We start from the raw sequence: 57135 nt of genomic DNA on the forward strand, positions 1-57135 counted from the left end.
AGGGACTCGCCGCGGGCGGCGAGTTCGCCGGAGCGGTCCTGTTCTCCTCCGAACACGCACCCAAGGGCAAACGCGGCTTCTGGGCGATGTTCCCCTCCCTGGGCGGCGGTGGCGCGATCGTCCTCGCCAACGCCACGTTCTTCCTGACCTCGATCCTGATGAGCGAGGACACCTTCATCAGTTGGGGCTGGCGGGTCCCGTTCCTCGCCAGCTTCCTGCTCGTGCTCTTCGGACTGTGGGTACGGCTGCGCATCGCGGAGACTCCGGTCTTCAAGAAGCAACAGGCCGACTCCTCCGGCACGTCCAAGATGCCGTTCGCTGAAGCGTTCCGGAACCAGCCGCTCCAGGTGCTGTTGGCGACGGGCACGGCGATGACGTGCTTCGCCTTCACCTACATCGGCGGTACCTACCTCGTCAGCTACGGCACATCCCAGCTGGGCCTGAAGGGCGCCTACGTCCTGGGCATCACGGTGATCGGCGGAGTGGCGATCTCCGCCGGAGTCATACTCGGCGCCGTGCTCTCCGACAGGCTGGGTCGGCGCGTGGTCATGATCTGGGCGACCGCCGCGGCGGTCGTGTGGGCGATCGTGCTCTTCCCAATCCTCGACCTGGGCTCGCGGACGGTCTTCGCCATCGGCGTGATCGTCACCATGTTCATCTCCGGGCTCGGCCGCGGCCCCCAGGGGGCATTCCTGTCCGAGCTCTTCCACACCCGCTACCGCTACACGGCCGTAGGCCTCAGCTATGCCCTCGCCGGGATGATCGGCGGAGGTGTGCCGCCCCTCGTCGCCGCGTCGATCATCGGCTCGCTCGGCAGCTTCGCGTTCGGCCTGATCCTGGCCGCCACCTGTGCGGTGGGGCTGGTCTGCGTCCTCCTGGTCGGCGAGACCAGGCAGGTCGACCTGGACAACACAGCGCCGGACGCGCCGAGTCCCGTCCTCGACAATGCCGGCAACGTCGGCACCAGGAAGTGAGCCACCATGTCTGCGCACTCGGCCGCTGATCCCCATTCGGCCTCGGCAAGCCCTACCTTCGTACTTCTCCACGGAGGCCGCCACGGCGGCTGGTGCTGGAAGCACGTGGCCTCCGCACTGCGGCAGAAGGGACTGGTCGTACACACACCAACACTGACCGGTCTCGGCGAACGCTCGCACCTGCTGACTCCGGACATCGGCCTGGACGTCCACGTACAGGACGTCGTGGCCACCTTCGAGTTCGAGGACATCAAGGACGCGATTCTCGTGGCGCACAGCTACGGCGGCATCGTCGCGAGCGGTGCCATGGACCGGATCGCCGACCGCGTCAGAAGGATCGTCTTCCTCGACGCGCACCTTCCACGGACCGGGGAGTCGCACAGCGACCTGGTCGGCCCGGCCCGTGCCGCGGAACACGTCGCCATGGCCGAGCGTGGCGGCGAAGGCTGGTACATCCCGCCGTCCGACGCTTCCTGGTATGGCGTCACCGACCCCGAGGACGCCGCGTGGGTCAACAGCCGCACCACGGCTCAGCCGTTGAAGACCTACCAGGACCCGGTGGGCAGTACGGACCGTGCCTGGAGCCACCCGGGCATGTTCATCGAATGCGAGCCGTCCTCGCTGCAGCCGCACATCCTCGACAGGGCCCGAAAGCGTCACGCCGAGGACCCCTCGTTTCCGTACCACCGTCTTCAGGCGACCCACGACGCCATGGTGACGGCCCCGGACGAGGTGACCCGACTGCTCCTTGCGGCGATCAATCCCTGAGGAAGCCGCCACCGGGCGTCACTTCGCGGCCCGCACCAGATGGATGCAGTGGTCCCAGTCCCAATACGGTCCGGGATCAGTGATGTCGTAGCGCGTACTGATGTCCGCGGCGAGTCGTGCCGAGGCGCGATAAGCGGCCTCGGTGAACCAGTGGTCGGGGTCGTCGACGAAACCCTCGCGCTCGATGCAGACGCTCCTCGCGTTCCATTCCCAATTGCCGGCGTGGAACGCGGATGGGGCCTCGTCGAGCCGGGACTGCATGACGTGGACCACGATCCGGTCTATCCGTTGGTCGTTAGGACGGTCGGCAGAGCGGCAGCTGGAGTCAGAGGCGGCTATCCAGTCGGCGGGTGGCTGGCCCACATCAGGAAGACGCCGTCCTGTACTCCCCCGTGGACGCTGTAGCGGTCTGTCCCTCCGGCTGCTGCGCCGTCATGTCGAGCAGAGACATCGCATCGTGGTCCGGGGTCCCCGGCTCGGCCGTGTACGCCCCGAGCCGCTGCCCCGGCGTGCCTTCGAGGTGCATGCTCTGGGAGCTCAGGGTGAGCTCGCCCACCTGGGGGTGGTGGAACGTCTTCTGGGTCTTCTTGCGGCCGACGACCTCGTAGCGTTCCCAGAGCTTCGCGAAGTCGGGGCTCTTGAGCAGGAGTTCACCGACGAGGTGGGTGAGATCAGGCGCGTCGGGGTTGGTGCCGGCCTGTGCGCGCAGACCGGCGACGCAGACGCGGACCTGGGTCTCCCAGTCGGGGAACAGCTCGCGTGCGGTGGGGTGGAGGAACAGGTAGCGGGCGAGGTTGCGCTGCTTGACGGGCCAGTCGGCGAGGCCCGCGTACAGGGCCAGGCCGGCAGGGTTCCAGGCGAGGAAGTCCATGCTGCGGCTGACGATGTAGGCCGGGTTCGGCCGCATGCTCTCCAGCAGCAGCTTGAGGTGCGGACGGACGGTCCGGCTCGGGGGCGGCGGAGGTTCGGGGGCGTACCGTGCGGCGCGGGCGACGAGCTCTCTCAGGTGGTGGTCCTCGTCGTCGTCGAGCTGTAGCGCCCGGGCGAGCGCCTCGACGACGCCGGGGCTGGGTCGCGTCTCCTTGCCGCGCTCGAGGCGGGTGTAGTAATCGATGCTGACCCCGGCCAGCGTGGCCAGCTCTTCACGACGCAGGCCTGGGGTACGGCGTACGCCGGGTCCTGGTGTGAGGCCGACGGACTCGGGACTCGTATGGGTGCGGCGGGCTCGCAGGAAGCGGCCCAGCTCGTCACCGCTGGTGTGCTGCTCGGGTGTCATACATCCAGTCTCACCGCGTCGCCGACCTGGCGGAATCGATGAAGGGGGCCCTGTCATACCCCCCGCTGCACTCCCCCCGGAACGGCTCGGCCTGCCTCTATGACGCGCGAAGCGGCACGGTGGATGACATCAAAGCAACGATCCACCTGCACCAGGAGCACCCCGCCGTGTCCATGCCCCTCACTACGACCGTCGCCGAAGCGGACCGGGCCGCCGCACCACGGCGTCGCCCGGGATCCGCAGCGGCTTTGGGGGCCGCGCTTCTGGGATTCACCGTCATCACCCTGGACGCCTTGGTCGTCAACGTCGCCCTGCCCTCCATCCGGGACAGCCTCGGCGGCGACATCACGGGACTGCAGTGGGTGATCGACGGTTACACCCTGATGTTCGCGGCTCTGCTGTTGTCGGCGGGCTCGCTCACCGACCGGCTCGGGGCACGTCGCATCTTCGGGGTGGGCCTGGCCCTCTTCGTGGTGGCCTCCGCCGCGTGCGGCCTGGCACCCAACCTGGGCACCTTGATCGTCGCGCGGCTCGTGCAGGGTGCCGGCGCGGCCGTGATCGTGCCGTCCTCACTGACGCTCATCCGGGAAGCGTTCCCCGACCCGCCAAGGCGGGCGAAGGCGATCTCCATCTGGGCGCTGGGCGGTTCGATCGGATCGGCGGCGGGGCCGGTCGCCGGTGGCTTCCTCAGCCAGGTCGACTGGCGGCTGATCTTCTTCGTCAACCTGCCCATCGGCTTGATCGCCCTGTTCCTGCTGACGCGCGTGAACAGGTCGCCGCGCACCGAGCAGGTTCCGTTCGACTGGACGGGACAGCTCTCCGCCGTGGTGGCGATGGGTGCGCTCACGTTCGCCGCGATCGAGGCCGGTGGCGAGGGCTTCACCGCTTTGCCGGTGGTCGTCGCGTCCGTCCTCACAGTACTCGCCGCGGTGGTGTTCCTCCTGTCTCAGGCGCGTGGTCGGCATCCCATGGTCGGGCTGACGCTGCTGCGTGAGCGCACCATGATGATCTCGGCAGCGATCGGCTTCGCCCTGAACATCGGCTTCTACGGCATGATCTTCCTGCTCAGCATCTACCTGCAGCAGGCCAAGGGAATGTCCGCCCTGACCACGGGGCTCGCGTTCGTGCCGACGACACTGCTCACCGGTTTCGTCGGTCCGACGGCCGCATGGTTCGCAGGCCGCTTCGGTCCCCGTATGCCGGTGATCGCCGGACAGGTGGCCATGGTGGCCGGCCTGATACTGCTGGCGTTCATGCCCGCTTCCGCACCTACGTGGCTGATGATCATCGCCATGATTCCGGTCGGCACCGGCGGTTCGCTGGCTGTTCCGGCCCTGACCTCGATGCTGCTCAATCATGTGTCGGCCCGCCAGTCCGGCACGGCGAGCGGCGTGCTGAACACCTCCCGCCAAGTCGGGGGCGCGCTCGCCGTCGCGATCTTCGGTGCGCTGATCGCCGGGCCCGGCCGGCTCACGCGGGGCCTTGAGACCAGCATGCTCATCGCGGCCGGGGCGGTCCTCCTCACCACCGCGGCGAGTTTCCTGCTCCGGCCCGCAGCACACTCGTAGCCCCAGGGAGCGCAGCCGATGCCGCACTCTCCCACCCTCAACTCACCAGCACAGTAAAGGAATTCCACTCATGCAGACCGTCACCCTCAACAACGGCGTACAGATGCCGCTCCTCGGCTTCGGCGTGTTCCAGATCCCCGCCGAGGACACCGAGCGCGCCGTCTCCGAGGCGCTGGCCGCCGGCTACCGCCTCCTCGACACGGCTGCCGCCTACGGCAACGAAGAGGCCGTGGGCCGCGCCATCAAGTCCAGCGGCATCCCGCGCGAGGAGCTGTTCGTCACCACCAAGCTGTGGGTGCAGGACGCCCCCGCCGAGAACAACACCCGGCGTGCCATCGAGACGTCCCTGACCAAGCTGGGCCTGGACCACCTCGACCTCTACCTGATGCACCAGCCCTACGGTGATGTCTACGGTCAGTGGCGCGCCATGGAGTCCGCCCACCACGAGGGCCTCACCAGGGCGATCGGCGTCTCCAACTTCTACCCCGACCGTCTCCTGGATCTCATCATCAACAACGAGATCACCCCGCAGGTCAACCAGATCGAGACGCACCCGTTCTTCCAGCGCGCCGACTACCAGGCGCTGATGGGCGAGCACGGCGTTCAGATCATGTCCTGGGGAGGCTTCGCCGAAGGCAAGAACGACATGTTCACCAACCCGATCCTCGCCGGGATCGGCAAGGAGTACGACAAGTCGGTCGCCCAGGTCGTGCTGCGCTGGCTGACCCAGCGCGGCGTCATCGCCATCCCCAAGTCCGTGCGCGCCGAGCGCATGGCGGAGAACCTCGACGTCTTCGACTTCGAGCTCACCGACGAGCAGCTGGCCGAGATCTCCTCCCTCGACGCCGGGGCATCGCTGTTCTTCGACCACCACGACCCCAAGATGGTCGCCTGGCTCGCGGCTCGCCGCCTCGACGCCTGACACACCGGCCGGCGACGACCGACCGCACTTCTGTCTCGCGCGCGGATGCCACACCTCTCCACACGACAGGCACCCGCGCGCCTGGCCCCCATCCCGGCCGTACGCACGACGGCACCCACATCATGACCAGGGGTTCACCATGTCTCAGACTCAGCAGATCACCAATGTGCTCATTGTCGGCGCGACCGGCAGCATCGGCCGGCTCGCTGTCGAGGCCGCACAGCGACACGGCCTGCACCCACTCGCACTGGTCCGCGACGTGCGGCGCGCCGAGCGCATGCTCCCCGGCGTAGAACTCGTGAAGGGAGACCTCGAAGATCCCGCCTCGCTGCGCCGAGCGGTCGAGGGCGCCGACGCGATCATCCTCACTCACGGTTCCGGAGGCGACCCGCGCCCCGACGCCCGGGCACACATCGACTACGGCGGCGTCCGCAACATCCTCCAGGCGCTCGACGGTGCGCGACCCCGCGTGGCCCTGATGACCAGCGTCTACGCCACCCGCACCGACGTACCCGGCGCAAACCCCTGGAAGCGTCGATCCGAACGTCTCCTGCGAGCCAGCGGACTGCCCTACACGATCGTGCGCCCCGGCTGGTTCGACCACGCCGACCCCACCCAGCGTCACCTCGTCCTGGAGCAGGGCGGAACGCTGGACGGCGGCATCGCCCGCGAACAGATCGCCGAGACACTCATCCGCGGCCTGCTGACCGACTCCGCGCTGGGCAAGACGTTCGAACTCGTCGCCACCGAAGGGGCGGAGCAGTCGGACTGGTCCGAGCTCTTCGGCGGACTCAAGGCAGATCAGGTCGGCTCGTTGGACGGCGCCCTGGACCCGAGCGACCTCCCCGTCGCGTCCGAGCCGTCGGACCTGCGCGAGGACCTCGAGGCCGTACGTTCCCGTCTCGGGGACGCCCGTTGACTGCGGGCGGTCCCGAGAGCGGAGAACGGATCCTGCTGGCCTACTTCTCCCGTCCTGGCGAGAACTACTCGTACGGCGGGCGCGCCATCCTCACGACCGGCAGCACCGAGATCCTGGCCCGGATGATCAGCGAGCGCGTCGAGTGCGACGTTCACCGCATCGAGGCCTGCGACCACTACCCCGGCGACTACGACGCGACGGTCGCCCGCAACGTACGTGAACAGAACGCCAACGCACGGCCGGCCATCGCCAACCTGCCGACGTCACTGGCGGGCTACGACACGGTGCTGCTGGGCAGCCCCATCTGGAACGTCAGGCCGCCGATGGTCATGAAGACCTTTGCCGAGACATTCGACTTCCGCGGCAAGCGAGTCTTCCCCTTCACAACGCACGCCATGAGCGGCCTCGGCACCACAGAGCGCGACTACGCGTCGTCCTGCCCCGGCGCGACCATCGGCGAGGGCCTCGCGGTCCGCGGCGAGGAAGTCCGGGAGGCCGGCGCCGCGGTGCAGTCGTGGCTCCGGCGCATCGGCCTTCTGCCGGCCTGAACGAGCGCTCCACAGACGTACACACCGCAATTCTCCAGGAAAGGCAGTACAGCGATGACGCAGGAACCCACCAGGGCTCAGCAGCTGCTCGGCGAACTGGCCCCGAAGATGGTCCAGTTGACGGACGATGTGCTTTTCGGTGACATCTGGAAGCGCGAGGGCCTGTCCCCCCGGGACCGCAGTTTGATCACGGTCGCCGTGCTGGCCGCCACGTCCCGCCCTGACCAGCTCAACAGCCACCTTCGCCTGGCGCTGGAGAACGGACTGTCCCAGGACGAACTCGTCGAGGCACTCACCCATGTTGCCTTCTACGCCGGCTGGCCCAGCGGGATGGGCGCACTGGTGCAGCTCAAGGCCATCCTCGGCGAGAACACGGAATAGCGGGGAGGCAGGGCGGCATGGGGTATCTGACGAAGAAGCCGACACCGCGCGCTAGCGGCGATGAACGCGAGACCCGGTTCACCTTCGACGCCATCGGCAGTCACTGGCAGATAGACACGGACGAGCCCCTGAGTACGAGTCTGCGCACCTGCATCTTCGATCGCGCCGAGCACTTCGACGCGACGTACTCCCGCTTCCGCCCGGACTCCCTGGTGTCCCGGATCGCCGCCGCCACTGACGGCGGCGCGTTCGACTTCCCGGAGGACTCGCTTCACCTCTTCGATCTCTACGATCGCTTGTATGCCGCGACCGGTGGGGCGGTGGACCCACTCGTCGGGCGCGACCTGGAGCTGCTGGGCTACGACCCGACGTACTCGCTCGCGCCCGCACCCGACACGGCCCGCCGCGCGGAACACGCCCGTGGCCGTGCCACCTGGGCCGCCGACGTTGTCCGCGACGGCACGACGCTCGTCACCCGGCGCCCTCTCGTGATCGACGTCGGGGCCGCGGGCAAGGGGTACCTGGTGGACCGTCTCTCCGGAATCCTCCGCGAGGCCGGACACACCGGGTTCGTCGTGGACGGGAGCGGAGACCTTTTCCACAACGGTGAGCACGCCATCCGCGTCGGCCTGGAGCACCCCTACGACCAGAAGCAGGTGATCGGCGTCGCGAGCCTGCACGGCCAGGCAATGTGCGCGTCCGGGACCACGCGGCGGACCTGGGGAGAAGGACTGCACCACGTGCTGGACGCACGCACCGGTGTCCCCGTCGACAAGATGGTCGCCACGTGGGTCGTGGCCGAGGACACTGCGCTCGCGGACGGTCTGGCAACGGCGCTGTTCTTCACCGAAGCGCAGCGTCTGGCAGACGACTTCCGGTTCACCTACGTGCGCATGTACAGCGACGGGCGAGCCGAGCACTCGCCCGACTTCGTCGGCGAAATCTTCACCTGAGAAGCATCCGTACGGGGCTCACGAAGGACGGGAAACGAGAAACCATGTCGCCCTTGAGCAAGAAGATCACCACTGCCCTCGTCGGTGTGTCGGTCACCACCGTCATGGCCGGCTGCACGGACTCCGGTGCAAGCACGCCGAGTTCACCCTCCGACGCGAACGCGAACCCGTCACCCTCCGGTCGCTCCGCGAACGGCGGGCCGTACAAGGACGGCGAGTACGAAGTGAACGGTGAGTACGGCACCCGAGGGTCCAGCATCGGCGTGGCGCTCACGCTCCAGGACGAGGACATCACGGCGGTCGACGTGACCCCTCACGCGACCGACGAGACCTCGCTCGGCCTGCAACGACGCTTCGCCAAGGCGGTTCCCGCCCTCGTCGTCGGCAAGGACATCGATGACCTCAACCTGGACCGCGTCGCGGGGAACAGCCACACGCCGGACGGCTTCAAAGACGCCATCGACAAGATCAAGGCGGAGGCCTCCAGGTAGGGCTTGGATCCTTTGGCAGCTCGCCCCCGCCCGAGCGGGGGTCTATTGACACGCCTTCACGCAGACACCTAGCGTGAGCCCAATCGATCGCAAAGACGATATAGAGTTCGTATATACACACTCACTTGCTGCATGGTCGGCCCGACCTCGGAACGGCGCCGGCACGGGAGACAGCTATGCGAGCCGCATCACCGCCGCATCCGTCGGCTCTGGGCTGGTTAACGGGAGCCCGAAACAACCCGGCCCGAACCGACAGACGCGTACTTCTGCTGTGACCGCTCCGGGCACCGCGTCCCGGCGCCCGGCCGGCTCACGTATGGCCAACGGGCGGGCGTGCCCGCGGTGTGGAGAACCCGCACTCCACCAATCACCGTAAGGACCTCACTGCCATGCCCCAGAGCCCCGCTCCCCGGCCAGAAGCATCGTCCGGCCGGGACCTGGCCGCCGATCTCGCCGACTTCGCAGCGCGCATCGACGTTGCCCGCCTCGATCCCCTCGTGGTCGAGGCGGTACAAGCGAACATCCTCGACACACTCTCGTGCGCCGTCGCCGGCTCTACGGCGCCGGCCATCGACGTCGTCCACTCCCTGGTGAAGGAGTGGGGCGGCGCGCCACAGGCAGATGTGTGGGTGCACGGAGGCAAGGTTCCCGCCCATCACGCCGCCTGGCTGAACAGCGCCATGGCCCACGCCAGGGACTACGACGACACGCATGACGCGGCGATCCTGCACGCGGGGATCTCGTGCGTGCCCAGCGCACTCGCCGCCGGACAGCTCAACCCGGAAGCCACGGGCGCCGATCTGCTCGCGGCCGTCGCCGCGGGTCTCGAGACGATGTGCCGCCTCGGCACGGCCATCGAGGTCGACATCGTCGCCAGCGGCTTCATCTACTCCGCGCTGCTGGGCTACTTCGGTGCCACCGCAGCCGCCGGCCGCATGCTCAAGCTGACGCCGGAACAGATGTGGGACGCCTTCGGCATCGTCTTCAGCTCCGTGGCCGGCAACCACCAGGTGTCACGCGACGCCTCTCTGATGAAGCGCATGCAGCCGGGCCTCGCCGCACAGGCCGGTGTCGTCGCCGCGCAGCTCGCGCAGAGGGGCATCCGCGGAGTGCGCAACGTGTTCGACGGTGCCGACGGGTTCTCCCGTATCTACCTGCAGGGGCGCCTCGACAACGACGTCGCGCGGGCGGACCTCGGCGAGCGCTTCGAACTCCTCAACCTCAGCTACAAACCGTACCCGTGCTGCCGCGACACCCACTCGGCCATCGACGCCGTCCTCGACGTCCGCGAGCGCATGCCGCGCCCCTCGTCGGACATCCGGTCCATCCGCGTCGGTGTCACGGCTCCCGGTTACCAGATGGTGTGCACTCCGGAGGCTGTGCGCGCGGCGCCGCAGACCATCGTCGAGGCCCAGTTCAGCATTCCCTACGCTGTCGCCGCGGCCTGGATCGATGGCGGGGTGCGCCTGGAGCACTTCACTGACGACGGAGTACGTCGCAAGGACATCCTCGAACTCGCCGCGAAGGTCACGCCGTTCGTGGACGAAGGCATCGACCGCGACTGGCGCCGGTTCGTCACTCCTGCCGCGGTGAGTGTCGAGTTCACCGACGGGCAGAGCGCACACGCCCGTGTCGACTACGCCAAGGGCCACCCGAAGAGCCCCATGTCGACGGCCGAGGTGACGGGGAAGGCCGAGAACTGCGCCGCCCTGGCCGCGCAGCCGCTCACCGACGCGCTGCCCGAGCAGCTGCTCGCCACGACAGGACGACTCGTGACGCTCCCCGATCTCAACGCTCTGACCTCGCTGCTGGCGCCTCGCCGCCGCGACAGCTGAGAAGCGGGCCGCGAGGCCCGAACTGCCAGTGCCCTACTGACTTTTCATCGACCATGGAGGTTCACGCATGACCGTCAGCGCGAGTGGGAGTCCCGGGCTGGCCCGCGAGGTGACCACAGAGGTCTCCGTCCATGCCCTGCGCTATTCCCGTCGCCCCGACTGCATGGCCAGCCAAGCGTTCTACCGTCACGACCTGTACGGCGAGCCGGACCGGGCAGTAGGGATCGACTACTTCTTCTGGCTGGTGCGGACGAGTTCCCACACCATCCTCGTGGACTGCGGATTCAGTGCGGAAACCGCGGCCGTGCGCAATCGACACCTCGACACGGCCGCCGAGGATCTGCTTGCGCGTATGGGCACTTCGGTGGCGGACGTGGACCACGTCGTGCTGACACACATGCACTTCGACCACGTCGGAAACACCGACCTCTTCCCCAACGCCGTCTTTCACATGGCGCGCTCCGAGTTCGAGTACTGGACGGGCCCGCATCGCGAACTACCCGCATTCTCCTGGCCGGTGGAACCGTCGGAAATCAGGGCGCTGGAGCACCTGCACCAACAAGGACGACTGAAGTTGCTCCACGACGGGAGAACACTCGCCGCCGGAGTGGAAGTGACGCGCTTCCCGGGCCACACACCCGGCCAGCTCGTCACTCACGTGTCTGCCGGTGAACGCCAGATCGTCCTGGCATCGGACGCCTTGCACTACTACGACGAGATGGACAAGTCCCGGCCGTTCTTCCTGTTCACCGACCTCGGGCAGCTCCTGGACAGCTACCAGCTGTTGTACGACCTCGATGCACGCCCGGACATCGACGTCGTCGCCGGGCACGATTCTGCCGTTGCCACGATGTACGCCGAGGTGCAGCCGGACTGTTTCGACCTGCTTCAGCCACTGCCCGAACACCGGGGCGCCCTCCAGCCCTGAGGTGTCCGACAGGTACGACCACGTCCGTCGTTCCCGAGGGGGGCCGTGTGACTCCCCCGCAGATCTCGACCTGCCTGTTTCGGACTCACAGGGCCACGCTTATGTAGTCGGCGTTCGTCGTCACGCTCTCAGCGAGGGCGCGAGGAGCGGGCGAGTCACGCAACCCGCGAGTGAGGGATCAGCACACATGAAGCACATCAAGCTGGGCGACCTCGACGTCTCCCGGATCGGTCTGGGCGCGATGGGCATGTCCCACGGCTACACCGACTCCGGGACGGACGAGGAGGAGTCCGTCCGCACCCTTCACCGGGCGCTTGAGCTGGGTGTCACCCACATCGACACCGCCGAGATCTACGGCCCGTACGTCAATGAGGAGCTGCTCGGCCGTGCGCTGAAGGGGCGGCGCGACGAGGTGGTCCTGGCGACGAAGTTCGGCATGGTGTCGCACTCCGGTGCCGGTGCGTGGAACCTGGACTCGGGCCCCGCCAACATCCGCACGGCGGTCGAGGGCTCCCTGAAGCGCCTGGGCACCGACCACATCGACCTGTACTACCAGCACCGCGTCGACCCGAACACACCCATCGAGGAGACTGCGGGCGCCGTGGCGGAGCTGATCGCCGAGGGCAAGGTCCTGCACTTCGGTCTGTCCGAGGCCGGGCCCGACACCATCCGCCGCGCGCACGGTGTCCAACCGGTCACGGCCGTGCAGTCCGAGTACTCACTGTGGACCCGCGGCCTCGAGGACCGCGTCCTGCCCGCCCTGCGCGAGCTGGGCATCGGCCTGGTGCCCTTCTCCCCGCTCGGCCACGGCTTCCTCACCGGCACCGTCCGCTCGGAGGCCGACTTCAAGCCCGGCGACTTCCGCCACGGCAACCCGCGTTTCACCGGCGAGAACTTCCAGCGCAACCTGGCGCTCGCCGACGAGGTCCAGGCGATCGCCACCGACGCGGGTGTCACACCCGCCCAGGTCGCTCTCGCCTGGCTGCTCGCCCAGGGCGACGACATCGCCCCGATCCCGGGCACCAAGCGGGTCCACCGCGTCGAGGAGAACACCGCCGCCGACGCCGTACAGCTGACCTCCGAGCAGCTCGACAAGCTCAGCAGCCTGCCCCCGGCCGCAGGCGACACCCACACAGAGGCGGGCCGCAGCATGCTGGAGCGCTGACCGGCCCCGCCTCCAACCTCGAACATTCACCCATCTGGCGGAGGGTGCCGGACGTCGACACCGACCGCCGCAAGCGCCACCAGCAAGGACCTGTCATGCGAGCAACACTCATCTACGGTGCCGGCGACGTACGCGTGGAGAACGTGCCCGACCCGGTCGTCAAGAACCCGACGGACGCCGTGGTGCGCGTGGTCCGCTCGTGTGTCTGCGGCAGCGACCTGTGGCCGTACGGCTCCAAGCCGCAAGGCGAGCACGGCGACCGGATCGGGCACGAGTTCCTCGGCGTCGTCGAGGACACCGGCTCGGACGTCTCCGGGTTCTCTCGCGGCGATGTGGTCGTCGCCCCGTTCGTGTGGTCGGACAACACGTGCGACTTCTGCCGCGAGGGGCTGCAGACCTCCTGCCGCCACGGCGGCATGTGGGCAGCCGGAGACGTCGACGGCGGCCAGGGCGAGGCCGTACGTGTCCCGCAGGCCGACGGCACACTCGTGAAGCTGCCGGTGGCCGAGGACTCGCCGCTCCTCGCCTCGCTCCTCACCCTCTCCGACGTCTTCCCGACGGGATACCACTGCGCCCGCAGCGCCGGTGTGGACGCCCGGACCACCGTCACCGTCATCGGCGACGGAGCGGTGGGCCTCAGCGCGGTGATGTCCGCCAAGCGCCTGGGCGCCGAGCGCATCATCCTGATGGGCCGCCACAAGGAACGCACCAACCTGGGCCGTGAGTTCGGCGCCACCGATGTCGTCGCCGAGCGCGGCGAGGAGGGCATCGAGCGGGTCCGTGACCTGACCGGTGGCGACGGCACCCACACTGTCCTGGAGTGTGTCGGCCTGGAGCAGGCCATGGACACGGCCCTCGGTGTCGTACGCGCCGGTGGCACCATCTCGCGCGTCGGCGCGCCCCAGTACGGTCAAGTCCCCATGGGCTTCCCGTCGTTCCTGAGCAACATCACCCTCACCGGCGGTGTCGCCCCTGCCCGCGCCTACATCGAGGAGCTCCTCCCCGACGTACTGGAGGGCAAGCTCGAACCCGGACGGGTCTTCGACCGCACGGTGAACCTGGACGGCGTGGCCGACGGGTACCAGGCCATGGCCGACCGCACGGCCTTGAAGGTCCTCATCCAGCCGTAACCGCCCCACCCGCCTGGGAAAGAGAGTCACTCCCCATGCCCACCTGGTTCATCACCGGATGCTCCACCGGCCTCGGTCGGGCCCTCGCCACGGCCGTCCTGGACCGCGGCTGGAACGCCGTCGTCACCGCGCGCAGCGTCGACAAGGTGCAGGACATCGCCGACGCACACCCCGGGACCGCTCTCGCCCTGGCCCTCGACGTCACCGACAACGCCCAGGTCACCGAGGCGGTCGAGCAGGCCACAGCTCGCTTCGGATCGATCGACGTTCTCGTCAACAACGCCGGGCACGGCTACCGCTCCGCCGTCGAGGAAGCCGACGACGCGGAGGTCACGACCCTCTTCGCTACGAACTTCCACGGACCGGTCACGCTGATCAAGGCAGTTCTTCCAGCCATGCGGGCGCGCCGCGAAGGCGCGATCGTCAACGTCTCCTCCATCGCCGGGCAGTACTCCGCGCCCGGATCCGGTTACTACTCCGCCACCAAGTTCGCGCTGGAGGGGATGTCCGACGCACTGCGCAAGGAGGTCGGCCCGCTCGGCATCAAGGTCCTCGTCGTCGAACCGGGCGCCTTCCGCACCGACTTCGCGGGACGCTCGCTCCAACAGTCCCCCACCGCCATCGCGGACTACGCCGAGACGGCCTGAAGTTCCCCCATGACCGTGGGCAGCGGGTACTTATGCTGCGGGGGTGAAGTCGTGTTGCAGTCGGACGCGTGTCTCGAGTGGGGTGATGTACCCGAACTCGGGGTGTTGACGAAGTCTGCTGCGGTTGTACTCGACCTCGATAAAGCGGAAGTCGGCTCGCGGGTCTCCCAGACGGCGGTACCAATCTCCGCCTTGAGGGGACACCACCAGGATTCCCGTAGTGACCGGTGAGCTGGAGCTTCTCGCCTCGATGCTGCGGCAACCGGATCCGCGGATAAGCCCGCTACTCAGGCAGCGGGCGGTCCTGGACGACGTTCTTCATGACGAGGGTCGAGGTCAGGCGCTGGACTCCGGGCAGTCGGGCGAGTTGCTCGTCGTAGAGCTGCTGGAAGGCGGCAAGGTCGGCGGTGGCGACACGGAGCAGGTAGTCGGGTTCGCCGAACAGGCGCTGCGCCTGGATCACGTGCGGGACAGCGCTCACGGCCTCTTCGAAGGTCGTGACGGTGTCGGGGTCCTCCCAGCGCAGAGTGGCGAAGACGACAGCCTCGAAGTTCAGGCCGACGGCCGCCGGGTCCACCACCGCCCGGTAGCCGCGGATCGCACCCTCGCGTTCGAGATCGCGCAGGCGGCGGTGGCAGGGCGAGACACTGAGCTGCACGCGCGCGGCCAGCTCGGTGACCGTCAAACGGCCGTCCAACTGCAGCTCGGTAAGAATCTTGCGATCTAGGGCATCCATGGAGGAGATTCTCCCCCATATCAAGCGATCGTCAGCGAAATACGCAAACACATTCGGGGAAATTCGACCTAGCCTTCCCTCCTGTAGCAAGAAAGCGAGAGGGACAGGGAACGATCGATGGATACGACGACGCTGATGGCCTTCCTAGCAGTGGACCTGCTTCTGGTGTTCTCCCCCGGCGCGGACTGGGCCTACGCGATCTCGGCCGGACTTCGGGAACGCTCGGTCATACCCGCCGTCGCGGGGCTGGTCGCCGGGCACGCGGCCTATGCGCTGGTGGCCGTTGCGGGCCTGGCGGTGATCGTGGCGAGCTCCCCGGCCGCACTCACTGCCCTGACGGTGGTGGGCGCGGGCTACCTGCTGTGGCTGGGCTGGGGTGTTCTGAGGCAGTCGGCCGGGCCGACAGCCGCGGCAGAGGGCGCGAACGCCTCCCGCGTGCAGGTCATGCTCAAGGGTGCCGGGATCAGCGGCCTGAACCCGAAGGCTCTGCTGCTGTACTTCTCGCTGTTTCCGCAGTTCATCGACACCGTCCGCGGCTGGCCGGTTGCCGCGCAGACCGGGCTGCTCAGCATGGTGCACCTGACCGCGTGCGCCGTCGTCTACTTCACCGTCGGCGTCCTGGCCCGCACGGTCCTGCGGACCCGGCCCTCGGCCGCCCGGGCCGTCACCCGCATCAGCGGTGCCATGATGATCGCCATCGGCGGGCTCCTGCTGGTGGAACGCCTGGTCGGCTGAGGGACCCGTCTCCCGCTCCACCTGACACGGACCCGAAGGAGAGCATGTACGTGCAAGACCACACGCGACAGGAACAAGCGAGCCCCGCGGTCCGCAGGCGAGTCCAGGACAGCTTCGACCGCCAGGGCCTCATGGCCCATCTCGGCGCGCGCCTCGCCCACATCGGCCATGGTCGCGTGCACATCGTGCTCCCGGCCCGCCATGAGGTGACCCAGCAGCACGGCTATATCCACGCAGGCGCCACCAGCGCCATCGCTGACAGCGCCGGCGGCTACGCGGCACTCACCCTGTTCGACGAGGAATCCGAGGTCCTCACCGTCGAATACAAGATCAACCTTCTTGCACCCGCCGCCGGTGACCATCTCGAAGCGATCGGCACCATCCTGAAAGCCGGTCGCACCCTGACTGTGTGCCAACTGGAGGTGTACGGCATCCAGGACGGCGGCGAGCGAAAGCTCGTCGCCAACGGCCAGCAGACGCTGATCCGCGTGAACAGGCCCGCCACATGAGCCCGCAGCCGTCTTCCCTGTCCCTGCCATCGTGGCTGACGTGGTGGCAGCGCCCCTTCCCCGACGCCAACACGTTCCTGCTGCCCGGAAGGCAACCAGCCCTGATCGACAGCGGGTTCGTCGGGCACGCGGAGGAGACCACAGCCTGGGCTCGTACGCGCGCCGGGGACATCGCCCTGGTCGTGAACACCCACTGGCACTCCGACCACGTCGGCGGCAACGCCCTCCTCCAGGCCAAGGGTGCCGCCATCGCCGCCGGAGCACCGGAGGCCGAGGCGATCGGGCGCCGGGACCCCGGATGCTGCGCGGCCGAGTACCTCGACCAGCCCGTGGCCCCGTACACCGTCGACATGCCGCTCGACGACGGGCAGATCCTGCGCCTCGGGGACACCGACTGGCAGGTCGTCCGCACTCCCGGTCACACCCCGGGCCATCTCGCGCTGTGGCAGCCGGAGGAGCGGCTCCTCGTGGTCGGGGACGCGCTCTCGGACTACGACGTCGGCTGGGTGAACCTCGCCCTCGACGGGCCCGACGCGGCCGCCACCGCACTCGCCTCTCTCAAACGGCTGGCAGAGCTCGCCCCTCGCGTGATCCTCCCCTCCCACGGCCCCATCCCCACCGCACCCGGCCCGTCCCTCGCCGGTGCCGTCCGCCGCGCTCAGCGCCTCGTCGATGACCCCGACGGTGCGGTCTGGTACGGCGCCCGCCGGATCTTCGCGTTCGCCCTGATGATCCGTGACGGCATCCCCGCCGACGCGATCGAGCCTTACCTTCATGCGAGGGCCTGGCTGACCGATGCCGCACGTCTCCTGGGCGTCGCCCCCGAGGTACTCGCCGCAGAACTGGTCACGACCATGCTCGCCAGCGGCTCGATCGTCCTGCGCGACGGGCGCCTGCACGCTGCCGCCGACCACACCTCTGTGGCACCCGAGGCGTTGCGGGTGCCCTATCCGCGCGCCTGGCCGACGACTGAGACTTCCTGACACGCAGTTCGGGCAGGGGCGGCGCGGTTATGCGGTCAGATACAGCGGAGGTATGGGCGAGGCCCGACTTTGTCCCATTCAACCGGTCCTGCGGCCGACAACTCCGCGCCAAGGTTCCGTCTGCTGCGCGCAGCCGCCACGAGCGGCTGTCCACGTCCGCGACGCGCATCGAACCGCGCGCCTTGTATCCCTCATCGTCCGCGAACCGCTCCCATTCGCGTTCAACCTCCCGATGCATCCCGCAACGGCGCCCACCGAAAAGCGACATAACCGGCGAAACGAATCGGAACTGGGGTCAAGAATTCGCATGGCCACACACCCCGGCCGCCAGCCAAGGGGCCGCCGCTCCCACCGCGCTCCCGACCCCAGCCCTCATGGGAGCAACCCCCACCAGCACGAAGAGCGCCAGCCCATAACCAGAACTCGACCCGATCGACGGGAAAACGGCCCCGCCCGGGGGCCACAAACCGGGCTCGGATGTGAACGCACGCGCAAGGAATCGAATATGAGCGCAGCAGCCCGAGTGGGAGCAGGGAGGGAGCAAACAGACAAGGGGACACGGGGAGCATGGGAGCAACAGAAAAAGGGCCGTTCGAAAACGGCCCTTCACCTGCGACGTTCGATCGTTCGAACTTGTCGGGACGACAGGATTTGAACCTGCGACCCCTTGACCCCCAGTCAAGTGCGTCCACTCCCAAGCGAGTTCTTGAATTCCACCGTGCGCCGTTGCGAGATGTTCGTGGCACCTGAGCGGCAGTTCACGGAACTATGTGCCCGGTGTCCATAGTTCGACGCTCTCTCCGGAGGTTGCTGGCTACTTCCTACGGTACGCACCTTTAACGAGCCGTCAATTCTCGTCTCGTTCTGCAGGCGCCATGAACTGTCGACCGGCATCGCATTCACGAGGAGACGTTGCCGTGCGCCAGGCGCTGTATTCTGACGCTGCCAGCAGTAGGACGCCCCCTGAGTCCCATCGCCTCTACTGGCCAGACCGTCGGCGCAAGCCTTATGCCCGCCAATGTCACTCAGTCCTGCAGCCGCCCCCTCCGGTTTCACAGAGCCGCAGTCAAGTCAGCCGCTAAGGCCAACCTGCGCTGCCAGCCGTCAAGCACGACGTCACGACACGGCACCGTCCTTGGCCCCGGTGCCACCTCCACTCTGCGTGAGGGCCTTCACTCGTCGTCGCCTAATGATCTCGCGCCCGATGTACGTCGCAAACATGATGAACAGCACGTTCTTGAGGAGACCTGGCATGGCGTCCGCCACCCCTTGGAGCAACGGGGTGCTCAGCTTCCAGTGGAAGTAATGCGTACCCGCTGCCACCCAGTAAGTCACGCACAAGGGGCCATAGCTCATCAGACGCAAGATTAGGGATTTTCTACCCAGCCTCGTCTCGTAAAGCGCAAGCCCCGCGCAAAGCACCGTGAACGAGTAGAGCGACGTCATCCACATCCAGGGACTCACGGTCGAATACGTTTCCGCGAACCACCAGAGCGTGGGCCACATGACCGTCAAGAAGACACAGCCCACAAGGAGTAGCAGCACACCGATGCCCCAGAGAACCAGCTTGGGGTTGCGCTCCATGCCGAGCGCAAGTCGTTCAAAATATACGTTCGGGTGGCCCCCCACAGGCGCATCCTTGAGGACAAGACTGTCCCTTACAGACGAGAGGAGTCTTACCTTCGCCTTGAACTCCTCGCGCTCCCTGGACCCTGAGATCTCCAAGTACCGTCGCGTGTCACGCACGAACTCATGAACCGTCTTGTCGTTCAGTACATCCTGCTCGCCAATCGCGATGGATTTGAGCGCCACTCCGTCAGCCTTGGCTTCACGTAGCTGCCGCGTCGCATTGCCCCAGTAGAGCGCCTTCATCTCCGGGTCGTAGACCACACATAAGACAGGAACGTTACTACGACGCCAGTCATCGGCGTGCTTGCGGGTAGAAACTCCGTAGCCCGTGGCCCTTCGGAACGACGTCCCACCCTTTATCTGCACAGCGATCAAATCGCCGGTTCGACGCCCTCCATCCACGAAAGAGACGTAAAGATCTTCGCCGTAATCACTGCCGCCATCGACCTCTTGAACGATGTGCCCATGCCGCTCCAGTAGCGCGCGCGTTTCGTTCACCGCGATACGTTCGACCGCCCTGTTTGCAGGAACCTTCGTCATCGCTATCGCTCCCCCAGTCGCCCACCAGCCACGTCCACAGGACCATACGATCCCCCACCGACATCGGGGGCTGACCAGCATTTTCCCTCCCTCGGCCCTCCAGAGCGGCAAGCCCCAACCCCCTGCCCCAGAAGGAGCACAGTGGAACAGCCAACACGACGAGGCGCATCTGGTAGCCGTGCCTGACGGTCGGAGCAACTGGCACTTGAGGTCAGACAGCTGGATCGTGAGCTGTTCCTGTGCGTGTTGCGGAAATCCCCATTTGGCTGGCGCAGTTGGTCGGGGAGAGGGCCACCATGGTGCTGTCGGAGGTAGGCGAGAGCCTGTTCGATGAGGGGTGTGGCAATTCCGTTCTTCACGAACTCCAGGCGCTTTTTGGCCTCTCTCAGGATTTCTGACCAGGTGCGCACCCAGACTCGGAGCTTGGCATGTGTGTATTGGGTGGGTTCCAGGTACAGCCCTTCAGACTGGTTGGCTTGACGAAGTGACAGCTTGAGCCTGTCCTTGACCGAGCGAACGACGAGGTAGAAGTCCCAGGTCGTTTCGATGTTGGCAAAGCGAGGTTCTTTGAGAACGGCCTGCATGTAGTCGTCAACCTGATGAGCCTCGTTGCGGACTTCGTCAACAGAGCGCGTCTTCAGTCCGATCGCGAGATGCCGCACGCGATCGTTCGCACCCGCATCCTCGGCGGAGCAATCAATGAGTACCGATGTGCCGCCTGCCGTCCCGCACCGTCGTCGACTGCCACCTTCGGCAAATGCGCCGGGTACGTGCCCCCTGATGGCTGGATCGCACACTTGTCGCCGTTTCAACCGAGCCTCACTCTGACCAGGTCAGCTGACGACCACAGGGGGAGCACATGGCGATCTTCGGCAACGACGACCTGTTACGGCAGATCCTTGGGCAGCTCGGGAGAGTCAGCGAAGACCTCTCCGCGCTCAAGCAGCAGGTCGCAGACCAGCAACACGCCATCGATGAGACGCGACGGGACGCCAACACACAGATCGCCAACGGTCTCACTGGAAACCGGGATGCCATCAGCGCCGGGCTCTCCGACAACCGGGCCGTGATCCGCGAGGGCCTCGAAGAAATCAAGGACAGGTTCGGCGACTCACTCACTCGTATCGGCGCCGACCTCGGCACCATCCACGACGGCATCGACCAGCTCAACGCCCCGGCAACCAGTGAATCTGCGCCGGTGGCCGACAGCGCCTCCGCCCCTGCCCCGGAGCCAGACGATAGCCCGAACTTTGAGCCCGCCTCAGAGCCGCGGCCAGCCGCCCTCACCCCCAACTCAGAGGTGCTCCGCGCCGCCGCCGGCATCGCTCACGCCGCCATCCAAGCCCACCGCGACACCTGGGCTTTCCTCGTCCAAATCGCAGGTAATGAACAGCACTTCCACATCCCCGGCAAAGTCGAGGACGACGACGGATTCATCCACGCCCGCATCTCCGGACCAAGCCTCGTGGCCGCAATCACCAGCCTCGGACAAGTCGCCCACACCGCAGACAGCCCGGTGACTCAAGCCATCGCCGACCACATCCACACGAAGATCACCGACGCCGTGCAAGCCATCATCGACAACCCGCGCACCAGCGGCAACGGCACACCAGTCCGCATCGTCATCGACGACCGCGCTCAAGCCGACGAGGCCCCCGACGGCGGCGAAGGCGGCGACCAGTCGAACTCCAAATAATCATGGTGGCGCCTCTGCAGCACGGCAGTTCTCGAGGCGTCCACTACCGTGCGAAGCACCTCAGCCAAGCCGGGAGCGGCTTGTCGTCCGCCCAGTACTGCTGCAACGCATATTTGAAGTTCAGAAGGCCCACCTCGAGCACTGAGTGCAAGATCATCCGGGCGTCTACGGGGCCGTTCGGAAACCCATCGACCCTGGCCAGGCACAGTTCTGTACTCGTTGATCACGCCGCCGAGTATTCGAGTGCGCACAAGCCGGTGCCTGGACGGAGCCTGGTGAACGTGCTGTACACGAACAGCGGGTTGCCGAACTTATCACCGATCAGGAGGACGCGCACTCACAGCGTTCGGCAAGGCACCGATTGGCAACCTGGACGACGCCCTTGATGCGCTCGACCGAGTCGGAGAACTTCGACATCCACGTGAGGGTCGTTCGGTTGTCGGAGACGGAAACCGAACGGTTCTTCTACAGCATGTCGTTGGCGGCCACTCGCAGGTCGATAAACGGAATTTCTGTGTCCAACAAGAGTGCTGTGGCATTCTTGGCCCAGCTCTCGTCCGGGACCGCCCGGCAGATGGCCCATAACCACCGGAGAGTACGCAGCATTGCGCCTGCCGAAAATGTCGTCCATGCAGATCAGGAGCCTGGCCGGTGTGCGGCAGGATGAGCTCTCGTGTTGCTTCGTCTCGCCTATCTGACCGTCACCAACCTGTTCGCCGCACTGCGAATGCTGCCGATGAGCGACCGCGACAAAGACGCAGAGATCCTTGCCCTGCGCCACCAGCTCACCGTCCTCGAGCGGCAGCTCGGAGCAAAACGGGTGAAGCTCGCTCCGCAAGACCGGGCGTTCCTGGCCGCTCTGCTGGCGCCGCTGCCCCGCCAGGTACTGCGCCGGCTGCGGCTACTGGTCCGCCCCGACACCGTGCTGCGCTGGCACCGCGACTTGATCAAGCAGCGCCATGCCCAAACATGCCGGCCGAAGAGACCAGGCCGACCACCCACCATCCGTTCGATCCGCACCCTCGTCCTGCGCCTGGTCCGTGAAAACCCCTCCTGGGGCTACCGCAGGGTGCACGGCGAACTCGCCACCCTCGGCATCAAGATCGCCGCCTCCACCGTCTGGGAGATTCTCACGGCCGAAGGCATCGATCCTGCGCCCGACCGGGCCGCCACCACCTCGGCCGGCTTCCTGCGCTCCCAAGCCGACGCCCTCCTGGCCTGCGACTTCATCGAGACCGTCACCCTGACCGGCCAGCGCCAGTACATCCTCGCCGTCATCGAGCACACCACCCGCCGCGTCCGGATCCTCGGCACCACCGCACACCCCACCGCAGCCTGGGTCACCCAAGCCGCCCGCAATCTGGCCATGGACCTGACGGACGCCAACGCCACCCCCGCGTACCTGATCCGAGACCGGGACGCGAAGTACCCCAGCCTCTTCGACGAAATCCTGAACACCGCCGGCATCCAAGTCGTGCGCACCGGCGTACGGATACCGCGCATGAACGCGGTCATGGAGCGCTGGGTACAGACCTGCCGCCATGAACTACTGGACCGCACCCTCGCCTGGAACGAACGTCACCTACGCCACGCGCTCCGCCAGTTCGAACTGCACTACAACACCCACCGGCCCCACCAAGCGATAGACCAGACAGCACCCCTTCGCGCCATACCCAAACCACTCCCCTACGCACAGATCACCAAGTTGAAGGTACGCCGGAGAGACCGCCTCGGCGGAGTCCTGCACGAATACCAACATGCCGCCTGAACTGCGCGGATGGAGTTTTCGGCAGGCGCAAAGTCCCGTAGTGGGAGCAGACGCGGCAGCGACGCTCAACCCCAGACCACACGACACCCTCGAACGCCGCCGAACTGCTCCCACCCGCGTTCAACCTCTCGATGCAGTCCGCAACGGCCACCACCGAAAAACCGCATACCGCCCGGCCAAAATCGGAACTGGGGTCAACAATTCGCATGCCCCCATAACCCAGCTTCCAGACAAGGGGACACCGCTCCCGACCCCACTCCCACTGGGAGCGGCCCCCACCAGCGTGAAGAGCGCAAGCACATACCCAGAAAGCCACCCATAGGACGGGGAGCCAGGGGTAACAAACTGGGCTCGGATGTGAACACGCGCGCAAGGAATCGAATATGAGCGCAACGGCCCGAGTGGGAGCGAACAGACAAGGGGACAGTGGGAGCCCGCTCCCACTCGCCACGCTCCCATTGGGAGCATGGGAGCAACAGAAAAAGGGCCGTCCGAAAACGGCCCTTCACCTGCGACGTTCGATCGTTCGAACTTGTCGGGACGACAGGATTTGAACCTGCGACCCCTTGACCCCCAGTCAAGTGCGCTACCAAGCTGCGCCACGTCCCGATGTCCACTGCCTCGGCCCGGTGTTCTCAGGCCCGTTCGGCGGCGACAAGAAGAACAATACCCCAAGCTCAGGGGTGGTTTGAAACCGGTTGTGCGGGCTCGCGGGCGGCTGCGCGAGAATTGGGGCATGAGTACTTCGCGCGACGGTGAACGGGACCGTGACCAGGAGGGGAGGGCGCGCAATGCCCGTCCCCGGGATGGGCTAGGTCGGCCGCTCCCCTATGGCAAGCCCGGTGTCGAGCGGCAGCCGGAAGGGGTCGTGCGGACGGCCGCGCAGAGTGTCGCGGAGGCGCAGGCGTTGCTCGACTCGGGGCGGCCGTTCCACGCGCACGAGGTCTTCGAGGACGCGTGGAAGTCGGGGCCGGAAGGTGAGCGTGGGCTGTGGCGGGCCCTCGCGCAGACCGCGGTGGGGCTGACGCACGCGGCGCGTGGCAACGCAACCGGGGGCGCCCGGCTGCTGCGCCGCGGCGCGGAGGGCATCGCGGCGTGGCAGGGCGTCGCGCCGGCGGGGCTGGATACGGCGGCGTTGGTGCGGTGGGCGCAGGGGCTGGCCGACGAGGTGGAGCGGAGCGGAGGCCCCGTGGATGCCGCCTCCGTCGCGCCGCACCTGACCTGACGCGGGGCGCCGGGCACGCACGTCCCCTCCAGCCCGGGGTCCCGGGCACCCGCGTCCCCCTCCGTCGCGGCGTGCCAACCATCGCCCCTCCTCCAGCCCAGGGTCCCGGGCACCCACCTCCCCCTCCACCGCAACGCACCAGCCACCCACCTCCCCCTCCACCCCGCCAAGCGCACGTCACCAGTCCGGCCCCCACCCACATGCGCCGCCCGAGGCCCGATGTGACGCTGCGAGAGTGACGACCACCGAAGAAGCTGCCCCGCCGCCGGCCGCCGAGGCGGCGGCTCCACCGGTTCTCGACAGACGGCGTCGCAATGTCGTCTTCGGGACGATCATGCTCGGCATGCTGCTGGCCGCGCTGGACCAGACGATCGTCGGTACGGCGCTGCCCACCATCGTCTCGGACCTGGGCGGCGCGGCGCACATGTCCTGGGTCGTGACGGCCTATCTGCTCGCGGAGACCGTCGCCACGGTTCTCGTCGGCAAGTTCGGCGACATGTTCGGGCGCAAGATCGTCTTCCAGCTCTCGGCGATCATCTTCATCACCGGCTCATTCCTGTGCGGCCTGTCCACGAACATGTCGCTGCTCATCGCCTGGCGGGCGCTGCAGGGCATCGGTGCAGGCGGGCTGATGGTGACGGCGATGGCGCTGATCGCGGATGTGATTCCGCTGCGCGAGCGGGGGAAGTACCAGGGTGCGATCGGTGCCGTGTTCGGTGTGTCGACCGTCATCGGGCCGCTGCTCGGCGGTGTGTTCACGGACCACCTGACGTGGCGGTGGGCGTTCTACGTCAACGTACCGATCGCGATCGTCGTCGTCATTGCCGCCGCCAGGACGATTCCGGTGGTGAAGTCGGCGGCGAAGCCGATCATCGACTATCTCGGCATCGCGCTCGTCGCGGTCGGGGCGAGCGCCCTGATTCTTGGGACCAGTTGGGGTGGCAACGAGTACGCGTGGGGCTCGGGCGTCATCATCGGGCTCTTCGTCGGCGGCCTCGTCGCGCTCGGGCTGTTCTGCTGGGTGGAGATGCGGGCCAAGGAACCGATGCTGCCGATGCATCTGTTCCGCAACCCGGTGTTCACGGTCTGCTCGATCCTCAGCTTCGTCGTGGGCTTCGCGATGCTCGGCGCAATGACGTTCCTGCCGACGTATCTGCAGTACGTGGACGGGGACTCGGCCACCATCTCGGGTGTACGCACCCTGCCGATGGTGATCGGTCTGTTGATCGCGTCCATCTTCTCCGGCAATGTTGTCAGCAAGACGGGGAAGTACCGGATCTTCCCGATCGTGGGCGCGCTGGTGATGGCGCTCGGTCTGTATCTGCTGTCCCTGATGGACAGTTCGACCAGTACGTGGCTCGAGTCCCTGTACATGTTTGTGCTGGGGCTCGGCATTGGCCTGTGCATGCAGGTGTTGACGATCGCCGTGCAGAACACCGTCGATTACGCGGAGTTGGGCACCGCGACCTCCGGTGTCACGTTCTTCCGTACGCTGGGCAGCTCGTTCGGGACCGCCGTGTTCGGCACGATCTACGCCAACAGCCTGGGGACGAACCTGAAGCAGGGCGTGGCGGAAGCGGCGCAGGCCGGGACCGGGATCGCTCCTGAGGCGCTCACCAAGGCGGCACAGAGCCCGCAGGGCCTGCACAGCCTGCCTCAGGCGGCGCGCGAGCCGATCGTCAACGGGTACGCGGATTCGCTGCACACGGTGTTCCTGTGCACGGTGCCGGTGGCGCTCATCGGGTTCCTGGTGGCGCTGTTCCTCAAGCAGGTGCAATTGCGCGACACCGCGCGCGCGGGCTCAGCCGACATGGGTGAGGGCTTCGCGCAGCCCTCGACCGGCGACTCCTCGCATGTGCTCCAGCGGGCCGTGGCGAACCTGGTGAAGGAGGCGAACCTGAACACCGCGCGGCAGATCCTGGAGCGATCCGAGACCCGGCTCGATGTCGCGGGCGCGTGGGCCGTGATGCAGGTGGACTTCTTCACGCGGATGGTCGGGCACGCGACCCTAGGGATGATCGCGGCGCGCCGCAGGCTTCCGCCGGAGGTGCTGGTGCCGGTGTTCCAGCGGATGGTCGACGAGGGTTATCTGACGCGAACGGACGCGTTCTTCTCGCACACCGAGGCGGGGCACCGGGAGTCGAAGGTCATCAACAGGGCCTGGGGCGACTGGCTGAGCGAGAAGGTCGAGGCCGATGTCGGACGCCCCGCGAACGCGGAACTGCGTATCGCGGTCGACTCGATCGCGAAGCGGTTGCTCGCCGAGGACATGGCGCAGGGGCTGACGAGCCAGTCGGGCTCGGAGCGTGCGCTGGTTCCCATGTAGTTGGTTCCCATGTAGCCGGTTCCCGTGTAAGGGGCGGGTCTCTTCAAGCGTCAGTTCAGCAGGAGTTGGAGGCCGCCGAGGACTGTCGCCGCGATGACCAGTTGCTCGAAGAGGCGTTGGTTGATGCGGTTCGCGCAGGCCCTGCCGATCATCGCGCCCGGCACGACGAAGACCACGAGCGCCGCGTCCAGGAGCAGTGAGCGGCGGTCGATGAGGCCGAGGCCCACGCTGAACGGCACCTTCGCGGAGTTCACGATGAGGAAGAACCACGCGGAGGTGCCGAGGAAGCCGAGCTTCTTGAAACCCGCCGACAACAAGTACATGGACATCACGGGGCCGCCCGCGTTGGCGACCATGGTGGTGAAGCCGCCGAGCACCCCGTACGAGCCCGCCTTGACGCGGGCCGCGCGGGTCGGCGTCGGCTCGGCGGCGGCAGCGGCGGCTGCCTGTTTGCGGCGCCAGACGGTCACCCCCGCCATGACGAGCAGGATCACGCCGATCGACATCCGTACCGCCCCGTCCCCTGCGAAGCCGAGGAAGACAGTGCCGAGGACCACGCCCGCGCCGACGGCGGGGAACAGGCGCCACAGGGTGGGCCAGTGGGCGTGCCGCCGGTAGGTGAGCACGGCGAGGATGTCGCCGCAGATCAGGATGGGGAGCAGCACTCCGGTGGAGGCGCGTGCGGGCAGGATCGCGGCGAAGACCGCGAGGCTGACCGTGTTGGCGCCGCTGACAGCCGTCTTGGAGAACCCCACCACCATGGCCGCGGCGGCCAGGGCGGAGAACTCCCAGGGTGTGATCCCGAATATGTCGTGCATGGCGAGGACAGATGCTAGACGCAACTACCTGTCGGGCGTCAGGGGCGCCGCATGGTGATACGGGTTACGTTTCACCACGCCGGTGGGGCCCGGCGCACGGCGCCCCCAACTCCCGTACCTCTCAACCCGCGTACGTCTCCCGCAGTTCGCGCTTGAGGACCTTCATGCTCGGGCCGAGCGGCAGCCGGTCGGTGAACTCCACGCGGCGCGGGTACTTGTGCTTGCCCAGGTTCTCCTTGGACCACGTGGTGAGTTCGGCGGCGTCGAGCGTGGTGTCCGGCTTGAGCACGACGACCGCGCAGACCTCCTCGCCGTGCACCTCGTCGGGCAGGCCGATGACGGCGACGTGGTCGATGTCGGGGTGGCGCATCAGCACCTCCTCGACCTCGCGCGGGTAGACGTTGTAGCCGCCGCGGATGATGACGTCCTTCTTGCGGTCGACGATCCGCAGGTAGCCCTCCGCGTCCTTGGTGCCGAGGTCGCCGGTGCGGAACCAGCCGTCGACGAGGGCTTCCGCGGTCTGCTCGGGGCGGCCGAGGTAGCCGGAGAACACGCAGTGGCCGCGGACCACGATCTCGCCGAGTTCGCCGGTGGGAAGGAGTTCAATGCGGTCGTCGAGTTCGGCGCGGGCGACCTCGACGTCGACGCCCCAGATGGAGTGGCCGATGGTGCCCGCCTTCGCGCCGTACCAGGGCTGGTTGACGGCGGCGACGGGTGAGGTCTCGCTCAGTCCGTAGCCCTCGTGGACGGGGGCGCCGAAGAGCTCCTGGAAGCGTTCGAGGACCGCGACGGGCAGCGAGGCGCCGCCGGAGACGGCGACCCTCAACTTCGGCATCGTGTCCGCCTGTTCGGCCGCCGTGAGCAGGTGCACGTACATGGTGGGCACGCCCTGGAAGACCGTGATGTGCTCGCGGATCATCAGCTCGATGGCCTTGGCGGCGTCGAAGCGCGGCATGAGGACGAGCGTCTTGCCGGCCCGCCAGGTGGCGTGCATGGAGGCGGTCTGGCCGAAGGCGTGGAAGAGGGGCAGGGCGCCGAGGACGATGTCGTCGGGGCTGTGCTCGTTGCAGTCGAAGGCCTCGACGGTCGCGTTCATCACGAGGTTGAAGTGGCTGAGTACGGCGCCCTTGGGGACGCCTGTGGTGCCGCTCGTGTAGAAGACGACGGCCGGGTCGTCGGCGTCGCGGGTGGCGTACGTGGCGATGGGCTCGGCGTCGTGCGTGAGCTTCTCCAGCTCGCCTTCGGCGCCGAGGGCGACGGTGCGGATGCCGACGGCGTCGGCGGCCGCCTCGCCCGTCTTCGCCTGCGCCGGGTGGCACAGCAGGAGCGTCGCGCCGCTGTCCTTGAGGACGTGCTCGACCTCGGACGCCGACAGGAGCAGATGGACGGGGACGACGGCGGCGCCGGCCGCGATGGCCGCGTAGTAGGCGTGCGGGAACTCGGCGGTGTTGGGCGCCATGAGGGCGATCTTGTCGCCGGGGCGGACGCCGAGGTCGGCGAGGGCGGCGGCCTGCTTGCGGACCTGGAGCCACAACTCCGCGAAGGTGCTGCGCAGTTCGCCCGCGACGAGGGCCGTCTTGTCGGGGTACCGGCGGGCGTTGTCGGCGAGGATCGCGGCGAGCGAGAGAGTGGCCATCGGGTAGCGCTCCGTTCCGTACTACTGACTGCTGGTTCGGCGGTGGACCAGGTCGGGAGGGCGCCGAAGCGGTAAATTAGCGCCGCTAGTTTTGTCCTCCTGGGGGGACTCTACGCCCGGGACCCGACCGGACGGTATGTGCCCTGGGTCACTTCCGGATCTCAGGGCTGACCCTGATGTCCCCGCCGGTCGGTCCGCCTACTGTGGGGGTCCGGCACCGCTCCGCGGACGACGTACGGGGGAAGTACGGGGGCTACGGGGGTAGCGCGTCGTCCGACGGAGCGGGTAGCCGGAACCTCTTCCACCCGTGGGTGGCGGGCGCGGGGTCAGCCGCGCAGGAAGCGCAGCACTGCCATGACGCGGCGGTGCTCGGCCGGGTCCGACTCCAGGCTGAGCTTGGCGAAGACGTTGCGGACGTGGGTCTCGACCGTCTTGCCGCCGATGACCAGCTTGTTCGCGATGGCCTCGTTGGAGCGCCCCTCGGCCATCAGCGCGAGCACGTCGCGCTCGCGTCCCGTGAGTTCGTCGAGCGGCCCCCGCGGACGCGGCAAGTCCATGAGGCGGGCCACCACCAGCGGATCGACGACGGTCTCCCCCGCCGCCACGCGCTTCAGCGCCCCGCTCAGCTCCTCGGCGTCGGCGACGCGCTCCTTGAGGAGGTAGCCGAACCCCTCGGGCCGCTGGGCGAGCGCGCGGACGCTCGCGGTCGTCTCCACGTACTGGGACAGCAGCAGCACGCCGGTGCCGGGGTGCGCCGCGCGCACGGCCGCCGCCGCGACCAGACCCTCGTCGGTATGGGTGGGCGGCATACGGATGTCGAGCAGCACGGCGTCCGGGGTGTGCTCGGCGACCAGGGCGAGCAGCGGCGCGGTGTCGCCGCACTCGGCGGCCACCTCGATGCCCTCGTCGGTCAGCAGTCGTACGATCCCCAGCCGAAGCAGTGCCGAGTCCTCGGCGACGATCACCCGCACGGAAGCTCCGCCCTGATTCTGGTTCCGCCCCCGGCGGGGCTGTGGATGTGCAGTACGCCGTCGACGGCGGCGAGCCGGTCGGCCAGGCCGCGCAGGCCGGTGCCGCGCGCGAGGTCGACGCCGCCGACGCCGTCGTCCACGGTCTCCACCACGAGGCGTCCTTCGTGGTGCCGGGCGGAGACGCTGACGGCGCGGGCCTCCGCGTGCTTGGCCGCGTTGGTGAGGGCCTCGCAGACGGTGAAGTACGCGGTGGACTCGACGAGCGGGTCGTAGCGGCGGGACTCGGCCGCGACGACGACCGGCACGGTGGCCTCCTCGGCCAGCTCGCTCAGCGCGGCGGCGAGGCCCTCGCGGGTGAGGACGGCGGGGTGGATGCCGTGGGCGATGCCGCGCAGTTCCTCGATGGCGTGCCGCACACCGGCCTCGGCCTCGTCGGCGGCCTCGCGCAGCGCAGCGTCCGGGTGGTCCGCGAGGCCCTTCTGCACGCGGCGCACGGACATCAGGGCGAAGACGAGGCGGGTCTGCGCGCCGTCGTGCAGATCGCGCTCCAGGCGGCCGCGCTCGGCGTCGGCTGCCGCCACGATGCGGGTGGCGACATCCTTCGCGCGCGTGCGCAGCCAGACGTTCTCCAGGGCGAGGCGCAGGGCGGCCGCCACGGACTGCAGGAGTTCGGGGTCCTCGTCGAGCGCGGGGTCATGGTGGAGCAGGGCGAGCGGGCGGCCGTCGGCTGCGGCGACCGGGGTGCGGCCCGGCCGCCCGTCCTCGCCGATCTCGCGCCCCGCCGCCTCGACGTACCCGCCGCGCCGCTCGTTCCACAGGCCGAGCCGCAGCGTCGGGTCGCCGAGGACGCGCACCAGCGCCTCGCGCAGCCGCGCCGGGTCGGAGTCGGTGCCGATGTCGATGACGAGCCCGCTGACCTCGGCGCGCTGAAGGCGCATGCGCAGCAGCCCCGCGAGGAAGGCGAAGGGGACGGCGACCTGGGCGAGGTCGGACAACAAGTAGACGGCCTGTTCGGCCACCGAGTCGACGCCGCCGAGCCACGGCACTACGTAGAAGAGCATGTCCCACATGAGGAACACCACGGCGACGCCGATGCCGATCCAGGCGGGCAGCAGGGCGCGCCTGCGGGCGGCGGACGCGTTGCGCCAGCGCAGCACGATCGCGACGGCGGCGACGACCGAGAGTCCCCAGCCCGCCGCGTGGTACGCGGCGTCGAACGGGCCGAAGAGACTGTCCCAGGCGGGCACGTGCAGCAGGTTCGGGCCGCACGCGCGGCAGTCCAGGTACGTCGCCCCGGCCTGGGTCGCCGGGTCGAACAGGAGCGTGCGCACGAATCCGCCGACGGCGACGAGCCCGTAGGCGAACTGGACCAGGCGCCGCGAGAGGACCGTGGTGAGGCGGCCCTCGGGGAACGACAGGACGAGGTGCAGGAGGATCGCCATGTTCAGCGCCTCCCACCAGGCACCGAAGGCGAAGAGCGCGGGCACGGCGGTGCCCTGGAGGTTGCCGAAGAACCAGGTGACGCCTTCGAGCACCATCAGGCGCCCCGTGTGGTTGGCGGGCCTGCGCCGCCAGGCGACGATGCCGGCGACCACGTACGCCCAGCCCACCGCGAGGTCCCGTACGAGATCGCCCGCGGACGCGCCGCTGCGCGCGTACGCCCACGCGCCTGCCACTCCCGATACTGCGGCGAGGGCCGCGGCCCCGGTCAGGCGCAGCCGAACCGCCCGCTCACCCTGACTGTCCACGGCCACACGTTAAGGCATTTGGGGGCCCGAGCGGGAAAGCGGACGAGGTACTTGCCGGTAACCCTCGGTTACCCGTAGGGCTTCGTGACCCGGTCCTGGGGCTCGGTGGCGCCCGCGCCCCCGCCCTCGCGGATCTGCTCGAGGACCCGGCTCCTGAGTGCCGTGAATCGCGGGTCGGCTCGGGTCGTCAACTGGTCGCGCTTCACCGGGAGTTCGACGGCCACGTCCTCCAGGACCACGGTCGGCGACGCGCTCAGGACCAGCACCCGCTCCCCCAGGTACACCGCCTCGTCGATGTCGTGCGTGATGAACAGGACCGTCATCCCGCGCTCCCGCCACAGTCTGCGCACCAGGTCCTCCAGGTCGGCGCGGGTCTGGGCGTCGACGGCGGCGAAGGGCTCGTCCATCAGGAGCACCTCCGGCTCGTACGCCAACGCGCGGGCGATGGCGACCCGTTGCTGCATGCCGCCGGAGAGTTCCCACGGGTAGGCGCGGTGGACGCCTGCGAGGCCGACCGCTTCGAGGGACTCGGCGACGCGTGCGCGGCGGACCGCCTTGGGGATCGATTTCCTTTGCCTGAGCGGGAGTTCGACGTTCTCGGCGACCCGCATCCACGGGAAGAGGCTGCGCCCGTACTCCTGGAAGACGACGGCGAGGCCGGGCCGCGGGCCCGTCACCGGCGCTCCGTCCAGGGCGACCGATCCAGCGGTCGGCCGCAGCAGCCCGGCGACACACTTCAGGAGCGTCGTCTTGCCGCAGCCGGAGGGGCCGACGACACACACCAGCTCGCCCGCGTCGAGGCGGAACGTCAGATCGCGCAGCGCCTCCACCTGCCGGCCCGAGCCCTCGTAGAGCTTGCGCAGTCCCGTGACCTCAAGCACCGCCGCCTCCCTCCTTTCGCCGCGCCCCGCGCGATCCGTGGTACCAGCCGAGCGCCCGCCGTTCGACGAGCCGGAACAGCAGCGCGAGCACCACACCGAGCAGGCCGAGGACGAGGATTCCGGTCCACATCTCCGGTACGGCGAAGGAGCGCTGGAACTCCACGACGGCGAAGCCGAGGCCGCTGCTGGAGGCGTACATCTCGCTGATGACCATGAGGATGACGCCGATGGACAGGGCCTGGCGCAGGCCCGCGAAGATCTGCGGGCTCGCGGCGGGGAGCACCAGGTGCCGCAGCCGGGCCGCTCCCCCGATGCCGTACGAGCGGGCCGTCTCGGCGGCGACCTGGTCCACGGCGCGTACGCCCGCGGCCGTGTTGAGCAGCACCGGCCAGACGCAGCCGGAGGCGATCACGGCGATCTTCATCGTGTCGCCGATGCCCGCGAACAGCATGATGACCGGGACCAGGACGGGCGGCGGCACCGCACGCAGGAACTCCAGGGCGGGCTCGCACACGGCGCGGGTGCGGCGCGAGGAGCCGATGACGACGCCGAGCGCCACGCCGACGACGCCCGCGGCCGCGTATCCGGCGAGCAGGCGCAGCACGCTGGGCAGGACGTCGTCCTGGAGCCGGTCCGGTGTCCAGGTGTCGTCGAAGCGGGACAGGATCGTGCGCAGGGGCGGCGCGTAGAAGCTGGTGCTTCCGTCGGAGGCGAACCACCAGATGGCGACCAGGACGCAGGGCAGGGCCACGGCCAGGGCGGTGGCGCGCAGGGCGCGGAGTGTGCGGCTCACGCCGGGGCCTCCGCCCGTACGGACTGGTGCCAGGACAGGGCGCGGCGCTCCACGAACCGCGCTCCAGTGTTGATCAATACGCCCAGGCAGCCGGCCACAAGGATCAACGCGTACATGTCCGGGACGGCCTGGGAACTCTGCGCGACATTGATCCGGTGCCCCAACCCCGGTGCCCCGATGACGAGTTCGACGGTGATGGCGAGAATCAACGCGACGGAGGCGGCGAGCCGCACCCCCGTCATCACATACGGAAGCGCCGTCGGCCACACGACGTGCCGCACGCGCGCCCACGTGCCGAGGCCGAAGGCGCGCGCCGTGTCGTCGGCGACCGGGTCCACGTCCTGCACCCCGTACAGCACCTGCACGAGAACCTGCCAGAACGCGGCGTAGACGACGAGCAGCAGGACCGAGCGCAGCTCCGTGCCGTAGAGCAGGATCGCGAGCGGGATGAGCGCCACGGACGGGATGGGGCGCAGGAACTCGATGGTGGACGCGGTGAGCGCGCGAAGGTACGGGACCGTGGCGATGGCCAGGCCTGCGAGGACGCCGCCCGCGGTGGCGAGGGCGAGGCCGAGGGCCCAGCCGGTGAGGGTGTCGCCGAGCGCGGCCCAGAAGGCGGCGTCGGCGAGCTCGCCGCGCAGGGCGTTGAGCGTGGTCGTGAAGGGCGGCAGGAAGTCGGGGTTGACCAGGCCGAGGCGCGGCACCACCTCCCACAGCGCCGCGCACACGAGAAGTCCCAGGAGGCCGGGCACCGCGGAGATCACGGCAGCAGCGTGTTGAGATCGGGGGTCTTCTCGAACAGGCCGTCCTGCTTGCCGAGCTTGGCGAGGGTGTCGAGCGACGGGCGGTTCCACTGCGCGGGCCAGGCCGGAAGTGTCACCTTGTCGAGCGTCGCCTGCGGGATCTTCGTGTAGGTGCGGACGATGTCCCGGACCTCATCGGGGTGCGCGTTGGCGTAGGTGAGGGACTTCTGGGTGGCGGCGTTGAACTTCTTGACGGTGTCCGGGTGTTGAGCCACGTACTGATTCGACGAGAAGTACATCGCGACGGTCAACTTGCGCGCCGTGTCCACGTAGTTGGAGGCGATCACGCGGCCGCCCTGCGCCTTGACGGTGGCGGTGGCCGGCTCGACGACCTGGGCCGCGTCGACCTGTCCCTTGTCGAGCGCGGCGGGCATCTGGTCGAAGGCGAGCTCGACGAACTTCACCTTGGAGGGGTCGCCGCCGCCCTTGCGGACCGACTCGCGGACCGTGGTGTCATTGATGTTCTTGAGCGTGTTGACGGCGACCTTCTTGCCCTCGAGATCCTTGGCGGACTTGATCGGGCTGTCCTTGTTCACGACGACCGCGCCGAAGTCCGCGCCTTGCTTGCCCGTCGAGCCGACACCGTTGACGACGACCTTGACGGGGACGCCCTTGGACTGGGCGACCATCAGCGACGTGGAGTTCGAGAAGCCGAACTGGAACTGGCCGCTGACCACGCCCGGCACGATCGCCGCGCCGCCCTGCGCCATGGTCATGGCCAGGCTGAGGCCCTGCTCCTTGTAGAAGCCCTTCTTCTGCCCGAGGTACAGGGGCGCGACGTCGACGATCGGGATGATGCCGACCTTGAGCTTCGTGGTGCCACCGGTTCCGGTGGATTCGGACTTCGGGCTGTCGGAGCCGGAGCCGCAGGCAGCGGTGGCGGCGAGCAGCAGCATGGCGGCGACAGCGGTGAGTGTGCGACGCGTGCAACGCATGGGTGTCCCCCTGGGAGCCCTGGTGCTCGGCGGCAACGTAGAGCCCGCACCCTATGGGGTCAACTCCCCTTTGAGGCAAGGATGTTGGCACGATTCACAGCGGATCCTTTGGATGCATGCAGCGACGCCTGCGGGGCCGGTTGGCGTCGGTCATCGTGTTGCGATGGTGACTGATGAGCCAGTCAGAGACTCAATGGCCAGTGTTTTCCATGGATTGATGGCATCAGTGTTGTGTTCTTCTCAACGCTTGGTTAGGGTCGTGCCTCGTGGAATCCAGCAACGAGGCAACCCCTGCCGACACCGCCGCCCGCGTCCGTGAGGTCATCACGGCGGCCGGTGTCAGCCAGCGCGAGTTCGCGCGCCGCATCGTCATGGATCCGTCGAAGCTCTCCCGCTCGCTGAGCGGCACCCGCCGGTTCACGGTGGCCGAGCTGGCGCGGATCGCCGACGAGGCGCGCGTCGATCCGGGCTGGCTGCTCGGCGCGCGGCCCCTGGCGGCCGAGGTCGGGGCGCCGGCGCCCGTGGAGGGCGGTCGGCCGCTGCAGATCGTCCAGGAGACGGTCCGACTGGTCGCCGAGTACGGGTTCCACGCGGTACGGGTCTCCGACATCGCCCGCGCCTGCGCCACCAGTACCGCCGCGATCCACTACCACTTCCCCGGCCGCGCGGACCTCCTGGAGGCCGCGGTGCGCTGGTGCATGGACGAGGACACCGCGCGCCGCGCCGCGCACCTCGCGGAGGCGGACGACGCGGCGGCGGAGCTGCGCCAGCTCATCGAGTTGCAGACGCCGCGCACCGAGCAGCAGCGGCGTCAGTGGAAGGTGTGGCTCGACCTGTGGGCCGAGGCGGCGCGTTCCACCACGGTGGGGCGGCTGCACACCGACTACTACCGGCAGTGGCGGGAGACCGTGGCGGATGTCCTCCGTCGGGGGGTCGAGCAGGGCGTGTTCCGGGCGTCGCTCGATTCCGGTGCGGCGGCGTATGCGCTGACCGCGCTCATTGATGGGTTGGCTACGCAGGTGCTTTCGGTCGACCGGGGGGTGGTTGGGGCGGCGGCGGATGCGATGCATGCCGCGCTGCTCAGTTACGTCGACGGAACCATCGCGGCCCCGTAGCCACACGTCACGGGGCTCCGCCCCGGACCCCGCTGCTCAATCGCCGCAGGGGCTTGATTGGCCCACCCGCTTGATTGGCCAAGCTGCTTGATTGGCCCGACCGCTTGAATTGCGCACCCGCTTGATTTGCACGTCCGCCGAAGGCGGAGACACACCTGGGAGGTTCCCCTATGCCCACCGAGAACGTCATCATCACTGCCGCGCTCACCGGTGCCGGTGACACTGTGCGGCGGAGTCCGCACGTGCCTGTTACGCCGGAGCAGATTGCCAAGAATGCCGTCGAGGCGGCCGACGCGGGTGCTGCCGTCGTGCACATCCACGTACGGGACCCCGAGACCGGTGACCCCTCGCGCGACACGAAGCTGTACCGCGAGGTCGTCGAGCGGATCAAGGAGACCGGCACCGACGTCGTCATCAACCTGACGGCCGGCATGGGCGGCGACCTGGTCATCGACCCGGACGAGCCGCTCAACCACCTGCCCGGGACCGACCTCGTCAGCGGCCTCGACCGGCTGCCGCACGTCGAGGAGCTGCTGCCCGACATCTGCACGCTCGACTGCGGTTCGCTGAACTTCGGCGACGGCTCGAACCTGTACGTGTCGACGCCCGACATGCTGCGCCAGGGCGCGAAGCGCATTCAAGAGCTGGGCGTGCGGCCCGAGTTGGAGATCTTCGACACCGGCCAGCTGTGGTTCGCCAAGCAGCTTCTCGCGGAGGGCCTGCTCGACGACCCGACCGTGTTCCAGCTGTGCATGGGCATCCCGTGGGGCGCCCCGGCCGACCCGGGCGTCCTGCAGTCGATGGTCAACATGCTGCCGGAGGGGGCCCAGTTCGCGAGCTTCGCGCTCGGCCGCATGCAGATGCCGTGGGTGGCGCAGTCGATCCTGCTCGGCGGGCACGCCCGCGTCGGCCTGGAGGACAACCTCTACCTCGGCAAGGGCAACAAGGCGACCAACGCCCAGCTCGTCGAGCGTGCCGTGACCATCACGGAGTCCCTCGGCTCGCGCGTCGCGACGCCGGACGAGGCCCGCGCGCTGCTCGGCCTCAAGCCGCGCGCCTGACGCCCACGCACGTAAGACCGGACACGTAAGCCCGCACCCGCACCACCGGAAGGCAACACCACCCTCATGACCTCCCCCCTCACCGCTCCCGAGGACGTCCGCCGGGTCGCCTGCGTCGGAGCCGGCGTCATCGGCGGCGGCTGGGTCGCCCACTTCCTCGCCCGCGGCTACGACGTGCAGGCCTGGGACCCGGCCCCCGACGCCGAGCAGAAGCTGCGCCGCCTGGTCGACGCCGCCTGGCCCGCCCTCACCGAGATGGGCCTCGCCGACGGCGCCTCGCGCGAGCGGCTCACGGTCGCCCCGACCCTCGAAGAGGCCGTCGCAGGCGCCGAGTTCGTGCAGGAGAGCGCCCCCGAGGACCTCGACCTCAAGCGCGATCTGCTGTCCCGGCTCGACGCGGCCGCCCCCGCCGGCGTCGTCATCGCCTCGTCGACCTCCGGCTACCCGATGACCGACATGCAGACCACGGCGGCGACCCCGGCGCGCCTGGTCGTCGGGCACCCGTTCAACCCGCCGTACCTGATCCCGCTCGTCGAGGTCGTCGGCGGCGAGCAGACCGACGCCGACGCCACGGCCTGGGCCTCCCGCTTCTACGAGGTCGCGGGCAAGTCGGTCATCACCATGGACCGCGAGGTGCCCGGCTTCATCGCCAACCGCCTCCAGGAGGCCCTGTGGCGCGAGGCGCTGCACATGGTCGCCAACGGCGAGGCGACGGTGAAGGAGATCGACGACTCGATCACCGAAGGCCCCGGCCTGCGCTGGGCGTTCATGGGCCCGATGCTGACGTTCGCGCTCGCGGGCGGCGAGGGCGGCATGGCGCACATGCTCGACCACTTCGGCCCGTCCCTGAAGTCGCCGTGGACGCGGCTCGAGGCCCCTGAGCTCGACAAGCAGCTGTACGACTCCGTGGTCGTGGGCTGCGACGTCGCCGCCGACGGCCGCTCCATCGCCGACCTCGTCGCCGAGCGCGACCAGGGCGTCATCGACGTGCTGCGCGCGACGGGCCGGCTCGGCCGGAAGGTAGGCTGACCTGCGATGACAAAGCTCCCCCTCCTGCACCGCACGGTCCGCCCCGAGTGGATCGACTACAACGGCCATATGAGCGAGGCGTTCTACGTGCTCGCCTTCGGTCACGCCACCGACGCCATGATGATCGAGACGGGCCTGGACTCCACGTACCGCGAGTCCACGCACTGCTCGCTCTACACGGTCGAGTCGCACATACGTTATTTGCGTGACGTCCCCGAGGGCGCCCATCTCGCCATCCGTACGCGGGTGTTGGGGGCGGCGTCGAAGAAGGCGCGCTTCACGCACGAGATGTTCGTGGTGGACGACGAGGCGGGCGAGCCCGCCCCGGACGCGGACCCGGTGGCGACCACCGAGCTGCTCGCGATCCACGTCGATCAGGAGGCGGGGAAGGCGGCCGAGTTCCCGGCCACCGTCCGCGACCGCTTCACCGAGCTGACGGAGCCCGCGCCCGAGTGGGCGGGCCGGTCGATCGCCGTCGTCTGACGGCGCGCACCACCGACTGACATGAGAGGGCCCCGGACAGTGCGTCCGGGGCCCTCGCGCGTACGCCCTCGCTACTGACGTGACGTCACCATCCGTCCCTTCGGGGCCTCTTTCTCCCGTACACCGAACCGCTCATGCACCCTGCGCAGCGCTCGCGGCGCCCACCACGCGCGCGTACCCATGAGCGCCATCGTCGCCGGTACGAGCAGCATCCGTACGATCGTCGCGTCGATCACGACCGCCAGGGTGAGGCCGAGGCCGATCTCCAGGATGGGGGCGAAGCCGCCCGTCATGAAGGCGCCGAAGACGACGGCGAGGAGCAGGGCGGCGCAGCTCACGACGCGGCCCGAGCGCCGCAGCCCGGTCACCACCGCTTCCTGCGCGTCCCCTGTCGCGCGCCACGACTCGCGCATCCGGGCGAGGATGAACAGTTCGTAGTCCATGGCGAGCCCGAAGGCGATGGCGACGATGAGTGGCGGCGCGGTCAGGCTCAGCGCGCCGAGTCCCTCCCCGCCGAGCCAGGACGCGGCGTGCCCGTCCTGGAAGACGAGGACCACCACACCGAGCGCGGCGCCCAGGCTGAGCAGCGTGGTGAGGACTGTGCGCAGTGGGATGAGGAGCGAACCGGTGAACGCGAAGAACAGGGCCAGGATGCCGGCGAGGACGGTGAGTGCGGTCCAGGGCGCGCGGTCGGCGAGCATCTGCCGGAAGTCGACGAGCCGGGCGGCCACGCCCGCCACGGTCACCGGATTGCCGCCGCGCAACTCCCGTACCTTCTCGACGAGTTGGGTCGCCGTGGCACCGTCGACCGAGCCGGACGGCGTGACGTGCAGGACGCGGGTTCCGTCGTCGAGGGTCTGTGTCTCGGACGACGCGACGCCGTCCAGGGCCTTCACCCGGGTCTCGAAGGCGGGGTCCGTGCCGGGGCGTGCCACGACGACGACCGGGTCCACACCGACGCCCGGCGGGTAGTGCGCGTGCACGGTGTCGTACAGCTGTCGCGCCGCGGTGGAGGCGGGGAGTTGGCGGGCGTCGCCGATGTCGATGCGCAGGTTCCCGACCGGCAGCGCGAGCGTGAGCAGGGCGAGCACGCTCACCGTCGTCACGGCTATCGGGCGGCGGCCCGCGAACCGGGCGAGGCGGGCGAAGGCGCGCCCCTCCACGCCGGGCGCACGCGGCTTGGACGGGGCGATGCGTGCGCCGAACCGGGCGAGCAGCGCGGGCAGCAGGGTCAGCGCGGCGAGCATGTCGACGACCACGACGGCTGCCACGGCCAGGCCCATGCTGCGCAGGAACGGGCTGGGGAAGACGAGCAGTCCGCTGAGGCTGACGGCGACGGTCAGGCCGGAGAACAGGATGGTGCGGCCCGCACGTTCGACGGTGCGGTGCACGGCCTCGGTGACATCCGCGCTCGTCCGGCGTTCCTCCCGGAAGCGCATCACCATCAGCAGCGCGTAGTCCACGGCCAGGCCGAGCCCGAGCATGGTCGTCACCTGGATCACGTAGACGGAGAGCTCGGTGACCTGACTGAAGCCGAACAGGGCGAGGAACGCGCCCGCCACGCCGCTGACCGCCACGAGCAGCGGCAGTCCGGCCGCGCGCAGCCCTCCGAAGATCAGAAGAAGCAGTGCGAGAACGATCGGCAGTGATATCAACTCGGCGCGCTGGACGTCCTCTTGGGCCCGCTCGCCGAGCTGGTCGCCGAGCAGCGGGCCGCCGCTGACATGGACGTCCGCGCCGTCGATCTCCTTGACCCGGTCGGCGACGGCGTCGACGGTCGTGTCCTCCGCGTCGTCGTCGAGGCCGCCCTTCAGGGTGACGGGCACGATGAGCGCCCGGCCGTCGCGGGAGGCCAGGTCCTCGGTGGCGTACGGGTTCGGGACGGCGGCGACGCCGGGGATGCCGCGCAGGTCCGTGACGGTCCGCTCGACGCGGGCGCGCAGCGCGGGGTCGGCGACGCGGGGTGCCTCGACGACGGCGCTGAGGGATTCGCCGCGCGGGTCGATGTCGTCGAGGAGTTCGGCGGTGCGGTCGGACTCGGTGTCCGGCACGTCGGGGACCGAGTCGGAGAGCCGGCCGAAGACGCCGGTGCCGAGCCCGAAACCGAGCACGATCAGGGCGAGCCAGGTGAGGATCACGGTACGGGGGCGGCGGGTCGCCGCCCGGGCGAGTGCGCTGAGCACGGCGCCTCCTCGGAGGGTTCCGATGGGACACCGTCAGCGTGCTCGCGCAGTGGTGTGTGGCGGATCGCCGGGGCGGGCGGTTCCTGACTCGCGCGCAAGAGGGAGGCGCGGCCGCACGGCATGGGTCGCGCGAGTGAGAGACGGGCGTCGGGCGCGCCGCGCATACTGGAGCGCATGCCTGTTTCGCTGCACCACATCGTCATCGACGCCCACGACCTTCCCGCCCTGGCCCGCTTCTGGGCCGGGGCGCTGCGCTGGCGGATCCTGTCGGAGCGGGAACGGGAGGTGGTGATCGGCCCGGACGAGAACGCTCCGGTCGGGATCTGCTTCATGCCGGTGACGGACGCCAAGGCGGCCAAGAACCGGCTGCACCTCGACCTGACCTGCACCGCGGAGGACCGGGACGCCGAGATCGAGCGGCTCGTCGCCCTCGGGGCGCACAGGGCGGACGTGGGGCAGACCGGCGACGAGTCATGGACGGTGCTGGCCGATCCGGAGGACGACGAGTTCTGCGTGGTGCGCCCGAAGCGGACCCTGATCGGCTAGCCGGGCGCCACAAGACCAGACTCGTACGCGCAGATGACCGCCTGCACCCGGTCCCGCAGGTGCAGTTTGCTCAGGACGTTGCTGACGTGTGTCTTGACCGTGTGTTCGCTGACGTGGAGGGTCGCGGCGATCTCCGCGTTGGTGAGGCCGCGGGCGAGGTGGCGCAGGGTCTCGGTCTCGCGGGCGGTGAGGGCCGAAAGGGCGGGCGGTTCGGGGGGCTTGGGCCTGCGGCGCGTGATGTCGGCGACGAGGCGGCGGGTCACGGACGGGGCGAGGAGGGAGTCCCCTGCCGCGACGACGCGGACGGCGTGCACGAGGTCGTCGCGGCGCACGTCCTTGAGCAGGAACCCGGACGCTCCCGCGTACAACGCCTCGTAGACGTACTCGTCGAGGTCGAACGTGGTCAGCATGACGACGCGGCAACTGGACTGCTCGCAGACGCGGCGCGCCGCCTCGATGCCGTCCATGTGCGGCATGCGGATGTCGAGGAGGAGGACGTCGGGCGCGTGACCGCGCACCGCCGTGACCGCCTCGTTCCCATCGGCCGCCTCGGCGACGACCTCGATGTCGGGCTGCGCGTCGAGGATCATGGTGAAACCGCTGCGCACCAGTTCCTGGTCGTCGGCGACGACGACGCGGATGCTCATGGCGCTCTTTCGACGGCCTGTCGGGTCGCCGCGGGCAGCCGGGCGGTGACCCGGAATCCGCCGTGCGGGCCGGGGCCGCTGTGTGCGCTGCCGCCGCAGGCCGCGGCGCGCTCCTCGATGCCGACGAGTCCGCGCCCGCCACCGGCTTCGGGTGGGCCGGAGCAGGTTCCGTCGTCTGTCACGGTGATCGCCAACTCCGTTTCTCCCCAGTCGAGTTGTACGTCCGCTCGGGCAGCGTACGCGTGCTTGACGGTGTTGGTCAGGGCTTCCTGGACGATGCGGTACGCGGCGGTCTCCGTTTCGGGGGCGACGGGGCGGGGGTGGCCTGCGACGTGCAGGGTGACGGCCACTCCGGCGGTCGTGGACACCTGGCGGATCAGGTCGGGGAGGCGGGCGAGGCCGGGCACGGGGGCTTCGAGTCCGCCCTTGCCGTTGCCCGTGTCGGTCAAGATGCCGAGGATCAGGCGGAGTTGCTGCATGGCCTCGCGTCCGGCGCCCGCGATCGCGTCGAACGCCGCTTCGGCGCGCGCGGGGTCGCTGCGCACCACGACGGGGCCCGCCTCGGCCTGGACGACCATCAGGCTGACGGCGTGGCCGACCACGTCGTGCATGTCCCGAGCGATGCGGGCGCGTTCGCTGGTGACCGTGCGGGCACGGTCGATCTCGCGCTCCCGCTCCAGGGCGCGGGCACGTTCCTCCAGGGCGGCGGTGTACGCGCGTTGGGTGCGGGCAAGCAGCCCGAACCCGTAGGCGCTCAGGAGGCTGAGCAGGTGGAAGGCGTACTCGAAGGGTTCGGCATGCTCCTTCATGGACATCGTCGCCGACGCGCCGATCACCCAGCCGACGAGCATGATCCGGCGCGGCGCCGACTCCGCGTACGCGGCGAGCGTGTAGAGCAGCACGAGTCCGCCGTACACGACGTCGGGTGGTGGCGCGTGGTACAGCGCCATGGCCGGGGCGGCGCAGGAGATCGCGACCGCGCACAGGATCGGTGCGCGGCGCCGCCAGATCAGCGGCACCGCCGTGCCCGCGCCCAGCAGGAAGCCCTGCCAGGACAGCGGGTCGCCGCCCTCGTCGGGGAACAGGAACTGCAGGGACACGGCGAACAGGACGAGGGCGGCCAGCGCCCCGTCGACGAGGTACGGGCTGGTGCGGCGCGGCAGACGCATGGTGCGGCTCCTCGTGACCCGACCCCTGCGGAGGGCCCCGCAGGTGCCTTTGGGGAGCCAGTATCGAGGGGCGGCCCGGTCAACACCTCGCCGGAGAGAGGGATTTCGGGCCGCCGACACCACCTTCCTAGAAGGATGCGCCGCCTTCCTAGAAGGGGCGGTCCCCCGCGATGGCGACGCGCTCGGCGACCCGGCGGGCGTCGCCGTAGTCGGCCACCGCGTAGTGCTGGGTGGCGCGGTTGTCCCAGAACGCGGTGTCGCCCGGCTGCCAGTGGAACCGCACCTGGAACTCCGGGACATGGGCCTGCTGGTACAGCAGACGCAGCAGCCGGTCGCTCTCGGCGCGCTCCATGCCGAGGATCCGGGTGGTGAAGGACGTGTTCACGAACAGCATGCGCCGCCCGGTCTCGGGGTGGCGGCGCACGACGGGGTGGGTGACCGGCGGGAACAACTCCTGCCACTGGGCGAGCCGTTCGGGGCCGTAGAAGCGCCGGAAGCCGGGCAGGAAGTCGTGCTCGGCCTCGGCGCCCTCGATGCGCGCCTTCACCTCGTCGGAGAGGTTGTCGTACGCGGCCGCCATGTCGGCCCACATGGTGTCGCCGCCGAACGGCGGGACCTCACGCAGCTGCAACACCGCACCCAGGGCGGGGCGTTCACGGAAGGTGACGTCGGTGTGCCAGACGTTCTCGTAGCTGGGGACGCCGCCCGCACCCTTGTCGAAGCGGACGACGTCCTCGCTGTCGCCGCGCTCCAGGAGCGGGTTGGTCTCCAACTCGCCCCAGTTGCGGGCGAATTCGCGCTGGTCCTCGCTGCTGAGGTTCTGGCCGCGGAAGAAGAGGACCTTCCATTCGAGCAGCGCCCGGTTCAGCTCCTCGCGCAGCTCCGGGGAGAGCGGCCGGCTCAGGTCGAGGCCGCTGATCTCGGCGCCGATGGTGGCGCCCTGCGGGACGAGCTCGAACAGCTCGTAGGGGCGGTCCTGCCAGCCGTCGGGGGTGCGGTGCAGAGTGCGGCGGCCCTCGTAGAGGCCGTCGGCGGGGATGTGGGCGGGGCGGAGCTCAAGAGCGGAGGAAGAAGGGGGCATTTCGGTCACGGACAAGGGGAGCCTCCACAGGCACGCGGTGACGGGTGACGAGAGAACGCGCTGAACGCGAGGGGGATCCGTACGTGCGCGGCCATCGCCCTGCGGGGCGGGGGCTCTTACGAAACGTACGGGAGGAAAAGACGACGAGGGGCTGAACGCCCACTACGAGCCGCCGTTAAAGGCCGCTGCGCGCGCAACCACATCGGTCCGGAACGGGGGCCGTTCCGAGAGCGAGGGTGCGATGCGTCAACATGCTCGTCATCCTGCCTGCCAGTTGATCACTCCGTCAAGTGCGGTCCACATGCCGGCCCAGGCGCCCGCTCAAGTGCCGCGAGGCCGGCCCCGCGGGAAGCGGGACCGACCTCGGGAGGTGCGTACCGGTGTCAGGCGGTGGGCGCCGGGAACGTCGGGTACTCGACGCCGGAGACGTGCTGGACGACGCGGATCACCTGGCACGAGTAGCCGAACTCGTTGTCGTACCAGAGGTAGAGGATCGCGTTGTCGCCGTCGACCTTGGTCGCGCCCGCGTCGACGATCGAGGCGTGCCGGGAGCCGAGGAAGTCGCTGGAGACCGCGTCGGGCGAGTCCGTGAAGTCGATCTGGCGGCGCAGCGGCGAGTTCAGCGAGACGTCGCGCAGGTGGTCGAGGACCTCGTCGCGGGTGGTCTCGCGGCCGAGGCGCAGGCTGAGGATCGCGATCGAGACGTCCGGGACGGGGACGCGGATCGAGGAGCCGGTGATCGGCGCCTTGAGGTCCGGCAGGGCCTTCGCGACGGCGGAGGCGGCGCCGGTCTCCGTGATGACCATGTTGAGCGGCGCGGAGCGGCCGCGACGGTCGGCCTTGTGGTAGTTGTCCAGCAGGTTCTGGTCGTTCGTGAACGAGTGGACGGTCTCCACGTGGCCGCGCGTCACGCCGTACTCGTCGGCCATCGCCTTGAGCGGCGGCACGATCGCGTTCGTGGTGCAGGAGGCGCAGGACAGGATCTGCTCGTCCGGCTTGATCGTGTCGTGGTTGACGCCGTGCACGATGTTCGGCACGTCACCCTTGCCGGGCGCGGTGAGGACGACCTTGTCGATGCCGGGACGCAGGTGCTCGGAGAGGCCCGCCCGGTCGCGCCACTTGCCGGTGTTGTCGATCAGGATGGCGTCCTTGATGCCGTACGCCGTGTAGTCGATCTCGGACGGGTCGTTGGCGTAGATCACCTTGATCGCGTTGCCGTTGGCGTTGATCGTGCTGTTCGCCTCGTCAACGGTGATCGTGCCCTGGAACTGGCCGTGGATCGAGTCGCGGCGCAGCAGCGAGGCCCGCTTCACGAGATCCTGCTCACCGCCACCGCGCACGACGATGGCACGCAGGCGAAGACCGTTCCCGGATCCCGCCTTCTCGATGAGCAGGCGGGCGACCAGGCGGCCGATGCGGCCGAAGCCGTAGAGGACGACGTCGCGGCCCTCACCGCGCTCCAGCTTCAGGGCGCCGGTGGCGCCGGCGACGGCCTCGGCCGTGAACTCCTCGACGCTCAAGCCCCGACCGTCGGTCTTGTACGTCATGGCGAGGATGCCGAGGTCGATCTGGGAGGGCCCGAGGCCGAGCTCGGCGAGAGCCTTCAGGAAGGGCATCGTCTCGGTGACCGAGAGCTCCTCGCCGGCGATCTGGCGGGCGAATCGGTGGGCCTTGAGCAGGCTGACCACCGACTTGTTCACCAGGGAGCGGCTGTGCAGCAGGACGTTCACGTCCCGCTCGCGGTGCAGCTTCCCGATGATCGGGATCATTGCCTCCGCGGTCTCCTCACGGTGCTTCCAGTTGGTGAACGAGTCGTCATTGACAGTCACGTGCGTCTCTTTCGAGCTAGGCGGCGCTCATATGCTAACCGGCCCGTTCGGCTGATCGATCAGGGGGCCGATCCCCAGGTCCGCGAAGCGCTCGCCGATGCGGCGGTGGGCGGTGGCGTCGGGGTGCAGTGCGTCCGGGAGCGGCAGTTCCTCGTGGTCCTTCTCGCCGTACAGTTCGCGGCCGTCGAGGTAGTGCAGGTGCGGGTCGTCGGCCGCGCGCTGGGCGACGATGCGGGCCAGCTCCTCGCGGATGGATTCCAGGGTGAGCTTGCCCTGCGCGCGCTCCGCCGGGTCGCCCATCGCCATGAAGCGCAGCTGTCCGCTCGCGAGCGTGCTGAAGTCGGGGGCGCCCGGCCCCGGCGTCTTCTCGTGGATGGGGCACAGGATCGGGGAGACGACGAGGAGCGGGGTGGTCGGGTGCCCCTCGCGGATGGTGTCGAGGAAGCCGTGCACGGCGGGGGTGAAGGCCCGCATGCGCATCAGGTCGGCATTGGCGAGGTTGATCCCCATCTTGACGCTGATCATGTCGGCCGGGGTGTCCCGCAAGGTGCGCGCGGTGAACGGGTCGAGCAGGGCGCCGCCTCCGAACCCCAGGTTGACCAGGTCCACGCCGCCGAGCGCCGCGGCGAGCGCGGGCCAGGTCGTGGTCGGGCTCGCGGCGTCGGAGCCGTGGCTGATGGAGCTGCCGTGGTGCAGCCACACCTTGCGGCCGGATGCGCCCACCGGCTCCACGGGGGCGTCCGTGCGCAGGGCCACGAGCTCGGTGGTCTCGTTGTGCGGCAGCCAGATCTCGACGGTCTTGGATGCCTCGGACAGGCCGTCGAACCGGAGCGTTCCCGGCTGCCCGGCCTCCTCGTGCTCGTACGTGCCCGCGCTCATGTCGATGGTGAGGATGTCGCCGCCGGCGACACTCCCCTGCCCGGCGGGCCGACCGTCGACGAGCAGGTCGTAGAGCCCGTCGGGGCGCGGGGGCACACCTACGTAGACGCGCTTGGTCGGCACCGTGTCGAGTTCGACGACGGTGGCGCGGGTGCGAAAGGCGAGGCGGACGCCGGAGGGCTGCGACTCGGCCATGGCCAGTTGGCCGTCCGTGTTCTGGGAGCGGGCCCAGGCGGGGAGCCGGTGCGGGAGGAGACCGCGGGCGGTGCGCTCGATGTCGATCGCACCGTGGACGAGGTCGTCCGTCAGCGGTGTGGCGGTCAACTCATGGACGGAGTCAGGGGTGTTGGTGCTGTTCATGGTGGCGTCAATCTGTTGATCAAGGGTGTGGGATGACTCGCGGGACTGGCGGGATTCGCGGGACTCGTCGGCTCACGCCTGCGCGGGCCAGTTGCGCAGCAGTGCGTCGAGCGCGTCCAGGCTCCGCGCCCAGCTCTCCGCCGAGTCGGGTGCGCTGTGGCTGAAGCCGCCGGCCAGTTCGAGGCTGACGTAGCCGTGGAAGACGCTGCCCAGGAGCCGGACGGCGTGGGTCTGGTCGGGTTCGGTGAGGTCGTAGCCGCGCAGCACGGCCCGCGTCATCTGCGCGTGCCGAACCCCTGCGCTCGCCGCCGCCGTCTCCGGGTCGAGCCGGTACTGGGCGGCGGCGTAGCGGCCCGGGTGTGCGCGGGCGTAGTCGCGGTAGACGTTGGCGAGGGCCACGAGCGCCTCCTTGCCGGACCGCCCGGCCAGGGCCTCGGCGGCCCGGTCGGCCAGCTCTTGCAGGGCGATCAGGGCGATCCGCGTCTTCAGGTCGTGCGAGTTCTTGACGTGCGAGTACAGGCTCGCGACCTTGACGTCGAAGCGCCGGGCGAGGGCCGAGACGGTCGCCTGCTCGAAGCCGACCTCGTCCGCGAGCTCGGCACCGGCCCGGGCCAGCCGCTCCGCGGTCAATCCGGCACGCACCATGGCCGTACGCCCTCTCCCTCGACCCCCGTCACTGTTACCGAAACCCATTCTGCACCTGCCTAATACTTATAGGCAAATGGGGGTCGAGTGTCGCTTACAGCGCGCCGGCCCTCAGCACCCGCAGCATCCGCAACGAGATCGAGTCGGCGATCGCCTGCTGCCCGGCGATGTTCGCGTGGACGCCGTCCCCGTTGTCGTACGAGGGCTCGATGCTGTTGGGGTGCAGGGGGTCCTTCAGGACCTCGTCGAAGTCCATGACGCCTTCGCAGGTTCCGTCACACGAACTCGCCTTATTCGTAAAGAGGTTGACCGTGTGACGGTCCAGGTTGTTCTTGTCGCTGTAGCCGGGGCGGGGTGTGATGGGCGTGACGTAGATCTTGATTCCGGCGTCGCGCAGTTCCTTGAACACCTTCTTGTAGCTGGCGAGGATCTGTTCGCCGTCGCAGCCGAAGGCGAGGTCGTTGGTGCCGTAGTAGTAGAGGACCGAGGTGACGCCGTGCAGGGCGAGGACGTCCCTCTTGAGGCGGGTGGCGGCGTCGAGGCCCTGAACGTTCGACGGGGTGCCGGGGCAGTCGGCCGCGCTCGTCGTGCCGCTGAGCCCCGCGTTGGCGATCGCGACCTGTTCGGTGGGCGGGAGTTCGGCGTGCACGCGGCGCGCCAGGTCGTCCGTCCAGCGGCGGTTGGTGCCGGTCTCGGTGCAGCCGGGGCCGCAGTTGGTGCTGCCGACGCCGTCGACGACCGAGCTGCCGTAGGCGACCGCCGTGCCGTTGAGGCGCGGATTGTGCACGTCGACGGCGCTGACCAGGTACGTGGCATCGACGGTCTTGGTGTAGGCGGCGCCGCTGGTGTCCGCGGTGTGGTCGCCGGTGCCCTGCGGCGTGAGGTAGTTGGTGCGCAGCGCGGTGCGGTGCTGACCGGGGGTGGCCGTCCCCTTGAGTGCGACGGAGACGGTGACGTCGTCCTGCGCCGCCGTGGCGAGGTCGGTGGGGTCACTCCACACCTCGCCGCCCGCGGGAACGGTGATGTGACTCTTCCCGTCGAAACGGACCGGGTGGGTGTCTCCCTTGATGGACGCTCCGTCGCCGCTCAGACCGACGGAGGCGCCGCCGATCTCCAGGGGCGCCTTGCCGAAGGTGTTCTGGATGCGGACGCGGACGCCGTCCCCGCCCTGGCTGAGGTGCGTGACCGTCCGTACGGACTGGTCGCTCAACGGGTCCGTCGCCGCGTCCTGTTGGGACTGTGCCCAGGAGGTGAACCAGGCGCTGCCGCCGCCCTGGCCGCCGTGCCCGGCTCTCGCCTCCGCCGGGTGCGGGGCTCCCGCGAGGCCGCCGCCCGCGAGAGCGAGGACGGCCGCCGCGGCGGTCGTGATCGTACGAAGTCGAGGCATGTGCACAACCTTTGCTTCCGGTGAACGGGAGTGGGGATGGTGCTGTGCTGGATTTCGTTCCGCCGACCTTGCGGTAGGCCCTTCGGGCCCCGGTCACCCTCCGACGAGCGCCCGCAGCGACACGTAGAACAGCGACGGGCCGAGCAGGCAGCCGACGCCCGTATAGAAGGTCGCGGTCATCGCCCCGTACGGGACGAGTCGCTTGTCGGTGGCCGCGAGGCCGCCTGCCACGCCGGACGTGGTGCCGAGCAGACCGCCGAAGGCCATCGCCGACTTGGCGTTGTTCAGGCCGATCAGGCGCGCCGCGAAGGGCGTACCCACCATCACCACCACGGACTTGACCAGGCCTGCGGCGACCGACAGCGCGATCACGTCCGAGCTCGCGCCCACCGCGGTGCCCGTGACGGGACCCACGATGTACGTGGCCGCGCCCGCCCCGATGGTCGCGAGCGAGGCGGCGTCCCGGTAGCCGAAGAGCGCGGCGATGAGCGCCCCCGCGACGAAGGAGACGACGACGCCCAGCAGGATCGACAGGGCGCCGGCGGGGCCCGCGCCCTTGATCTCCTTCAGGTCGACGCCGTACGCGGTGGAGACGATCGCGAAGTCGCGGAGCATCGCCCCGCCCATCAGGCTCATCCCGGAGAGCGTGGTGATGTCGGCGATCCCCGCCTCTCCCCCGGTCGCCGAGCCGCCCCAGTAGGCGAGCGCGAGGCCGAGCACGATGGCGATGGCGGAGCCCTGCAGCCGCCCTCGGGTCAGCTTCTTGGACAGCCATGCCGAGACGAGCATGAGCGTGCCGACGAGCGCGAAGGCGACTATGAGGCCGTTGTCCTTGCAAACGGAGACGAACGTATCCACGTCAGGCCCCCTGCTTCTCGGTGGCGGACTCGGTCTCGGTGTCGGTCTCGATGTCGGCCTCGGTCCCGGCCTCGGTCAGCGGCGGGAGCGGCTCGCCCCGCCCGCCGATCCGCGCGACCACCGGCACCAGGGCGACCCCCGCGACGAGCGCGAGCAGACCGGCCAGGAGGGCCATCGGGCCGCCGGTGACGGCCTTGTACACGTTCTGCGTGGACGCCATCGCGATGACGATGGGGATGTACATCGCGCTCCAGAAGAGCACGCCCTGTTCGCTGACCTCGGGGAACTTCCCCTTCTGGCGCAGCCAGTGGGTCGCGAACACGAGCATGATCATGGCGAAGCCGACGCCGCCGACATTGGCGTCGACGCCGAGCGCCTCGCCCAGGTATTCACCGGCGAGCGTGCCCGTGAGCATGCACACCGCCAGCGCTGCCACTCCATAGAGGACCATCGTCTTCTCCACACTGAGAGACCGGGATTGAGGAAAGCAGGGGATGAGGAAAGCGGGGAAAGGGAGGGCGGGGAGGGTCAGGGCGTCGTGAACAAGTCCCCGTAGGTCTTGCGCAGTTCGGCCTTCTGGACCTTGCCCATGACGTTGCGGGGCAGCGACTCCACGACGCGTACGGCGCGCGGGTGCTTGAAGCGGGCGAGGTCGGCGGAGATGGAGTCGATGAGGTCCCGCTCCCGCGGCTCCTGGCCCGGTGCGGCGACGACCACGGCGACAGCCGTCTCGCCGAAGTCCGGGTGCGGGACGCCGATCACGGCCGATTCGAGGACCGTGGGGTGGGCGTCGAGGAGCGACTCGATCTCCTTGGGGTAGACGTTGTAGCCGCCGGAGATGATCAGGTCCTTGCCGCGCCCGGAGATGCAGAGGTAGCCGTCCTCGTCGATGAGGCCGAGGTCGCCGGTGATGAAGAAGCCGTCCTCGCGGAACTCGGCGGCGGTCTTCTCGGGCATCTGCCAGTACCCGGCGAAGACGTTGGGGCCGCGCACTTCTACGCTGCCGACCTCGCCCTGTTCGAGGGGCTTTCCGGTCTCGGCGTCCACCACGCGGATCTCGACGCCGGGCAGCGCCTTGCCCACGGTGCCGGGCTTGCGGGGGCCGCCCTCGTACGGGTTGGTGGTGTTCATGCCCGTCTCGGTCATGCCGTAGCGCTCGAGGATGGCGTGACCCGTGCGGGCCTCGAACGCCTCGTGGTCGCTGGCGAGCAGCGGCGCGGAGCCGGAGACGAACAGGCGCATGGAGGCGCACGTCTGCGGGGTGACCTTCTCGTGCTTGAGCAGGCGCGTGTAGAAGGTGGGCACCCCCATGAGCACGGTCGCGCGCGGCAGCAGCTCCGCGATCGCGTCGGCGTCGAACTTCGGCAGGAAGAACATGGAGGCGCCCGAGGCGAGCACCATGTTGGCGGCGACGAAGAGGCCGTGGACGTGGAAGATCGGCAGGGCGTGGATGAGCCGGTCATCGGACGTGAACTGCCAAGAGGCCAGCAGTGCCTCGCAGTTGGAGGCGAGGTTCTCGTGCGTGAGAATCGCGCCCTTGGAGCGGCCCGTGGTACCGGAGGTGTAGAGAATGGCGGCCGGGTCGCTCGCAGCGGCCTCGTATACGTCGTCGTGGTGGGCATCGCCTTCGAGGAGGCTGCCGTCGCCCGCGGTGCCGAGGGTCTCGACGACGAGGTCCGGGCCTTCGCGGTGGGCGTGGTCGGCGCGGCGATGCGGCGGGCAGACGAGGACGCGCGGCTTGGCGTCGCCGATGAAGTAGTCGATCTCGGCGCCGGTGTAGGCGGTGTTGAGCGGCAGGAACACGCCGCCGATCCGCAGCGTCGCCAGGTAGAGGGCGATGGCGTCGACCGACTTGTCGACCTGCATGGCGACGCGGTCGCCGGGGGCGACGCCGTCGGCGACGAGGCGTGCGGCGATGCGCGACACGAGGTCCGCCGTCTCGCGGTAGGTCACCGACCGCCCGTCGGGCAGCTCGAAGAGCGCCTTGTCCGGGCGGAGTTCCGTCTGCTCGACGAAGGACCGGTGGATGGTGCGGAAGGGTTCCGTCGGGATGGTTCCCATGGCGGTGGTTCCTTTCTTGTTCTTGAGGGGCCCGCCGATCGCGACGGTCCTGCGGCGCACGAAGTCCTCGTGGCGGCGCTCCAACTGGTCCGGTTCGTAGCGGTAGTTGATCATCGCTCCGTAGGACTGCTCCCAGGCTTCGCGCGACTGATTGGCTGGCCAGTCGAGTTGCCATGCGGCGGCCCCGTTGCCCAGGTGGAAGCGGGCGACCGGGTCGAGGGGCCGGCCGTCGGGGCGCCGTTCGACGGTGATGTAGCGGGCGAGGGCGTCGAGGAGACGGGGGCGGATGCGCTCGACGTCCGCTGCCGCGGGGAGCGTGCCCTGCTCCAGAGACTCCAAATCCGCGACCAGCGCGCGCAGTTGGGGTTCGCTCGCGGCCCGGCCCTCCAGCCACGGCCGGAAGCCGGGGATCGGGGACAGTGTCGCGAACTGCGTCAGGTGCGGGAGCTGTTCGCCGACCTGCTCGATGACCTGCTTGATGAGGAAGCTGCCGAAGGAGACTCCGGCGAGGCCGTCGAGCGCGTTGTTGATGGAGTAGAGCGCCGCCGTGTCCGCGTGCGCGGCACTGAGCGAGGGGCCCGGTTCGAGCAGCGGGGCGATGCTGTCGGGCAGCCCGCGGACGAGGGCGACCTCTACGAAGATCAGGGGTACGTCGCCGGTGGCGGGGTGGAAGAAGGCGTGGACGCGGCGGTCCTCGGGCTCGATACGGCGCCGCAGTTCGGCCTCGTTCGCCATCGGGTGCACCCGCTCGCCGCGCAGCAGATGGCGGTGCAGCTCGGGCGGCGAGTCCACCGTGACCTCCTGCATGCGCAGGAAACCGCGGTTGAACCAGGACGTGAGCAGGTGGTGGAAGTCGTGGTCGAGGGGCCGCAGTTCGGGGCGGGCGGGCAGCAGGCGGCGCAGGTCGGCGCGCATGTGGACCAGGGCGAGGGTGGCGTCGGGCGCGTGGTTCATGCGGCGCAGCAGCTGCTGGCGGGCCGGCTCGACGACGTCGAAGAGGCGGACGAGTTCCGCTTCTCCCTGGGAGCCGGTGGCGCGTGCCTCCTCCCAGCGGCGGTAGGCGGCGCGGACCTGGTCGGCGTCGGCGTCGTAGGTCTGGGTGATGTGGGCGAAGAAGGTGAGCCGGCCGGTGTCGTCGAGCGCGCCGTAGGCGGCGAGGGCACGGGCCGCGACGGCGCGCATGGAGGCCTCGCCGACGTCGCTCATCAGGACTTCGCAGGCCGCGAGCAGCTGGTCGAGCGGGGCGTCGGTCGCCGGGCGGTCGGCGCCGTCCACTCCTTGCCCGCCGACCCTTCCGAGGGCCCGGTACAGGTCGGTCAGAAGCCAGCCGTCGCGGCCTTCGCCGTGACGTTCGTCGTGGCGTCCGCCGTGCCGCTCGTCACGCTGGCCCATCCGCGCCCCTCTCCACGTCTTGCCCCGACGCTTGATATGCATCGCAGGCCGTGATGTATATAACAAGCGCACCGTAGATCACAGGAGTGGCCGACGCCACCCCCTGAGCGGGCGGATAATCTGGGCAATCGGAGGTGGAGATGGCTCGAGTTCCCGAGGCCAGGCGCGTGCGCGACGCACTGGAGAACGCGGTGGTGGACGGCCGGTACCGGCCGGGCGAGCGCCTTGACCCGGCGGAGCTGGAGCGCGAGTTCGGCTGCTCGCGCACGCCGGTGCGCGAGGCGCTGCAGGCGCTCGAACGGTCGGGCCTCGTACAGATCCGCCCGAAGCAGGGCACGTACGTCACCGAGTTGAGCGTGTCCGAGCTGGCCGAGCGCTTCGAGGTCATGGCGGAGCTGGAGGGGATGGCGGCGCGGCTGTCGGCGCGACGCATCGAGGGCGAGGCGCTCGCCGAGTTGGAGGACGCGCTGCGGGAGTGCGAGCAGCATGCGCGCGCGGGGGACGCCGATCCCTACTACTACGCCAACGCCCGGTTCCACGCGGTCGTGTACGACTCGTGCGGGAACGAGTATCTGCGGCAGCAGGCTCATGCGCTGAAGCGGGCTCTTCAGCCGTATCGGCGGCTGCAGTTGCGGGTGCCGGATCGGATGCGGAGGTCGCTTGCGGAGCATCGGGAGATTGCCGACGCGATTGCCGCGGGGGCGGCGGGGCGGGCGGAGGATGCGGCGCGTGAGCATGTGCTGGTGCAGGTCAAGGAGTTCAGTCAGTTGGTGCGGACGTGGCGGCATGTGACGGAGTCGGCGGGGCAGGTGGCGGGCTGACCGTCGCCTACGTCACGGGGCTCTGCCCGGGCCCCCGCTGCTCAATCGCCGCAGGGGCTTGAAATGGCTCACCCGGTACAGGGGCTTGATTGGCCCACCCGCCGCAGGCGGTTAAAGGGACCCGAGCAGCGCCCGCGCCCGTTCCGCCAAGCCATCCGCTCCGCAGGTTTCCGCCAGGGTCAGGGCGCGGCGGGCCTGGGTGGGGTCGGTGGTGGATTCGGCCAGGTCGAGGCGGGCGGCGGCCTCTTCGTACGCAGCCGGGGAGTCGGCGAGGTTGCGGACCGCCTCTGTGAGCAGGGCGTGGGCCCGCTCCGGTGGTGCCGACGCGGCCGCGCGGCGCAGGGACTCTCCGACGGCGCTGCGGGTGCCTAGTACGCCGGCCCAGTGGCGGGCGTCGGCGAGGAGCGTGGCGGCACGCTGGGGGTTCTCCTCGGCGATCAGGTCCGCGAGATCGTAGGGCCAGGGCGCCCATTGCACGTTGTGGCGGCCGCGGGGCGTCGTCGAGGCGGCGGTGCCCTCGAGTTCGGCCCTGGCTTCCTTGGCGTGGCCGAGCGCGAGCAGCAGGCGGCCGCGTACCGAGCGGGCGTCGGGGAGGATCAGCGCGTCCGGGTAGGGCGCGCAGAACCCGTGGTCGTCGGCGAGTTGGAGCGCCTTGTCGACGTGGCCGCGGGCGAGCAGTGTGTCGATCAGCAGGCAGAGCGCGTCCCAGTGGACGGTGGCCCGGCCGCCGACGCGTTCGGCCAGCCGCAGCCCTTCGCGCAGGTACGCCTCGGCCTCCACGAGGCGGCCGCGCCTGCGCTCGACGGCTCCGCACAGGATGTGTGCGAAGGCCAGGTGGGCGCCGCTCCAGCCGCCGAGTTCGAAGGTGCGCAGCGCGTCGGTGAACAGGCCCTCCGCGTCGTGCAGCCGGTCGATGTAGGCGAGCGTGATGCCGAGCAGCGCGGGGATTTCGAAGCCCCATTCGGTGTCGGTCCAGCCGAGTCCGGGCGCGAGCCGGCCGTCGACGAGGACGCGGTCGCACAGGTCGGCCACGTGGTCGGCGCTCTCGCCGCGCAGCATCGCGTCGAAGGCGCGCAGGGTCAGCAGGGCGCGCTCGGCGTTGTCGGCACCGGGCAACGGGTCGGCCAGCGAGGCGAGTTGTTCGGACCGGCCGGGCCCGTCGTCCTCCTCGGCGAGGAACGACTCGTACATGAACCGGGCAGCCAGCAACCGTAGTTGCTGGGTGCCGGGCGGGGTGACGGCGGCACTGTCGGCGACGCAGCGCGCGGCGTCCCGCATCTGGTTGCCGTGGGCGAGTGCCTGGGCCAGGCGCAGGGTGGCGTCGATGCGCAACTGATCGGTGAGGCCCGGTAGTTGGAGAGCCGCGCGTAGGTGCTGGACGGTGGTGACGGGTGAGGAGAGCAGGCAGGCGCAGCCGAGTTCGTAGAGCACTTGGGCCCGGTGGACGACGGACGGCGGTTCGCGCAGGGCGCGCTCCAGGCAGCGGCGGGCCGCCTCGGGCGCGCCGACGGCGAGGTGTTCGGCGGCGGCGGCGCGCAGCTGGCGGACCGCCTCCTGGTCGTCGTCGGGGTGCACCTCGAGGAGGTGCCGGGAGATCGCGGCGGGCCCGTGGCCGCGCCGGGTGAGCGTCCAGGCGGCCTGGCCGTGCAGGGCGGTGCGGGTGGCGGGCGGGACGCTGCGGTAGACGGCGGTGCCGACGAGCGGGTGCTGGAAGTCGAGGGACTCGGAAGGGTCGAAGACCTCCCCGAAGGCGGCCGGGCGTGGGCCGTCCGGCCCCCCGACGGGCGCCAGGATGCGGGCGTCGCGCAGCAGTTGCACGCATCGGGTGGCCCGCTCCGGCGGCAGGCCCGCGAGCCCGGCCGCCGAGGCGAACGTGATGTCGGTGCCGAGGACGGCCGCGGCCCACGCCAACCGGTTGCAGTCCGGGTCGAGTTCGCCGAGCCGGGCCACGATGCCGCCGCCGCGCGCCGTGGCGCCGAAGGCGCGCAGCACCGGGGCGGAGTCCTGCGTCGGGGCGAGGCCGCGGGCGCTGCACTTGGCGAGCAACTCCACGGCCTCGTACGGGTTTCCGGTGGTCACCGCCCACACCTCGCGGCAGAAGACGTCGTCGGCCGTGTCGCCGAGCACGCCGCGCACCAGGTCGCCGGTGGCCTCCTGGGTGAGGGACTGGAGGGTGACGTGCAGGCGGGCGGCGCGGGCGAGTGCGGCGAGGTTGGCCGCGGTCTCGCGCGAGGTGTCCGCGAGTTCTTCCGGGCGGTGCGCGACGACGAGCAGGACCGGCAGCGCGGTGAGGCGCGGCGCCAGCGAGGCGAGCCAGGTGAGGCTCTCGCCGTCGGCCCAGTGGGCGTCGTC

Annotated in this window: 51 protein-coding genes and 1 tRNA gene (1 of these 52 only partly in view); 27 read left to right on the forward strand and 25 right to left on the reverse strand. The window is 69.3% G+C overall.

The annotated features are described in order from the left end of the window. The coding region (locus ABT004_RS17940) for an MFS transporter (protein WP_351337545.1) at nt 1-974 on the forward strand (974 nt) is incomplete at its 5' end. Nucleotides 975-980: 6 nt separating this feature from the next. Further along, on the forward strand, nt 981-1742 hold the full coding sequence (locus ABT004_RS17945; RefSeq protein WP_351337548.1) for an alpha/beta fold hydrolase: 762 nt from the start codon (nt 981-983) through the stop codon (nt 1740-1742). Nucleotides 1743-1760: 18 nt separating this feature from the next. On the opposite strand, the gene ABT004_RS17950 is transcribed toward ABT004_RS17945, so the two are convergent. Together ABT004_RS17950 and ABT004_RS17955 are read right to left on the reverse strand one after the other, a co-directional pair. Further along, nucleotides 1761-2015 carry an N-acetylmuramoyl-L-alanine amidase gene (locus tag ABT004_RS17950; RefSeq protein WP_351337551.1) on the reverse strand — a complete coding sequence of 85 codons (255 nt, stop codon included), beginning with the start codon at nt 2013-2015 and terminating at the stop codon, nt 1761-1763. 91 nt (nt 2016-2106) lie between these two features. Further along, nucleotides 2107-3018 carry a helix-turn-helix transcriptional regulator gene (locus ABT004_RS17955; RefSeq protein ID WP_351337553.1) on the reverse strand — a complete coding sequence of 304 codons (912 nt, stop codon included), beginning with the start codon at nt 3016-3018 and terminating at the stop codon, nt 2107-2109. Between the two features lie 173 nt (nt 3019-3191). On the opposite strand from ABT004_RS17955, the gene ABT004_RS17960 reads away from it, so the two are divergent. The 12 genes from ABT004_RS17960 (at nt 3192) to ABT004_RS18015 (ending at nt 14505) form a co-directional block, all read left to right on the forward strand. Then, the gene (locus ABT004_RS17960) at nt 3192-4586 is read left to right on the forward strand and encodes an MFS transporter (RefSeq protein WP_351337668.1); all 1395 of its coding nucleotides are present in this window, start codon (nt 3192-3194) and stop codon (nt 4584-4586) included. Nucleotides 4587-4656: 70 nt separating this feature from the next. Next, nucleotides 4657-5508, forward strand: coding sequence for an aldo/keto reductase (locus tag ABT004_RS17965; protein WP_351337556.1), 852 nt, complete (start codon nt 4657-4659; stop codon nt 5506-5508). A gap of 139 nt (nt 5509-5647) precedes the next feature. Continuing rightward, entirely contained in the window at nt 5648-6427 is a 780-nt protein-coding gene (locus ABT004_RS17970; protein WP_351337557.1) for an SDR family oxidoreductase, read from the forward strand. Further along, nucleotides 6424-6975: a flavodoxin gene (locus ABT004_RS17975; RefSeq protein ID WP_351337560.1), complete on the forward strand. Its 552-nt coding sequence runs from the start codon at nt 6424-6426 to the stop codon at nt 6973-6975. Before ABT004_RS17970 ends, ABT004_RS17975 begins: the two co-directional genes overlap by 4 nt. A gap of 54 nt (nt 6976-7029) precedes the next feature. Then, nucleotides 7030-7356 (forward strand): carboxymuconolactone decarboxylase family protein, encoded by a 327-nt coding sequence (locus ABT004_RS17980; RefSeq protein ID WP_351337563.1) that lies wholly within the window; start codon nt 7030-7032, stop codon nt 7354-7356. 17 nt (nt 7357-7373) lie between these two features. Next, complete coding sequence (locus tag ABT004_RS17985) at nt 7374-8309, forward strand: FAD:protein FMN transferase (protein WP_351337565.1); 936 nt, start codon at nt 7374-7376, stop codon at nt 8307-8309. Nucleotides 8310-8362: 53 nt separating this feature from the next. After that, nucleotides 8363-8800: an FMN-binding protein gene (locus tag ABT004_RS17990; protein WP_451187070.1), complete on the forward strand. Its 438-nt coding sequence runs from the start codon at nt 8363-8365 to the stop codon at nt 8798-8800. Nucleotides 8801-9189: 389 nt separating this feature from the next. Beyond that, entirely contained in the window at nt 9190-10635 is a 1446-nt protein-coding gene (locus ABT004_RS17995) for an MmgE/PrpD family protein (protein ID WP_351337571.1), read from the forward strand. Nucleotides 10636-10702: 67 nt separating this feature from the next. After that, on the forward strand, nt 10703-11563 hold the full coding sequence (locus ABT004_RS18000) for an N-acyl homoserine lactonase family protein (protein WP_351337574.1): 861 nt from the start codon (nt 10703-10705) through the stop codon (nt 11561-11563). Nucleotides 11564-11750: 187 nt separating this feature from the next. Then, nucleotides 11751-12728: an aldo/keto reductase gene (locus ABT004_RS18005; protein ID WP_351337576.1), complete on the forward strand. Its 978-nt coding sequence runs from the start codon at nt 11751-11753 to the stop codon at nt 12726-12728. Between the two features lie 95 nt (nt 12729-12823). Then, on the forward strand, nt 12824-13858 hold the full coding sequence (locus ABT004_RS18010; protein WP_351337579.1) for a zinc-binding dehydrogenase: 1035 nt from the start codon (nt 12824-12826) through the stop codon (nt 13856-13858). Between the two features lie 35 nt (nt 13859-13893). Then, nucleotides 13894-14505, forward strand: a complete 612-nt coding sequence (locus ABT004_RS18015) for an SDR family NAD(P)-dependent oxidoreductase (RefSeq protein ID WP_351337582.1) — start codon at nt 13894-13896, stop codon at nt 14503-14505. A gap of 283 nt (nt 14506-14788) precedes the next feature. Here ABT004_RS18015 and ABT004_RS18020 read toward each other — a convergent pair whose 3' ends face one another. Beyond that, on the reverse strand, nt 14789-15241 hold the full coding sequence (locus ABT004_RS18020; RefSeq protein ID WP_351337585.1) for an Lrp/AsnC family transcriptional regulator: 453 nt from the start codon (nt 15239-15241) through the stop codon (nt 14789-14791). A 117-nt stretch (nt 15242-15358) separates the two neighbouring features. On the opposite strand from ABT004_RS18020, the gene ABT004_RS18025 reads away from it, so the two are divergent. Genes ABT004_RS18025 through ABT004_RS18035 form a run of 3 tightly spaced genes read left to right on the forward strand, consistent with a single transcriptional unit; the run spans nt 15359 to nt 17468 of the window. Next, a complete protein-coding gene (locus ABT004_RS18025) occupies nt 15359-15976 on the forward strand; it encodes a LysE family translocator (protein ID WP_351337588.1) in 618 nt (205 codons plus the stop codon). 44 nt (nt 15977-16020) lie between these two features. Then, the gene (locus ABT004_RS18030) at nt 16021-16485 is read left to right on the forward strand and encodes a PaaI family thioesterase (RefSeq protein WP_451187067.1); all 465 of its coding nucleotides are present in this window, start codon (nt 16021-16023) and stop codon (nt 16483-16485) included. Further along, nucleotides 16482-17468 (forward strand): MBL fold metallo-hydrolase, encoded by a 987-nt coding sequence (locus ABT004_RS18035; RefSeq protein WP_351337591.1) that lies wholly within the window; start codon nt 16482-16484, stop codon nt 17466-17468. The genes ABT004_RS18030 and ABT004_RS18035 overlap by 4 nt, the downstream gene beginning before the upstream one ends. Before the next feature lie 1116 nt (nt 17469-18584). Here the strand turns inward: ABT004_RS18035 and ABT004_RS18040 are convergent. After that, nucleotides 18585-19637 carry a DUF4365 domain-containing protein gene (locus tag ABT004_RS18040; protein WP_351337593.1) on the reverse strand — a complete coding sequence of 351 codons (1053 nt, stop codon included), beginning with the start codon at nt 19635-19637 and terminating at the stop codon, nt 18585-18587. Nucleotides 19638-20496: 859 nt separating this feature from the next. On the opposite strand from ABT004_RS18040, the gene ABT004_RS18045 reads away from it, so the two are divergent. Together ABT004_RS18045 and ABT004_RS18050 are read left to right on the forward strand one after the other, a co-directional pair. Continuing rightward, nucleotides 20497-21333, forward strand: coding sequence for a hypothetical protein (locus ABT004_RS18045; RefSeq protein WP_351337596.1), 837 nt, complete (start codon nt 20497-20499; stop codon nt 21331-21333). A gap of 673 nt (nt 21334-22006) precedes the next feature. Then, nucleotides 22007-23101 carry an integrase core domain-containing protein gene (locus ABT004_RS18050; protein WP_351337598.1) on the forward strand — a complete coding sequence of 365 codons (1095 nt, stop codon included), beginning with the start codon at nt 22007-22009 and terminating at the stop codon, nt 23099-23101. Between the two features lie 535 nt (nt 23102-23636). Here ABT004_RS18050 and ABT004_RS18055 read toward each other — a convergent pair. Further along, nucleotides 23637-23710, reverse strand: a tRNA-Pro gene (locus tag ABT004_RS18055). Between the two features lie 127 nt (nt 23711-23837). Between ABT004_RS18055 and ABT004_RS18060 the strand changes: the two genes are divergently transcribed. Both ABT004_RS18060 and ABT004_RS18065 read left to right on the forward strand, forming a co-directional pair. Then, nucleotides 23838-24326, forward strand: a complete 489-nt coding sequence (locus ABT004_RS18060) for a DUF309 domain-containing protein (RefSeq protein WP_351337600.1) — start codon at nt 23838-23840, stop codon at nt 24324-24326. A gap of 235 nt (nt 24327-24561) precedes the next feature. Continuing rightward, the gene (locus tag ABT004_RS18065; RefSeq protein ID WP_351337602.1) at nt 24562-26652 is read left to right on the forward strand and encodes an MDR family MFS transporter; all 2091 of its coding nucleotides are present in this window, start codon (nt 24562-24564) and stop codon (nt 26650-26652) included. A 50-nt stretch (nt 26653-26702) separates the two neighbouring features. Here the strand turns inward: ABT004_RS18065 and ABT004_RS18070 are convergent, their stop codons facing one another. The 8 genes from ABT004_RS18070 to ABT004_RS18105 form a co-directional block, all read right to left on the reverse strand. After that, entirely contained in the window at nt 26703-27470 is a 768-nt protein-coding gene (locus tag ABT004_RS18070) for a sulfite exporter TauE/SafE family protein (RefSeq protein ID WP_351337604.1), read from the reverse strand. A gap of 121 nt (nt 27471-27591) precedes the next feature. After that, complete coding sequence (locus tag ABT004_RS18075; protein WP_351337606.1) at nt 27592-29106, reverse strand: long-chain-fatty-acid--CoA ligase; 1515 nt, start codon at nt 29104-29106, stop codon at nt 27592-27594. Between the two features lie 326 nt (nt 29107-29432). Beyond that, entirely contained in the window at nt 29433-30071 is a 639-nt protein-coding gene (locus ABT004_RS18080; RefSeq protein ID WP_351337674.1) for a LuxR C-terminal-related transcriptional regulator, read from the reverse strand. Then, nucleotides 30068-31825, reverse strand: coding sequence for a sensor histidine kinase (locus tag ABT004_RS18085; protein ID WP_351337608.1), 1758 nt, complete (start codon nt 31823-31825; stop codon nt 30068-30070). The genes ABT004_RS18080 and ABT004_RS18085 overlap by 4 nt, the downstream gene beginning before the upstream one ends. Nucleotides 31826-31893: 68 nt before the next feature. Further along, nucleotides 31894-32706: an ABC transporter ATP-binding protein gene (locus tag ABT004_RS18090; RefSeq protein ID WP_351337610.1), complete on the reverse strand. Its 813-nt coding sequence runs from the start codon at nt 32704-32706 to the stop codon at nt 31894-31896. Then, nucleotides 32699-33499, reverse strand: a complete 801-nt coding sequence (locus ABT004_RS18095; RefSeq protein WP_351337612.1) for an ABC transporter permease — start codon at nt 33497-33499, stop codon at nt 32699-32701. Before ABT004_RS18095 ends, ABT004_RS18090 begins: the two co-directional genes overlap by 8 nt. Further along, nucleotides 33496-34263, reverse strand: coding sequence for an ABC transporter permease (locus tag ABT004_RS18100; protein ID WP_351337615.1), 768 nt, complete (start codon nt 34261-34263; stop codon nt 33496-33498). Before ABT004_RS18100 ends, ABT004_RS18095 begins: the two co-directional genes overlap by 4 nt. Beyond that, complete coding sequence (locus ABT004_RS18105; protein WP_351337617.1) at nt 34260-35237, reverse strand: ABC transporter substrate-binding protein; 978 nt, start codon at nt 35235-35237, stop codon at nt 34260-34262. Before ABT004_RS18105 ends, ABT004_RS18100 begins: the two co-directional genes overlap by 4 nt. A gap of 266 nt (nt 35238-35503) precedes the next feature. Between ABT004_RS18105 and ABT004_RS18110 the strand changes: the two genes are divergently transcribed. The 4 genes from ABT004_RS18110 (at nt 35504) to ABT004_RS18125 (ending at nt 38925) form a co-directional block, all read left to right on the forward strand. Continuing rightward, complete coding sequence (locus ABT004_RS18110; protein WP_351337620.1) at nt 35504-36352, forward strand: TetR/AcrR family transcriptional regulator; 849 nt, start codon at nt 35504-35506, stop codon at nt 36350-36352. Between the two features lie 170 nt (nt 36353-36522). Then, nucleotides 36523-37413, forward strand: coding sequence for a beta-keto acid cleavage family enzyme (locus ABT004_RS18115; RefSeq protein ID WP_351337623.1), 891 nt, complete (start codon nt 36523-36525; stop codon nt 37411-37413). A gap of 66 nt (nt 37414-37479) precedes the next feature. Continuing rightward, complete coding sequence (locus tag ABT004_RS18120) at nt 37480-38442, forward strand: 3-hydroxyacyl-CoA dehydrogenase NAD-binding domain-containing protein (protein WP_351337626.1); 963 nt, start codon at nt 37480-37482, stop codon at nt 38440-38442. A gap of 6 nt (nt 38443-38448) precedes the next feature. Continuing rightward, nucleotides 38449-38925, forward strand: coding sequence for a thioesterase family protein (locus ABT004_RS18125; protein ID WP_351337629.1), 477 nt, complete (start codon nt 38449-38451; stop codon nt 38923-38925). 71 nt (nt 38926-38996) lie between these two features. On the opposite strand, the gene ABT004_RS18130 is transcribed toward ABT004_RS18125, so the two are convergent. Then, complete coding sequence (locus ABT004_RS18130) at nt 38997-41108, reverse strand: MMPL family transporter (RefSeq protein WP_351337632.1); 2112 nt, start codon at nt 41106-41108, stop codon at nt 38997-38999. 174 nt (nt 41109-41282) lie between these two features. Between ABT004_RS18130 and ABT004_RS18135 the strand changes: the two genes are divergently transcribed. Next, nucleotides 41283-41654 carry a VOC family protein gene (locus ABT004_RS18135; protein WP_351337634.1) on the forward strand — a complete coding sequence of 124 codons (372 nt, stop codon included), beginning with the start codon at nt 41283-41285 and terminating at the stop codon, nt 41652-41654. Here the strand turns inward: ABT004_RS18135 and ABT004_RS18140 are convergent. From ABT004_RS18140 to ABT004_RS18185, 10 genes are all read right to left on the reverse strand, one after another. Next, nucleotides 41651-42301 (reverse strand): response regulator, encoded by a 651-nt coding sequence (locus tag ABT004_RS18140; RefSeq protein WP_351337636.1) that lies wholly within the window; start codon nt 42299-42301, stop codon nt 41651-41653. The genes ABT004_RS18135 and ABT004_RS18140 overlap by 4 nt on opposite strands. Further along, nucleotides 42298-43470, reverse strand: a complete 1173-nt coding sequence (locus ABT004_RS18145) for a sensor histidine kinase (protein WP_351337639.1) — start codon at nt 43468-43470, stop codon at nt 42298-42300. Before ABT004_RS18145 ends, ABT004_RS18140 begins: the two co-directional genes overlap by 4 nt. Before the next feature lie 148 nt (nt 43471-43618). Beyond that, on the reverse strand, nt 43619-44551 hold the full coding sequence (locus ABT004_RS18150; RefSeq protein ID WP_351337677.1) for a TauD/TfdA dioxygenase family protein: 933 nt from the start codon (nt 44549-44551) through the stop codon (nt 43619-43621). A gap of 383 nt (nt 44552-44934) precedes the next feature. Further along, a complete protein-coding gene (locus ABT004_RS18155; protein WP_351337641.1) occupies nt 44935-46380 on the reverse strand; it encodes a glyceraldehyde-3-phosphate dehydrogenase in 1446 nt (481 codons plus the stop codon). A 27-nt stretch (nt 46381-46407) separates the two neighbouring features. Further along, on the reverse strand, nt 46408-47619 hold the full coding sequence (locus ABT004_RS18160) for a GDSL-type esterase/lipase family protein (RefSeq protein WP_351337642.1): 1212 nt from the start codon (nt 47617-47619) through the stop codon (nt 46408-46410). A 72-nt stretch (nt 47620-47691) separates the two neighbouring features. Beyond that, on the reverse strand, nt 47692-48264 hold the full coding sequence (locus ABT004_RS18165; RefSeq protein WP_351337644.1) for a TetR/AcrR family transcriptional regulator: 573 nt from the start codon (nt 48262-48264) through the stop codon (nt 47692-47694). Nucleotides 48265-48358: 94 nt separating this feature from the next. Then, a complete protein-coding gene (locus ABT004_RS18170; protein WP_351337646.1) occupies nt 48359-49651 on the reverse strand; it encodes an SGNH/GDSL hydrolase family protein in 1293 nt (430 codons plus the stop codon). Nucleotides 49652-49744: 93 nt separating this feature from the next. Beyond that, on the reverse strand, nt 49745-50509 hold the full coding sequence (gene madM / locus ABT004_RS18175) for a malonate transporter subunit MadM (protein ID WP_351337648.1): 765 nt from the start codon (nt 50507-50509) through the stop codon (nt 49745-49747). 1 nt (nt 50510) lies between these two features. Then, nucleotides 50511-50960: a malonate transporter subunit MadL gene (gene madL, locus ABT004_RS18180; protein ID WP_351337650.1), complete on the reverse strand. Its 450-nt coding sequence runs from the start codon at nt 50958-50960 to the stop codon at nt 50511-50513. Between the two features lie 77 nt (nt 50961-51037). Further along, nucleotides 51038-53962: an AMP-binding protein gene (locus ABT004_RS18185; RefSeq protein ID WP_351337651.1), complete on the reverse strand. Its 2925-nt coding sequence runs from the start codon at nt 53960-53962 to the stop codon at nt 51038-51040. Between the two features lie 140 nt (nt 53963-54102). Between ABT004_RS18185 and ABT004_RS18190 the strand changes: the two genes are divergently transcribed. Then, a complete protein-coding gene (locus ABT004_RS18190) occupies nt 54103-54783 on the forward strand; it encodes a GntR family transcriptional regulator (protein WP_351337654.1) in 681 nt (226 codons plus the stop codon). 111 nt (nt 54784-54894) lie between these two features. On the opposite strand, the gene ABT004_RS18195 is transcribed toward ABT004_RS18190, so the two are convergent. Next, a protein-coding gene (locus ABT004_RS18195; protein WP_351337657.1) for an ATP-binding protein crosses the window boundary here: on the reverse strand, nt 54895-57135 show its 3' portion. The gene runs 459 nt beyond the window's last position; 2241 of the gene's 2700 nt are visible here — the last part of the coding sequence; the start codon falls outside the window, past its right edge; it ends in the stop codon at nt 54895-54897.

The sequence above is a fragment of the Streptomyces sp. NPDC002790 genome (genome assembly GCF_040295505.1).
GTDB lineage: Bacteria > Actinomycetota > Actinomycetes > Streptomycetales > Streptomycetaceae > Streptomyces.

Excerpts from the sequence above, each read along its gene's own strand:
- ABT004_RS17945 (WP_351337548.1), top strand. The coding sequence starts at position 981 with ATGTCTGCGCACTCGGCCGCTGATCCCCATTCGGCCTCGGCAAGCCCT.
- ABT004_RS17955 (WP_351337553.1), bottom strand. The coding sequence starts at position 3,018 with ATGACACCCGAGCAGCACACCAGCGGTGACGAGCTGGGCCGCTTCCTG.
- ABT004_RS17960 (WP_351337668.1), top strand. The coding sequence starts at position 3,192 with ATGCCCCTCACTACGACCGTCGCCGAAGCGGACCGGGCCGCCGCACCA.
- ABT004_RS17965 (WP_351337556.1), top strand. The coding sequence starts at position 4,657 with ATGCAGACCGTCACCCTCAACAACGGCGTACAGATGCCGCTCCTCGGC.
- ABT004_RS17970 (WP_351337557.1), top strand. The coding sequence starts at position 5,648 with ATGTCTCAGACTCAGCAGATCACCAATGTGCTCATTGTCGGCGCGACC.
- ABT004_RS17980 (WP_351337563.1), top strand. The coding sequence starts at position 7,030 with ATGACGCAGGAACCCACCAGGGCTCAGCAGCTGCTCGGCGAACTGGCC.
- ABT004_RS17985 (WP_351337565.1), top strand. The coding sequence starts at position 7,374 with ATGGGGTATCTGACGAAGAAGCCGACACCGCGCGCTAGCGGCGATGAA.
- ABT004_RS17995 (WP_351337571.1), top strand. The coding sequence starts at position 9,190 with ATGCCCCAGAGCCCCGCTCCCCGGCCAGAAGCATCGTCCGGCCGGGAC.
- ABT004_RS18000 (WP_351337574.1), top strand. The coding sequence starts at position 10,703 with ATGACCGTCAGCGCGAGTGGGAGTCCCGGGCTGGCCCGCGAGGTGACC.
- ABT004_RS18005 (WP_351337576.1), top strand. The coding sequence starts at position 11,751 with ATGAAGCACATCAAGCTGGGCGACCTCGACGTCTCCCGGATCGGTCTG.
- ABT004_RS18010 (WP_351337579.1), top strand. The coding sequence starts at position 12,824 with ATGCGAGCAACACTCATCTACGGTGCCGGCGACGTACGCGTGGAGAAC.
- ABT004_RS18015 (WP_351337582.1), top strand. The coding sequence starts at position 13,894 with ATGCCCACCTGGTTCATCACCGGATGCTCCACCGGCCTCGGTCGGGCC.
- ABT004_RS18020 (WP_351337585.1), bottom strand. The coding sequence starts at position 15,241 with ATGGATGCCCTAGATCGCAAGATTCTTACCGAGCTGCAGTTGGACGGC.
- ABT004_RS18025 (WP_351337588.1), top strand. The coding sequence starts at position 15,359 with ATGGATACGACGACGCTGATGGCCTTCCTAGCAGTGGACCTGCTTCTG.
- ABT004_RS18030 (WP_451187067.1), top strand. The coding sequence starts at position 16,021 with ATGTACGTGCAAGACCACACGCGACAGGAACAAGCGAGCCCCGCGGTC.
- ABT004_RS18035 (WP_351337591.1), top strand. The coding sequence starts at position 16,482 with ATGAGCCCGCAGCCGTCTTCCCTGTCCCTGCCATCGTGGCTGACGTGG.
- ABT004_RS18040 (WP_351337593.1), bottom strand. The coding sequence starts at position 19,637 with ATGACGAAGGTTCCTGCAAACAGGGCGGTCGAACGTATCGCGGTGAAC.
- ABT004_RS18045 (WP_351337596.1), top strand. The coding sequence starts at position 20,497 with ATGGCGATCTTCGGCAACGACGACCTGTTACGGCAGATCCTTGGGCAG.
- ABT004_RS18060 (WP_351337600.1), top strand. The coding sequence starts at position 23,838 with ATGAGTACTTCGCGCGACGGTGAACGGGACCGTGACCAGGAGGGGAGG.
- ABT004_RS18070 (WP_351337604.1), bottom strand. The coding sequence starts at position 27,470 with ATGCACGACATATTCGGGATCACACCCTGGGAGTTCTCCGCCCTGGCC.
- ABT004_RS18075 (WP_351337606.1), bottom strand. The coding sequence starts at position 29,106 with ATGGCCACTCTCTCGCTCGCCGCGATCCTCGCCGACAACGCCCGCCGG.
- ABT004_RS18105 (WP_351337617.1), bottom strand. The coding sequence starts at position 35,237 with ATGCGTTGCACGCGTCGCACACTCACCGCTGTCGCCGCCATGCTGCTG.
- ABT004_RS18115 (WP_351337623.1), top strand. The coding sequence starts at position 36,523 with ATGCCCACCGAGAACGTCATCATCACTGCCGCGCTCACCGGTGCCGGT.
- ABT004_RS18120 (WP_351337626.1), top strand. The coding sequence starts at position 37,480 with ATGACCTCCCCCCTCACCGCTCCCGAGGACGTCCGCCGGGTCGCCTGC.
- ABT004_RS18125 (WP_351337629.1), top strand. The coding sequence starts at position 38,449 with ATGACAAAGCTCCCCCTCCTGCACCGCACGGTCCGCCCCGAGTGGATC.
- ABT004_RS18135 (WP_351337634.1), top strand. The coding sequence starts at position 41,283 with ATGCCTGTTTCGCTGCACCACATCGTCATCGACGCCCACGACCTTCCC.
- ABT004_RS18140 (WP_351337636.1), bottom strand. The coding sequence starts at position 42,301 with ATGAGCATCCGCGTCGTCGTCGCCGACGACCAGGAACTGGTGCGCAGC.
- ABT004_RS18145 (WP_351337639.1), bottom strand. The coding sequence starts at position 43,470 with ATGCGTCTGCCGCGCCGCACCAGCCCGTACCTCGTCGACGGGGCGCTG.
- ABT004_RS18150 (WP_351337677.1), bottom strand. The coding sequence starts at position 44,551 with ATGCCCCCTTCTTCCTCCGCTCTTGAGCTCCGCCCCGCCCACATCCCC.
- ABT004_RS18160 (WP_351337642.1), bottom strand. The coding sequence starts at position 47,619 with ATGAACAGCACCAACACCCCTGACTCCGTCCATGAGTTGACCGCCACA.
- ABT004_RS18165 (WP_351337644.1), bottom strand. The coding sequence starts at position 48,264 with ATGGTGCGTGCCGGATTGACCGCGGAGCGGCTGGCCCGGGCCGGTGCC.
- ABT004_RS18170 (WP_351337646.1), bottom strand. The coding sequence starts at position 49,651 with ATGCCTCGACTTCGTACGATCACGACCGCCGCGGCGGCCGTCCTCGCT.
- madL (WP_351337650.1), bottom strand. The coding sequence starts at position 50,960 with ATGGTCCTCTATGGAGTGGCAGCGCTGGCGGTGTGCATGCTCACGGGC.
- ABT004_RS18185 (WP_351337651.1), bottom strand. The coding sequence starts at position 53,962 with ATGGGCCAGCGTGACGAGCGGCACGGCGGACGCCACGACGAACGTCAC.
- ABT004_RS18190 (WP_351337654.1), top strand. The coding sequence starts at position 54,103 with ATGGCTCGAGTTCCCGAGGCCAGGCGCGTGCGCGACGCACTGGAGAAC.